This window comes from Pseudomonas mendocina (genome assembly GCF_003008615.1).
GTDB classification, from domain to species: Bacteria; Pseudomonadota; Gammaproteobacteria; order Pseudomonadales; family Pseudomonadaceae; genus Aquipseudomonas; species Aquipseudomonas mendocina_C.
This window is the reverse complement of sequence record NZ_CP027657.1, coordinates 4362256-4419926: the sequence shown is the minus strand read 5'-3', so window position 1 is coordinate 4419926 and position 57671 is coordinate 4362256. Positions and strand designations below refer to the sequence as shown.

51 protein-coding genes and 1 tRNA gene (2 of these 52 only partly in view) are annotated in these 57671 nt (G+C 62.4%); 13 read left to right on the top strand and 39 right to left on the bottom strand.

All coding sequences use genetic code 11. The features are described from left to right. The 14 genes from rfbF to C7A17_RS20350 all read right to left on the bottom strand — a co-directional run. Positions 1-106, bottom strand: the 5' end (the start) of a protein-coding gene (gene rfbF / locus C7A17_RS20415; RefSeq protein WP_106739815.1) for a glucose-1-phosphate cytidylyltransferase. It extends 665 nt beyond the left edge of the window; only the first 106 of its 771 coding nucleotides appear in the window; it begins with the start codon at positions 104-106; the stop codon falls past the left edge of the window. 200 nt (positions 107-306) lie between these two features. Next, complete coding sequence (locus C7A17_RS20410) at positions 307-1995, bottom strand: flagellar hook-associated protein 3 (protein ID WP_106739813.1); 1689 nt, start codon at positions 1993-1995, stop codon at positions 307-309. 68 nt (positions 1996-2063) lie between these two features. Beyond that, on the bottom strand, positions 2064-4109 hold the full coding sequence (gene flgK / locus C7A17_RS20405; protein WP_106739810.1) for a flagellar hook-associated protein FlgK: 2046 nt from the start codon (positions 4107-4109) through the stop codon (positions 2064-2066). A gap of 9 nt (positions 4110-4118) precedes the next feature. Then, positions 4119-5303 (bottom strand): flagellar assembly peptidoglycan hydrolase FlgJ, encoded by a 1185-nt coding sequence (gene flgJ, locus C7A17_RS20400; RefSeq protein ID WP_106739808.1) that lies wholly within the window; start codon positions 5301-5303, stop codon positions 4119-4121. Between the two features lie 14 nt (positions 5304-5317). After that, positions 5318-6397, bottom strand: coding sequence for a flagellar basal body P-ring protein FlgI (locus C7A17_RS20395; protein ID WP_037002928.1), 1080 nt, complete (start codon positions 6395-6397; stop codon positions 5318-5320). A 256-nt stretch (positions 6398-6653) separates the two neighbouring features. Beyond that, positions 6654-7376 carry a flagellar basal body L-ring protein FlgH gene (gene flgH / locus C7A17_RS20390; protein ID WP_106739806.1) on the bottom strand — a complete coding sequence of 241 codons (723 nt, stop codon included), beginning with the start codon at positions 7374-7376 and terminating at the stop codon, positions 6654-6656. A 38-nt stretch (positions 7377-7414) separates the two neighbouring features. Continuing rightward, the gene (gene flgG / locus C7A17_RS20385) at positions 7415-8200 is read right to left on the bottom strand and encodes a flagellar basal-body rod protein FlgG (RefSeq protein ID WP_106739803.1); all 786 of its coding nucleotides are present in this window, start codon (positions 8198-8200) and stop codon (positions 7415-7417) included. Between the two features lie 46 nt (positions 8201-8246). Then, entirely contained in the window at positions 8247-8987 is a 741-nt protein-coding gene (locus C7A17_RS20380) for a flagellar basal body rod protein FlgF (protein ID WP_106739801.1), read from the bottom strand. A gap of 212 nt (positions 8988-9199) precedes the next feature. Next, entirely contained in the window at positions 9200-10570 is a 1371-nt protein-coding gene (gene flgE / locus C7A17_RS20375; RefSeq protein WP_106739799.1) for a flagellar hook protein FlgE, read from the bottom strand. Between the two features lie 36 nt (positions 10571-10606). Further along, the gene (gene flgD / locus C7A17_RS20370; RefSeq protein ID WP_106739796.1) at positions 10607-11272 is read right to left on the bottom strand and encodes a flagellar hook assembly protein FlgD; all 666 of its coding nucleotides are present in this window, start codon (positions 11270-11272) and stop codon (positions 10607-10609) included. A gap of 22 nt (positions 11273-11294) precedes the next feature. Beyond that, complete coding sequence (flgC, locus tag C7A17_RS20365) at positions 11295-11738, bottom strand: flagellar basal body rod protein FlgC (RefSeq protein WP_013714948.1); 444 nt, start codon at positions 11736-11738, stop codon at positions 11295-11297. A gap of 11 nt (positions 11739-11749) precedes the next feature. Next, the gene (flgB, locus tag C7A17_RS20360; RefSeq protein WP_106739794.1) at positions 11750-12157 is read right to left on the bottom strand and encodes a flagellar basal body rod protein FlgB; all 408 of its coding nucleotides are present in this window, start codon (positions 12155-12157) and stop codon (positions 11750-11752) included. A gap of 364 nt (positions 12158-12521) precedes the next feature. After that, positions 12522-13349 (bottom strand): protein-glutamate O-methyltransferase CheR, encoded by an 828-nt coding sequence (gene cheR, locus C7A17_RS20355; protein ID WP_199796348.1) that lies wholly within the window; start codon positions 13347-13349, stop codon positions 12522-12524. Positions 13350-13393: 44 nt separating this feature from the next. Beyond that, positions 13394-14326 carry a chemotaxis protein CheV gene (locus C7A17_RS20350; protein WP_106739788.1) on the bottom strand — a complete coding sequence of 311 codons (933 nt, stop codon included), beginning with the start codon at positions 14324-14326 and terminating at the stop codon, positions 13394-13396. Positions 14327-14403: 77 nt separating this feature from the next. Here C7A17_RS20350 and flgA point away from each other — a divergent pair, with 77 nt between their 5' ends. From flgA to C7A17_RS20330, 4 genes are all read left to right on the top strand, one after another. After that, positions 14404-15162: a flagellar basal body P-ring formation chaperone FlgA gene (gene flgA / locus C7A17_RS20345; RefSeq protein ID WP_106739786.1), complete on the top strand. Its 759-nt coding sequence runs from the start codon at positions 14404-14406 to the stop codon at positions 15160-15162. Positions 15163-15296: 134 nt separating this feature from the next. Further along, a complete protein-coding gene (gene flgM, locus C7A17_RS20340; protein WP_106739783.1) occupies positions 15297-15632 on the top strand; it encodes a flagellar biosynthesis anti-sigma factor FlgM in 336 nt (111 codons plus the stop codon). A gap of 50 nt (positions 15633-15682) precedes the next feature. Beyond that, the gene (locus tag C7A17_RS20335; protein ID WP_106739781.1) at positions 15683-16150 is read left to right on the top strand and encodes a flagella synthesis protein FlgN; all 468 of its coding nucleotides are present in this window, start codon (positions 15683-15685) and stop codon (positions 16148-16150) included. 94 nt (positions 16151-16244) lie between these two features. Next, positions 16245-16994, top strand: a complete 750-nt coding sequence (locus C7A17_RS20330; RefSeq protein WP_106739778.1) for a flagellar brake protein — start codon at positions 16245-16247, stop codon at positions 16992-16994. 34 nt (positions 16995-17028) lie between these two features. On the opposite strand, the gene C7A17_RS20325 is transcribed toward C7A17_RS20330, so the two are convergent. The 6 genes from C7A17_RS20325 to C7A17_RS20300 form a co-directional block, all read right to left on the bottom strand. After that, positions 17029-18342, bottom strand: a complete 1314-nt coding sequence (locus tag C7A17_RS20325) for an MFS transporter (RefSeq protein ID WP_106739776.1) — start codon at positions 18340-18342, stop codon at positions 17029-17031. A gap of 41 nt (positions 18343-18383) precedes the next feature. Continuing rightward, positions 18384-19727 carry a glutamine synthetase family protein gene (locus C7A17_RS20320; protein WP_106739773.1) on the bottom strand — a complete coding sequence of 448 codons (1344 nt, stop codon included), beginning with the start codon at positions 19725-19727 and terminating at the stop codon, positions 18384-18386. Between the two features lie 129 nt (positions 19728-19856). Further along, entirely contained in the window at positions 19857-20747 is an 891-nt protein-coding gene (locus C7A17_RS20315) for a LysR family transcriptional regulator (RefSeq protein ID WP_106739771.1), read from the bottom strand. Between the two features lie 43 nt (positions 20748-20790). After that, positions 20791-21762, bottom strand: coding sequence for an agmatinase (gene speB, locus C7A17_RS20310; protein WP_106739769.1), 972 nt, complete (start codon positions 21760-21762; stop codon positions 20791-20793). Positions 21763-21804: 42 nt separating this feature from the next. Continuing rightward, positions 21805-23367 carry an amino acid ABC transporter permease/ATP-binding protein gene (locus C7A17_RS20305; protein ID WP_106739766.1) on the bottom strand — a complete coding sequence of 521 codons (1563 nt, stop codon included), beginning with the start codon at positions 23365-23367 and terminating at the stop codon, positions 21805-21807. Between the two features lie 98 nt (positions 23368-23465). Beyond that, the gene (locus C7A17_RS20300; protein ID WP_106739763.1) at positions 23466-24287 is read right to left on the bottom strand and encodes a transporter substrate-binding domain-containing protein; all 822 of its coding nucleotides are present in this window, start codon (positions 24285-24287) and stop codon (positions 23466-23468) included. Between the two features lie 420 nt (positions 24288-24707). On the opposite strand from C7A17_RS20300, the gene sstT reads away from it, so the two are divergent. Next, positions 24708-25931 carry a serine/threonine transporter SstT gene (gene sstT, locus C7A17_RS20295; protein ID WP_106739761.1) on the top strand — a complete coding sequence of 408 codons (1224 nt, stop codon included), beginning with the start codon at positions 24708-24710 and terminating at the stop codon, positions 25929-25931. A 51-nt stretch (positions 25932-25982) separates the two neighbouring features. Here sstT and C7A17_RS20290 read toward each other — a convergent pair. From C7A17_RS20290 to C7A17_RS20280, 3 genes are all read right to left on the bottom strand, one after another. After that, positions 25983-26057, bottom strand: a tRNA-Arg gene (locus C7A17_RS20290). A gap of 76 nt (positions 26058-26133) precedes the next feature. Beyond that, positions 26134-27246, bottom strand: coding sequence for a Leu/Phe/Val dehydrogenase (locus tag C7A17_RS20285; protein ID WP_106739758.1), 1113 nt, complete (start codon positions 27244-27246; stop codon positions 26134-26136). 72 nt (positions 27247-27318) lie between these two features. Continuing rightward, a complete protein-coding gene (locus C7A17_RS20280) occupies positions 27319-30786 on the bottom strand; it encodes an indolepyruvate ferredoxin oxidoreductase family protein (protein WP_106739756.1) in 3468 nt (1155 codons plus the stop codon). 198 nt (positions 30787-30984) lie between these two features. On the opposite strand from C7A17_RS20280, the gene C7A17_RS20275 reads away from it, so the two are divergent. Then, positions 30985-31452, top strand: coding sequence for an Lrp/AsnC family transcriptional regulator (locus C7A17_RS20275; RefSeq protein WP_013714912.1), 468 nt, complete (start codon positions 30985-30987; stop codon positions 31450-31452). Between the two features lie 53 nt (positions 31453-31505). Here C7A17_RS20275 and C7A17_RS20270 read toward each other — a convergent pair whose 3' ends face one another. The 11 genes from C7A17_RS20270 to C7A17_RS20220 form a co-directional block, all read right to left on the bottom strand. Next, positions 31506-32390, bottom strand: coding sequence for a metal ABC transporter substrate-binding protein (locus C7A17_RS20270; RefSeq protein ID WP_106739753.1), 885 nt, complete (start codon positions 32388-32390; stop codon positions 31506-31508). Then, a complete protein-coding gene (locus tag C7A17_RS20265; protein ID WP_106739751.1) occupies positions 32387-33292 on the bottom strand; it encodes a metal ABC transporter permease in 906 nt (301 codons plus the stop codon). Before C7A17_RS20265 ends, C7A17_RS20270 begins: the two co-directional genes overlap by 4 nt. Beyond that, a complete protein-coding gene (locus C7A17_RS20260; RefSeq protein WP_106739748.1) occupies positions 33289-34047 on the bottom strand; it encodes a metal ABC transporter ATP-binding protein in 759 nt (252 codons plus the stop codon). The genes C7A17_RS20265 and C7A17_RS20260 overlap by 4 nt, the downstream gene beginning before the upstream one ends. Next, on the bottom strand, positions 34044-34982 hold the full coding sequence (locus C7A17_RS20255; RefSeq protein WP_106739746.1) for a metal ABC transporter substrate-binding protein: 939 nt from the start codon (positions 34980-34982) through the stop codon (positions 34044-34046). Before C7A17_RS20255 ends, C7A17_RS20260 begins: the two co-directional genes overlap by 4 nt. 14 nt (positions 34983-34996) lie before the next feature. After that, positions 34997-35563 (bottom strand): DUF6162 family protein, encoded by a 567-nt coding sequence (locus C7A17_RS20250; protein WP_106739744.1) that lies wholly within the window; start codon positions 35561-35563, stop codon positions 34997-34999. Next, positions 35560-35880: a hypothetical protein gene (locus C7A17_RS20245; RefSeq protein WP_106739742.1), complete on the bottom strand. Its 321-nt coding sequence runs from the start codon at positions 35878-35880 to the stop codon at positions 35560-35562. Before C7A17_RS20245 ends, C7A17_RS20250 begins: the two co-directional genes overlap by 4 nt. Beyond that, entirely contained in the window at positions 35877-36416 is a 540-nt protein-coding gene (locus C7A17_RS20240; protein WP_106739740.1) for a thiamine pyrophosphate-binding protein, read from the bottom strand. The genes C7A17_RS20245 and C7A17_RS20240 overlap by 4 nt, the downstream gene beginning before the upstream one ends. Beyond that, positions 36413-37615, bottom strand: coding sequence for a PepSY-associated TM helix domain-containing protein (locus C7A17_RS20235; protein ID WP_106739737.1), 1203 nt, complete (start codon positions 37613-37615; stop codon positions 36413-36415). Before C7A17_RS20235 ends, C7A17_RS20240 begins: the two co-directional genes overlap by 4 nt. A 211-nt stretch (positions 37616-37826) precedes the next feature. Beyond that, positions 37827-40103: a bifunctional acylase PvdQ gene (gene pvdQ / locus C7A17_RS20230; protein WP_106739734.1), complete on the bottom strand. Its 2277-nt coding sequence runs from the start codon at positions 40101-40103 to the stop codon at positions 37827-37829. Positions 40104-40176: 73 nt separating this feature from the next. Then, positions 40177-41505, bottom strand: coding sequence for a lysine N(6)-hydroxylase/L-ornithine N(5)-oxygenase family protein (locus C7A17_RS20225; RefSeq protein WP_106743069.1), 1329 nt, complete (start codon positions 41503-41505; stop codon positions 40177-40179). A 286-nt stretch (positions 41506-41791) separates the two neighbouring features. Further along, positions 41792-42277 carry a sigma-70 family RNA polymerase sigma factor gene (locus C7A17_RS20220; protein WP_106739732.1) on the bottom strand — a complete coding sequence of 162 codons (486 nt, stop codon included), beginning with the start codon at positions 42275-42277 and terminating at the stop codon, positions 41792-41794. 119 nt (positions 42278-42396) lie between these two features. Here C7A17_RS20220 and C7A17_RS20215 point away from each other — a divergent pair, with 119 nt between their 5' ends. From C7A17_RS20215 to C7A17_RS20205, 3 genes are all read left to right on the top strand, one after another. Then, positions 42397-43407 carry a FecR family protein gene (locus tag C7A17_RS20215; protein WP_106739730.1) on the top strand — a complete coding sequence of 337 codons (1011 nt, stop codon included), beginning with the start codon at positions 42397-42399 and terminating at the stop codon, positions 43405-43407. Positions 43408-43495: 88 nt separating this feature from the next. Then, positions 43496-44644, top strand: coding sequence for an efflux RND transporter periplasmic adaptor subunit (locus C7A17_RS20210; RefSeq protein WP_106739727.1), 1149 nt, complete (start codon positions 43496-43498; stop codon positions 44642-44644). Next, positions 44641-46578: a MacB family efflux pump subunit gene (locus C7A17_RS20205; RefSeq protein WP_106739724.1), complete on the top strand. Its 1938-nt coding sequence runs from the start codon at positions 44641-44643 to the stop codon at positions 46576-46578. Before C7A17_RS20210 ends, C7A17_RS20205 begins: the two co-directional genes overlap by 4 nt. Positions 46579-46636: 58 nt before the next feature. Here C7A17_RS20205 and C7A17_RS20200 read toward each other — a convergent pair whose 3' ends face one another. The 5 genes from C7A17_RS20200 to pvdP all read right to left on the bottom strand — a co-directional run bounded on the left by C7A17_RS20200 (position 46637) and on the right by pvdP (position 52879). Beyond that, on the bottom strand, positions 46637-47602 hold the full coding sequence (locus C7A17_RS20200; protein WP_106739722.1) for a lysylphosphatidylglycerol synthase transmembrane domain-containing protein: 966 nt from the start codon (positions 47600-47602) through the stop codon (positions 46637-46639). A gap of 22 nt (positions 47603-47624) precedes the next feature. Then, positions 47625-48365, bottom strand: a complete 741-nt coding sequence (locus C7A17_RS20195; RefSeq protein WP_106739720.1) for an SDR family oxidoreductase — start codon at positions 48363-48365, stop codon at positions 47625-47627. After that, positions 48362-49675 carry an FAD-binding oxidoreductase gene (locus C7A17_RS20190; RefSeq protein WP_106739717.1) on the bottom strand — a complete coding sequence of 438 codons (1314 nt, stop codon included), beginning with the start codon at positions 49673-49675 and terminating at the stop codon, positions 48362-48364. The genes C7A17_RS20195 and C7A17_RS20190 overlap by 4 nt, the downstream gene beginning before the upstream one ends. After that, positions 49672-51120, bottom strand: coding sequence for a UbiA family prenyltransferase (locus C7A17_RS20185; RefSeq protein ID WP_106739714.1), 1449 nt, complete (start codon positions 51118-51120; stop codon positions 49672-49674). The genes C7A17_RS20190 and C7A17_RS20185 overlap by 4 nt, the downstream gene beginning before the upstream one ends. Before the next feature lie 151 nt (positions 51121-51271). Continuing rightward, complete coding sequence (gene pvdP, locus C7A17_RS20180) at positions 51272-52879, bottom strand: pyoverdine maturation tyrosinase PvdP (protein WP_158704692.1); 1608 nt, start codon at positions 52877-52879, stop codon at positions 51272-51274. Between the two features lie 181 nt (positions 52880-53060). On the opposite strand from pvdP, the gene ggt reads away from it, so the two are divergent. The 4 genes from ggt to pvdO all read left to right on the top strand — a co-directional run. Beyond that, complete coding sequence (gene ggt / locus C7A17_RS20175) at positions 53061-54752, top strand: gamma-glutamyltransferase (protein ID WP_106739711.1); 1692 nt, start codon at positions 53061-53063, stop codon at positions 54750-54752. Between the two features lie 40 nt (positions 54753-54792). Next, the gene (locus C7A17_RS20170) at positions 54793-55986 is read left to right on the top strand and encodes a hypothetical protein (RefSeq protein ID WP_106739708.1); all 1194 of its coding nucleotides are present in this window, start codon (positions 54793-54795) and stop codon (positions 55984-55986) included. Positions 55987-56188: 202 nt separating this feature from the next. Continuing rightward, a complete protein-coding gene (locus C7A17_RS20165) occupies positions 56189-57529 on the top strand; it encodes a dipeptidase (RefSeq protein WP_199796347.1) in 1341 nt (446 codons plus the stop codon). A 60-nt stretch (positions 57530-57589) separates the two neighbouring features. Then, on the top strand, positions 57590-57671 hold the 5' end (the start) of the coding sequence (gene pvdO, locus C7A17_RS20160) for a dihydropyoverdine dehydrogenase (protein WP_106739706.1). 785 nt of this gene lie beyond the right edge of the window; only the first 82 of its 867 coding nucleotides appear in the window; its start codon is at positions 57590-57592; the stop codon falls past the right edge of the window.

Here is a 57671-nt window from a genome sequence, read left to right as displayed (position 1 = left end):
GCCAGATGATCGGCTTGCCGCCTATCTCGATCATCGGCTTGGGCCGCAGGTGGGACTCTTCGCTGATACGCGTGCCCAATCCGCCGGCCAGAATGACTGTTTTCATAAATTCGCCCAGGTCGTCCGTACTGACCGACAATTCATTGACCTTATCCCACTCGTACAAACTGATCGAGCAAAATGCATGCCGCACTGCCAGACCAAGACTGACACACGCATGAGGAGACGGAAAAACGAGCGACGAACTTCCGCACGCTCGCGCCCCAAGGGGCGCGAGCGTAACAGCCTTGAGGAGAAAGCGGCTAGCTAACGCAACTGGTTGAACAGGTTCAGCCCGGCGATCTTCACGTAGCTCTGCTGCGCCGCCTCGAGAATGATGGTCTGGAACGACAGGCGCGACAATGCCTCGGCATAGTCGAGTTCGCGCAGTTCGGCCTGCACGGACTTGTTCACCAGGGTCACGTCTTCATTGTCGACGCTGGTGGTGTCGATCATGTTGAGGCGCGCGCCGATCTCGGTCTGCACTTCCAGCACGTTGCCCATGCCGTTGTCGAGGTTCTTCAGGGCGATGGCGACTTCATCGCGAATGGCCAGGTTGCCGGCCGGCGAAGTAGGCGAGGACTCCAGTGCCTGGCGCAGACGGGAGATGGTGTTGAGGATGCTGCGTTGTTCCTGGAACTGCGGCTGCACACCGAATTCGTCGCCCCCTGCCGCGGCAGCCGGCCCGGACATCGTGAACTCCGCGCCATACACGGTGAAGGTGGCAGGATAAGGCGCGGTAACGGTTCCGGTGGTCAGCACGGGGCTATTGGGGCCAACCGGCTGGGCATAGACCTCGTAGTTGGTGTCATCTGTGAAACGCAGCACCACGCCAGAGGTAGGAAACTGGCTATCGAAGACGGCCTGATTGACGATGTTGCCCCCAGCCACCACGGCGGCCGAGCCGTTGGTGGAGGCACGGGTCACCGCGAACTCGGTCGGCGCGGACTGCAGGGTGAAGCTATGCGTACCGATGCCGGGTGAGCCTGCAGTGGCCGGAGGCTGGATATCGGCCAGCAGGTTGTCCAGATCCAGCGCGTTGTCGCCCTCTTTCAACACCACGTCGAGCTGAAAACGCATGCCTCGGAAGTTGATGACATTGCCGCCATTGACCAGCGGATCGATCTTGCCGCCCCCCGGGATTTCGGAGGTGACATCAGCACCGCTGGCGTCGTAGATACGGAACTCGGTACCACTGACGAAGGCCAGCGAATAGGGCTCGCCATTACGGAAATCAGCGTTGAACGCGCGGTTATCCTCGACCAGGCCGGGCGAGATGAAGACCCGCTGATCAGCGGTGGGCACTGCGGGAATAGTGGTCGCTGGCAAGGGCGGCGATGGTAGTGCCGGGTTATTGACTCCATTGCCGTTAGCCACACGATTGGCGTTGGTGACATCCTCGAACAGGCGCTTGCCGTTGTCGTTGATCGCCACATTGGTCGAGCTGGCCACCTGCAGCGTCCGCTGCCCTTCGTCACCGAAGTACGAGTAGGTACCGTCCGGGTTCCGCACGAACGGCTCATTCTTGCCCAGGAAACCAGAGAACAGATACTCTCCACGGGCGTTGCGGCTGTTCATCAGGTTGAGCAGCTCGGCCTCGCGCTCAGAAAGTTCCTTGGCGATCGAGTTGCGGTCTTCGGCAGACAGAGCACCACCGCCGGCGCGTACTGCCAGCTCGCGCACACGCTGCAGCACGGTATTGACCGAGTTAAGCGTGGTCTCTTCCTGAGTCAGACTGTTCTTCGCAGCAGTCAGGTTGTCGCTGTACTGCTTGAGCACCGCCTGTTGTTGCTCGAGCTGCAGCAGGCGCACCGAAGCCACCGGATCATCCGCCGGGGTGAGGATACGGTTGCCGCTGCTGATTTGCTCCTGGGTGCGAATCAGATTCGAATAATTGCGCCCCAAGCCGGAAACGCCGTTATTGAACGCCTGAATGGATGAGATGCGCATGACCATGGGGCTTGCCTCTTGCAACGCCTGTCATCTGTACAGGCCGCGCCTTCCCGAACTCGGGAAAGCGACTATCAGAATGTATTGATCAGAGTATCGAACAGGTTACGCGCAACTTGAATGATCTGCGCGGATGCCTGGTAGTACTGCTCGAACTGGATCAGTTTGGCCGCTTCTTCATCGAGGTTGACCCCCGAAACCGAGTCACGGTTATCGGTGGCCTGCTTGAGAATCGCGCCGGTCGCCTCGCCATCTACACGCGCCTGGCTGGTGAGCGTACCGACCCGTTCCACCAGATCGCCGTATGAGTCGGAAAAGCTCGAACCCGTGGTATCGGGCGCCGCCGGGTTGATCCCGATCACGGCTTTGTTCTGCAGGTTGACCAGATTCAGCGCATTACGGTTATCCGACACGCCATTGGTATTGAACGACACCGAGAAGTTGTCGCCGGCCGACGGTCGACCGCTGATGGTCACCTGGTAGTCGAACGCAGCGGGAACCGCGGGCGGGTTGGCAGGCACGCTGATGGTCAGCGCGTTGTCCTGCCCCGGAACGATACTGCCGGTGTCGATCACATTGCCGTTGATGTCGACCACGTCATAGCTCTGCGTCGCACCGCCGCCGGCGCCCATCACGATGCGCAGCGGCGGAGCGTTACGCAGGCTGGTCTCCAGATCAGCCTGTGCGGCCGGATCATAGATGTTGATTTCGGTCAGCAGCTTCGGCTGGGTGATCTTGCCGGTGCCTATGTTGGCCGGGCTGGTTTCGGCCTTGAGCGGCGCAGCGAAGGCCAGCTCCTCGGGGTTCTTCATGTCCGCACGGACATCACGACCGGCGTTACGGGTCGGCATCACCAGGAAGCGATCACCTGCCGCGAAGGTGCCACCGGCCACGCCGAGGGAAAAGCCGTCCACTTCAGGCGCAGGCACCGTAGTGATGTCGAAAGTCGCCGGGGTCGGCGGAAACAGCGTGCCATCGGACGTCCGCCGAATCACGTACTCAGTGGCACTGGTGAACTGCACCTCATAGTCGCTGGTGGTCAAGCGTGAGGTATCGGTGAGCGTGACGTTGAGGTTGGCGTTCGGGTCGCTGTTGCCGACTCGCGCCAGGCTGCGCTGACTGAGCAGCGCAGGATCATTGATCGAACGGAACAGCTCGTTGCCGAACTGGCCATTGAGATCCAGCCCCTGCCCCAGTTGCCGGTTGATTTGGTCGGCGACCGACAGTGCCAGGCGTCCCACGGCATTGAGCGAAGTATCCAGCACGTCCTCGCGGTAGCGCAGCAGGCCGCCCATCTCTCCGCCGGTGATCAGCGAGGTGACGTTCTGCCGCGAATTGCCGCTGACGAACTGTACCTCGTGACGCAGCGGATCGGCCTGCCCCGGCACCACTTCGAGCCGCGCAGCCTGCTTGCCGACGACCAGTGGCTGGCCGGAACCGATGAACAGGTTGTAGCTGCTGTCATCCTGCGGCACCACGGTCACACCGACGAACTCGGAAAGCTTGCGCACTGCCTCTTCGCGCGCATCGAGCAGATCGTTCGGCGCCTGCCCATTGGAAGCGGCCACAGCGATCGCATCGTTGTAACCGGCGATAGCGGTGGCCAGCTGATTGACCTGATCGGTAACCGCCGACAGCTGCTTGTTGATGAATGCGTTCTGCTCGTTCAGGCGGTCATAGACGGTATTGAAACGCTTGGCCAGCCCCTCCGCTTCCGACAGCGCCAACTGCCGCGCCGGTACGTTGGCCGGGTCTTCGGCCGCGGTCTGCAGGGCCGAGAACAGCTTCTGCAACCCCGGGGTGATGCCGGTGTTACTACCAGCAAGCAGGGAGTCGAGCTGGTTGATCTGGCTCAGGTACGCCTTGGTGTCGCTGTTCAGCGCCGTGCTGCTACGTACCTGGGTATTGAGGAACTCGTTGTAGATACGCCGAACGTCGGTCAGGGTCGTACCCGAACCGATATAACCTGCTCCGCTGAACTGCGGTGTGCGCGTGGCCTGGATCGTCTCCTGGCGAGAGAACCCGGGCGTGTTGACGTTGACGATGTTGTGACCCGTTACCGCCAGGGAGGTCTTGTTCGCCGACAGGCCCGAGAGGCCTATGTTCAATAGATCAGCCATGGTTCAGCCTCAAATCCTTGTAGTGCTGCTGTCGGCAGCAGCCACGGCCTGATAGGTCTGCATCTTGCGAGCGATCTGCGAAATCTTGCGCGCGTAGTTCGGGTCGGTCGCGTAACCGGCCTGCTGCAGCTCCTTGACGAAACGCTCCGGGTTCTCGGTGGCGTTCAGCGCCTTTTCGTAACGACCGTTGCCCTGCAGGAAGCTCACGTAATCATCGAAGCTGTGGGCATAGGATTCGTAGGTACGGAAACTGGCGGCTTCCTTGACGGCCTTGCCACCCTTGTATTCGGTGGTGAGAACTCGTGCCGAGTCGCCTTCCCAACCACCATGAGCCTTGATGCCGAACAGGTTGTGGCTGCTGTCGCCATCACCGGTACGGATGATCGACTTGCCCCACCCCGTTTCCAGAGCGGCCTGCGCCACCAGATAGCGCGGGTCGACACCGATTTTCTCAGCCGCTGCTTCGGCCATCGGCAGCATGGTGGCAACGAACTCCTGCGGCGAGCTGAACGCCGCCTTGCCCGGTGCCAGCGGAGGCTGAGCGATACGCCGCCCAGTCAGGGCATCACTGTTGCCCAGGCTCAGGCTCTTGCCCTGCGGAGCAGGAGTCGCCTGCGCTGGAATCCAGTCGCTGCCGGTCAGGGTCTTGCCATCGCCCTCTGCGGCCGAAGGCACTATGCCAGCCAACAGACGATCCGCCAGCTTGCCCGGCACAGCCAGGCGGCGACGGTTGAGCAACGCGACATCGTCACGGAAACCTTCGCTGCTGGCGGCTTTGTCAGCATTCGCTTCACTCTGCGCCGCAGCTGGCTGCTCGATCTGCGCGAACGGGTTGGGCCGGCTGGATGCCTGCTTGATCTTCGACATCTGCCGCACCAGCACGTCAGCCAGGCCAATGCCACGACCTTCCTTGGACAACGTCACAGCCAACTGCTGGTCATGCATGTCCTGGTAGGTCTTGCTCTCGTTGCTGTTCATGAAGTTGCCCTCACCGAACGCGGCGTTGGCCGAACGCATGGCCTTGAGCATTTCGTTCATGAACAGCGACTCGAACTCCTGAGCGACCTTGCGGATGTTCTGCTCGGTGTCGCCGCCCACCTTGAACTGGTTGAGACGGTTCAGGTCGGTAAACGCACCGCTGTCGACCGGGCTCTTGCCGTTGCCGAGCAGACCGGCTGAGAGTCGAGAATCCATATCGGCGATCCTCCTCAGATCACGATCAGGTCGGCCTGAAGGGCGCCGGCTTGCTTGAGCGCCTCCAGGATGGCCATCAGGTCGGAAGGCGCCGCGCCTACCTGGTTAACCGCGCGCACGATCTCGTCGAGGCTGGTGCCAGGGCCGAACTTGAACATCGGCTTGGCCTCTTCCTCGGCGCCCACGCGAGAACGCGGCACCACTGCGGTCTGACCACCGGAGAGCGCTTCAGGCTGACTGACGATGGGGTCTTCGGTGATGGTCACGGTCAGGCTGCCATGGGTCACGGCCGCTGGCTGTACCTTGACGTCCTGGCCGATGACGATGGTGCCGGTACGCGAGTTGATGATGACCTTGGCCACCGCCTTGCCGGCCTCGACCTGCAGATTCTCCAGAATCGACAGGTAGTCGACGCGCTGATTGGGATCGAGCGGCGCGCTGACCCGAATCGAACCGCCATCGATGGCCTGGGCCACGCCTGGGCCGAGCAGGTCATTGATCTGGTCGACGATGTTCTTCGCCGTAGTGAAATCGGGGCGATTGAGATTCAGGGTCAGGTAGTTGCCCTGATCGAAACCGCTCGGCACCGGACGCTCCACGGTGGCACCACCGGGAATACGACCGGCAGACGGCACGTTGACGGTGATCCGCGAACCATCGGCACCACTGGCATCGAAGCCACCGACCACAAGGTTGCCCTGGGCGATGGCGTAGACATTGCCGTCGATGCCCTTGAGCGGCGTCATTAACAAGCTGCCACCGCGCAGGCTCTTGGCGTTACCAATGGAAGAGATGGTGATGTCGATGGTCTGCCCCGGCTTGGCGAACGCCGGCAGGTCGGCATGCACCGACACCGCAGCGACGTTCTTGAGCTGCACGTTGCCGCCTGGCGGCACCTTGATGCCGAACTGCGCCAGCATGTTGTTGAAGGTCTGTACGGTGAACGGCGTCTGGGTGGTCTGGTCGCCACTGCCGTTGAGGCCGACCACCAGGCCATAACCGATCAACTGGTTGCTGCGTACACCCTGGATCGAGGCCAGATCCTTCAGGCGTTCGGCCTGAGTCGGCAGACTCAGCAACATGCATGCGAGCATGGTCGCCAGCAGCAGCCAGTCGTTGGCGCCACGGCGGCGATAGCCACGGTGAGCGACCGCGAACTGCCGACGGCATGCACCAGCCTGTGCCGACTCACTGCCATGAACACGCGTGCCTCGCTTGGTAGCCGAGGTCACAGCGAAGGCCTTGCGCGCCGAACCGCTGCTCGTCACACGCGCGTACCAGGTGGACAAGTGCTCGAGCAGCAAGGACGGAGAATGGGTCAGCCAGGTTTTCATCTACAGTTCCCCGCGATCAGAACGGCCACAGCGGGCTCATGAAGAAACGGCTCATCCAACCGGGTTGGCTGGCGTCGGCGAAGGCACCAGTCCCGGAATAGGTGATGCGCGCATCGGCAACCCGAGTGGAAGACACGGTGTTGTCGGTAGAGATATCGTCAGCACGAACCAGACCGGAAATACGCATCAGTTCATCGCCGGTGTTGAGGGTCATCCACTTCTCGCCACGCACCGCCAGAATGCCGTTGGGCAGCACTTCAGCGACGGTCACGGTGACCGAGCCAGACAAACTGTTACTCTGCCCCGCCTGACCGGATCCCGTGTTGGCACGCTGGGAATCCCAGCTCGCATCCAGACTCAGATTGTTGTTGGTCATGCCCAGAGCGCTGAGGCTGCGCAACGGGTTATCCGGGGCGACAGTCATGCCGAACAGGTTGGGCACCCCCAGGGTTCCGCTACTGTCTTTCTTCAGCGCACTGTTGGCGTTCTTGCTGGCCTGGGTACGCTCATTCAGGGTGATGGTGATGATGTCACCCACGCGAAATGCCTTGCGGTCGTCATACAGGCCATTTTCGAAACCGGCCTGATAGATCGAGCCGTTGTTCTGCGCAGCCGGCAACGGCGTACGTGGCAACACCGGCGCGTAATAGGGATCATCCGGCTTGGCTGTTGGCGCCACGCAGCCGCTGCCCAGCAGCAGGCCAGCCAACAGGGGGAAACAGAGCATTTGCCGGTTCATAACCACTACCTCGCGGCGTTCACAACAGTGTCAAAAAATCAGAGATTCTGCGTCACGAAGGACAGCATCTGATCAGCGGTGGAAATCACCTTGGAGTTCATCTCATAAGCGCGCTGGGTGGTGATCATGTTCACCAACTCCTCCACCACGCTGACGTTGGAGTTCTCCAGGGTGTTCTGCAGTGTGGTACCCAGACCGTTGAGGCCCGGGTTGCCGACTTGCGGCGCACCACTGGCGCCGGTTTCCAGGAACAGGTTGTTACCGATGGCTTCGAGACCCGCCGCGTTGACGAAGTCGGCCAATTGAATGTTGCCGATGATCTGCGGCTGCGCATTGCCGGCGGTGGTCACCGAGACGGTGCCGTCTTCCCCAACAGTGAAGGTGCGCACCTCGGCCGGCAGGACGATGGCCGGTTCCAGGGCAAAGCCCTGGGAGGTGACGATCTGCCCGTCGGAATTGAGGTGGAAGCTGCCATCACGGGTATAGGAAACGGTGCCATCAGGCTGCAGGATCTGGAAGAAACCACGGCCGTTGACGGCCAGATCCAGCGGCTGCTCGGTGGTTTGCAGGCTGCCAGCAGTGAAGATCTTCTGCGTCCCGACCACACGCACACCGGTACCGAGCTGCAGGCCGGACGGCAACTGGCTGTCCTGGCTCGACTGGCCACCAGGCTGACGGCGGATCTGGTACAGCAGATCCTCGAACTCAGCACGGTCGCGTTTGAAACCGGTGGTCGCGACGTTGGCCAGGTTGTTGGAAATGGTGGTCAGGTTCATGTCCTGAGCGGACAAACCGGTCTTGCTGACCCACAGTGCCGGAAGCATATCGTTTCTCCTCGGACGCCGGTTTTACGGCGCCGCGTGCTGGTAATTAGCTAATCTGCAAAACCCGCGCCATGGCCGACGAATTGTCTTCGGCGGTGCGCATCATCTTCACCGACAGCTCGAACTGACGGGACAGGGAAAGAATCGCGGTCATCTCCTCGACGGCATTGACGTTGCTTGCCTCGAGAAAGCCAGAGGTAAGCTGAACCGTGGCGTCGGCCTCTACCGGGGGCTGGCCCTTGACACGAATCAGGCCATCGGTGCCCTTCTCCATGCTTTTCGGATCCGGATTGACCAGCTTGATACGGTCCACCTCGGCCAGCACGTTGGGGTTTTCGCCAAGGGCACGAATACTGATGGTGCCGTCCTGGCCGATCTCTACTTTCTGCTCCGGCGGCACAGCAATCGGCCCGGCGTTGCCCATCACCGGCAAACCATTGCCGGTGCGCAGTATTCCCAGAGCATCGATGTTCAGGCTGGCGGTGCGCACGTAGGCCTCGCTGCCATCCGGCGCCTGCACGGCGACCCAGCCCTTGCCGCCCACGGCAACGTCCAGGTCGCGTCCGGTTTCCTGCAGCGAACCGGGACGAAAATCAGTGGCAGGACGTTCGCTCATGGCGAATACGCGAGCGGGATAGGTTTCACCGAACAGCGGCATGGAGCGCGCCTGCTCGAAGTCACGGCGGAAACCCGAGGTGGAAACGTTCGCCAGGTTGTTGGCGTGGGCGCGCAGAGCCAGTGTGTTGTTCTGCGCTCCGGTCATGGAGACATACAGCATCTTGTCCATGGTAATTCTCCGAGTGGGCGACGTGCCCTTGGCTCTTTGCATTGACTACAGCAAGCGTCGTGCCAGACCCGAAAAATAAACTCAAGACATTGATTTTAAAGAGATTAACTGAAGATAGAGAAGTGTTCAGAAAAGCCGGCGGCGAGGTTTTGCCGGCCCTGGAACGGCAAAGCGGCAAGCCAGGCTTGCCGCTTTGCCTCAGCCCGAATTCATCAACGCAGGTTGATGATGGTCTGGGTAATGGCGCTTTCGGTTTCGATGGTCTTGGCGTTGGCCTGGTAGTTGCGCTGAGCCACGATCAGGTTCACCAGTTGATCCGACAACTCGACGTTGGAATCCTCCAGCGCCCCCGCCTGCAAAGCACCCAAGGTGCTGCTGCGCGGCGTGCCAATCACCGGTTCACCGGATTCGAACGACTGCGCCCAGGCCGTCTTGCCTGTCGGAGTCAGCCCCTGGACGTTGGCGAAGTTCGCCAGCAACACCTGCCCTTGAACCTTGGACTGGCCGTTGGTGTAACGGGCGAAGATCACCCCGGTATCATCGATCTCGATACCAGCCAACTGGCCCGTGGTGTAGCCATCCTGGCTAACGGCGTTGACCCCGAAAGATGCCGCGTACTGGGTAGAGCCGCGCATGTCGAAGGTGAAGGCCTCGCTGTCGGCGCCGTTGGGCACCATGGTTCCCGGGTTGACCGGATCCTTCTCGGCTGGCACCCAGTCGGCCGCCGCCAGGCTGAAGATGCCATTAGGTGTGCCGGCAGGAATGGCCGGTGCATCCAGGGCCGGATCCGGCGGAGTGCTGGCCAATGGGGTCAGCGCTGGATTGGCCAGTTGGCCGGCCGCATCGTAGTTGACTGCATAGCTGAACGGCTGAGTGCTGGTCGGGTCACGCGGGTTGACCCCATCGATCAGCACATGCATGACCCAGCCATTGTTGGCCGGCGCCTCGTTCTTGACGAAGTACTGGCTCATCACGTGGGCGTTGCCCTGCGAGTCATAGATGTTGGTCGAGGTGGACCAGTTGAAGGACTTCGAATCGCTCGGATCGAATGTCGGTGCTGCCATGGTGCCGGCATTGGCAGGCCGCACGGCATTGGAGTTCAGGTTGAGGCGCTGGGTAACGCTGGTGGTCGCCTTGGGCTCCTGCTGACCGGCACTGATGCGCAGGTCGGACTGCACCGGCAGGATGTTGCCGCTGTCATCGGCCGTATAGCCCTGCAGGCGATAGCCGAAGTTGTTGACGACATAGCCATCACGATCCGTACCGAAGTAACCGGCGCGGGTATAGCCAATCTCACCATTGTTGCTGGTCATGAAGAAACCATTGCCATTGATGGCAAGATCCAGTGCGTTGTTCGTGTAGTTGACGTTGCCCTGGTTGAACAACTGCGACACATCAGCCAGCAGCACACCGCTGCCTTGCGCGTTCTTGCCGGTACCCAGAACGGAAGCGGCATAGACATCGGCGAACTCGGCACGCGACTGCTTGAAACCCGCAGTACCGGCGTTGGCGATGTTGTTGCCGGTGACATTGAGGTCGCTGGTCGCGGCACGCAGGCCACTGAGACCAATATTGAACGACATGGAAGACTCCTTTGCCGGGACTGCCGGCGGCAATAGTTACTGGCCGATGACCTGCACTTGAGAAAGCGGAACGCTGCCCAGACCGGCAAGGTTGAGCATCAGCTCGCTGCCGCCCAAGGTGACGCTGTCGACGTTAGCCGGCAGCAAGGTGTACAGCCCCTTGGTTTCACTGCCGTAGGTGGCCTGCGCCTCGAACTTGTAGGTGCCCGGCGGCACCACATTGCCGTCGGAATCCTTGCCATCCCAGATGAAGCTGACATTGCCGGCAGCCTGCTCGCCCAGGTTGACGCGGGTAACCAACGCGCCCGAATTGTCATAGACGTTGACGTACACGTTGCTGCTGCTGACGGGCAGCAGAGTGCTGGCCTTGAAGCTCTCGCTAGTGTCGACCACCGCCTTCTCGCTCGGCACGATGACCTTGCGGCCGACCAGAGAAGAAGCCTGCAGTGCCTGCGAAGACTGAAAGCTGGAAAGCATCGAGCCCATGCTGGTGTTGAGCTTCTCGATCCCCTCCACCTGGCTGAATTGCGCCAACTGGGCGATGAACTCACCGTTGCCCTGCGGCTCCAGCGGGTTCTGGTTGTTGAGTTGGGCCACCAGCAAGTTGAGGAACTCGTTCTTGCCGAGGTCGTTGCTCTTCGGTGCGTCCGGTTTGATCTGGTACTGATCCAGTACTGAGCTGGTGCCGTTTACGGTGCTCATACCCTGATTTCCTCGTCTCGTCTTACTGACCCAGGGTCAGCACGCGCTGCAGCATCTGTTTGGCGGTATTCATCATTTCCACGTTGGTCTGGAAGGCGCGACTGGCGGAAATCATGTCGGCCATCTCCTCGACCACGTTGACGTTCGGGTAGTAGACGTAGCCATCGGCGTTAGCCATCGGATGATCCGGCTCGTAGCGCGGCATCAGGCTGCTCTGATCCTCGATCACACCGAGCACCTGCACACCACGCCCCGCTTCATCCTGTTCGGCGAACAGCGAACCACGGTCGCCGCCTTGCGCCTGCTGGAATACGGTGGCGAACACCGGATGACGGGCGCGGTAGGTCTGATCCAGGCTCGAAGACACGGTCTCGGCGTTGGCGATGTTGCTGGAAATGGTGTTCAGGCGAGTGCTCTGGGCGCTCATGCCGGTTCCGGCGATGTTGAAGACACTGGCAAGGGACATGGTCGCGCTCCTTATTCGCCGCGCAGGGCGCTGGTCAGCCCTTTGAATTTGCTATTGAGGAAAGTGAAACTGGCCTGGAACTGCACGGCATTCTCCGCGTAGTTCGATTGCTCGATCTGCAGATCCACGCTGTTCTGATCCAGCGACGCATGGAATGGCGTGCGGTAAGGCAGCTCGGCGTCACCCGTCTTCACGCCATCGGCCGGAATGTGGCGGCTGTCGGTACGGTTGAGAGAAACACCACCACGCTGCATGCGGTTGCTCTGCTCGGCCAGTACGCTGGCGAAATCCAGGTCGCGGGCCTTGTAGTTCGGGGTATCGGCGTTGGCGATGTTGTTGGCCAACACCTCGGCACGCTGGGCGCGAAAGCCGAGTGCCTGCTCATGGATGCCGAGTGCTCTGCCGAAGTTGATGCTCATGTTCCGAACCTTTGCCGCTGAGGCCATGTGGTCACTGTTGCAAGCTATTCAGCAAAGGCTGTGCCAATTTATTTATCTCAATAAAATCAATACCTTAATAGCATTCAATACGAGAAAAAGCGGCAAAGCGGCAATGGCTTTCCGCCTGTTGGCAATCAAGCGGCAAAGCCTGCCGGGCAGATTGCCGCCCTGCCGAACCGTAGGGTGCGCCATGCGCACCGGCTCTTCAGCCCCGTCAGGTCGCAGGTGTGCACAGCGCGCCCTACCCAACCGGTCACGTGTAACCGAACCGTCATCTCCAGCTCTGGAAACGCAAACGGGAGGCCAAAGGCCTCCCGTTGCTGATACCAAACATGCGTTGCGTCTATTTGGCCTTGTAGATGATCCCCGGGCTGCACTGCACCATCTGGTACTTCTCCGGCAGGCCATTGAGCGCCTCGGAGGCCCCGAGGAACAGATAGCCGCCCGGCTTGAGGGTGGCATGAATGCGCGTGAGGATGTCCTTCTTCACTTCTGCCGAGAAATAGATCAGTACGTTGCGGCAGAACACGATGTCGAACTTGCCCAGTGCCGCGTAACTGTCAAGCAGGTTGAGCGGGCGAAACTCCACACGACTCTTGATCGGCGCCTTGACCTGCCAGCGCCCTGGCCCTTTCGGATCGAAATAACGCTGCAGGCGCTCCTGCGAGAGCCCCCGCCCCATGGCCAGGCTGTCGTATTCACCGGATTTGCAGTTGCTCAGCATCGACGGCGAAAGGTCGGTGGCAACGATCTGCACACCGGCCTTCAACTGGCCAAGGTTCGTGCGCTCGAACTCATCGATGGACATCGACAAGGAATAAGGCTCCTGGCCGGACGAGCAGGCCGCCGACCAGATGCGCAGGCGCTGGGCCGGATAGGCCTTGATCAGCTCCGGCAATACACGGCTCTTGAGCACCTCGAAGGGGTAGGTGTCGCGAAACCAAAGCGTCTCGTTGGTAGTCATGGCATCGACCACCTGCTCGCGCAGCCCTCCGCGCGGCTGGGTTTGCATACGCTGCACCAGCTCGCCCAGGGTCTTGATGCCGTTCTGTTCCATCAGCTTGTTCAGACGGCTGGAGACCAGGTACTGCTTGTTGCTACCAAGCAGAATACCGCAGGCCTTTTCCAGGAAAGTCCGGAACTGCTCGAAATCCAAATTACCTGAAGACACTAGTGCCGCCTCACCAACCATAACGTTCGCCGAAGGTCGCCCCTTCAGCCCCCATCCGAAACACGAATGCGATCGACCACACGCGCTGCCAAGTCATCTGGCTTGAACTTGGCGAGAAAGTCGTCAGCGCCGACCTTCTTCACCATCGCCTGGTTGAACACACCGGAAAGCGAAGTATGCAGGAGGATATGTAGCTTCTGCATGCGTGGATCGCTACGAATCTCCGTAGTCAGGGTATAGCCGTCCATTTCCGGCATCTCGATGTCGGAAATCAGCATCAGCAGTTCCTTGTCAGGATAGCGCCCCTCGTCCGCCATTTTCTTGAGGAAAGTGAGCGCCTCACGCCCGTCGTTCAAGGCGGTCACCTCGACACCGACAGTCTGCAGGCAGCGCGACACCTGTTTGCGCGCCACCGAGGAGTCATCGACGATCAGCACATGCTTGGTCACCGCCTGACTCTGCACCTGATCATCGATGACGCCTGCGGAGATCACTTCGGAGGTGGGCGCCACCTCTGCAAGAATCTTCTCCACGTCGATGATCTCGACCAGTTGTTGGTCGAGCCGCGTGACCGCGGTCAGGTAATGATCGCGCCCGGTGCCCTTGGGTGGCGGATGGATCTCCTCCCAGTTCATGTTGACGATGCGCTCCACCGAGCGCACCAAAAAGCCCTGAACCTTGGTGTTGTACTCGGTGATGATCACGAAACTGGTTTTCAGATCTTCCAGCGGTGCCCGCCCCGTGGCGATGGACAGGTCGAGAATCGGGATCGTGCCACCACGAATATTGGCCACGCCCCGCACAACCCGGCTGGATTTGGGCATGATGGTGAGGTTGGGGCACTGCAGCACCTCCTTCACCTTGAATACGTTGATGCCATAAAGCTGTGGGCCTTCCAGGCGGAACAACAACAACTCCAAACGGTTCTGCCCTACCAGCTGAGTGCGCTGGTTAACCGAATCCATCAACCCGGCCATGCCCGGACTCCTTCTTGTCGAGTAACGCCTACCCCTAGCAGCCTAGCAGGCGGCACGGGGCTTGCTTTGCATTGGTCATGAAGCCAAGAACGTCATCATTCCGTCAGCTACTGGCAAAGTGCCTTGCTCCTTTGCCCGTTTTACTCGCTTTGCCGACAATCGGCTACAGCGGTACCGCGGCGGCGACCTTCACCAGCACTGAACAGCTTATCGGCGCCACCGAGGCCTTTCTTGAGCAGGCGACCACTGAATATCTACAGCGTAGCGAAATCCAGGGCCGCCATGAGATTCGTGTCAATCGTCTCGACCCACGGTTGCGTCTGCCGCTTTGCGATCAACCGCTGACGACGACACTGGAGAGCCCTGCGCAGCCGCTAGGCCGCGTCACCACTCGTGTACGTTGCGACGGCACCTCTCCCTGGACCGTATTTGTACCCGGCGAAGTACGGCTGTACCGGCCGGTCGTCGTACTCACCCGCCCGCTCAAGCGCATGAGCGTAGTCAAAGCAGCGGATCTCAGCCTGGTGGAACGCGATGTGGGACAACTCGGTCAGAACTTTCTGACTGACCCAGGGCAGGCAATTGGCAAGAAATTGACGCGACAACTGGGCGGCGATCAGGTTCTGGCTCCCAGCCATCTGCAAATTGCCGAGGTGGTGCGCCGCGGCGATCAGGTGGTCATCAGCGCTCGCGGTAAGACCGTCAACGTGCGCATGCCAGGTGAAGCCCTAACGGACGGTGCTCCTGGCCATCAGATCAATGTCCGCAACCTGCGCTCGCAACGGGTGATTCGTGCCCGAGTGGTCGGCCCGGGACAGGTGGAAGTGTCCATGTAGGCATGTTTCTTGTAACGTAATGGCTTGGCGATCCCCTACACTGTTTTCTGACGCATGAAATTAGCCCTAAAGTTTTCTCGGCAGCGGCCGAAAAGCTTGGCAAGCGTCCACCATATCGTCTGAGGTTTTGCATCATGGTCATCGACTTCAACCGGCTGAACAATGCCAATACGCCCGCCAATGCGGGGCGTACCGGCTCGACTCAGGCTGGCAATCGCAGCGAGTCGGCGCAGCCGAACAAAGCGCCTGTCACCGGCAGCGATGAACAAACCACCGCTAAAAGCGGCGAATCCGTGCAACTGAGCCGTGAGGCACAACAGTTGCAGAAAATCAGCGAGAAGCTGAGCGATCAGCCAATCGTCAACAAGGAGCGCGTGGCCCAGTTGAAACAGGCCATCGCTGACGGCAGCTATCAGGTCGACAGCAAACGCGTCGCTCAGAAACTGCTCGACTTCGAATCCCAGCGCTAGTCCCAGGGCTGCGCTGGGGGTGTTGGACGCCCGACCCCCAAGAGCCCGCCATGCACGACACAGCCCTGCTTGACCTGTTCACCACCGATATCGGCACCGCCGAGCAATTGCTTGAGCTGATCGACGCCGAATTCCAGGCCCTGAGCGAACGTGACCTGCCGCGTCTCGACGGCTTGCTTAACGACAAGCAACCCCTGCTTGCCCTGCTCCAGCAGCATGGCAACGAACGCAGCCGCCTGCTGCAGAACGCTGGCCTGACCGCAGATCGTGACGGACTGAGAGCACTGGCAGCGAACTCCGCCCAGGGCGAGCAGTTACTGGTTCGCAGCGAAGAACTGTCCAACCTGCTGCAACGCTGCCAGGAAGCCAATCTGCGCAATGGCCGCCTTGTGCGTGCCAACCAGGCATCAGTGCGCAGCGTCCTCGGCATCCTGCGCGGCGGCGAAACGCCAGGGCTCTATGACAGTCGTGGCAGTGCCGCTAGAATCGCGCAGCAAAGGCCACTCAGTCAGGCCTGAGCCCCTACCGATAAGTGAAACGCACAGGGACATGCAGGCACTTAGCCAGTATGCTAGTGCCGTTGTAGTCTTTTGACTCGGAGAGTTCCGAACTGTGTCCAGCGCGTTCAACGACGAGAGCGGCCCTCAGCCGCCAAAGGTGCTCAAGGCACCCGTGGAGATCATTGCCACCCTGCGCCAATTGCAACAGAACCATGACCCTCTGGTGATCCAGTTCAAAGATCGCAGCCAGCGTTTTCAGAGCTATCTGGTAGAAATTGACCGCGATCGGGCTCGTATCGCCCTCGATGAAATCATCCCGAACGATGGCGAACGTTTCTTCAAGCAAGGCGAAGGTTTCAAGGTCGAAGCATTTCGCGATGGCGTGCGCGTAGCCTGGAGCTGCGAGCACGACGTACAGCCAGGTGAGTTCGAAGGTGCCCCCTGCTACTGGGCGCCGTTGCCGCAAGAAGTGATTTACCACCAGCGCCGTAGTGCGTTTCGTGCACCACTCAAGCAAAGCGACCTGGTCAAGGTCGTGCTCAATGGCGACAAACTGCGCGAACCCATTCCTGGTCACCTGCTGGATATTTCCGCCACCGGCTGCAAGCTGCGTTTTGCCGGCAACCTCACCCAGCAATTGAGCAACGGCCAGGTACACGAGCGCCTCACCGCCCACCTGCCCTTCGGCGCGATGACCTGCGCCGTGGAGCTGCGCCATGTGCAATACGAAGAGAAGGTCGACATGACCTTCGTCGGCACCCGCTTCCACCGCATGAATGGTCTGGAACAACGCCAGGTCGAGCGTTTCGTCTACCAGTTGCAGCGCGAAGCACGCCGCACCGAGAGCGACGGCCCCTTCTGACCCCCTCTCCGATACGCGCAATGCAGTGGCAGCCCTACGGGGCTGCCTGTGCGTTCTGCTGTTCGTCTTCGGCTGCCGCGGCGGCAGCCGGCTCCTGCATCTGTTCCTGCACCGTTTGCTCGTCGACCCTGGGATCGAGCGCAGCGACCAGCGGTGAGCTGGTGACATTACCCGGCATGGCCATGTGCTGCAGCGGCGCATCCTCGACCTGATGCAGATGAGTGACCACCTCAGGCCGAATACGCCAGATCAGGATCAGCGCACAGACGCAAACGAACACGTACAGCATGTTGGCCCCGTAGAAGCGCATCAACACGCCCGTCAGCAGCGGGCCAATGCATGCGCCTACCCCAAAGGTGACCAGCAGCATGGCGGTCAGCGATACGCGTCGCTCCGGCTCGACATGGTCATTGGCAAGGGCCACCGCCAGCGGGTAGAGGCTGAACTGCATCAGGCTGACCAGAAAACCGACGACGATCAGCAATCCCAGGAAAACCTCGGGCAACGCAGCCAGCGGCAGTGCTGCAAGCAGCAGCAATACCGCACACCCACGGATCAGACGCACGCGGTCATGGCGATCCGACAACCAGCCCAATGGCCACTGCACCAGCAAGCCGGCCAGAATGCAGCTACCCATGAACAAGCCCACCTGCTCGGTCGATAGCCCCATGCGTGTCGCATACAGCGGCGCCAGACCATAGAAAGAGCCGATCAGCAGGCCGGCCACCGAAATCGTGGTCAGCGACAGCGGCACGCGACTGAGGAAGAAGCGCAGCTCCAGCGGCGCCGGATGCAAAGGCGCCGGGTGCAGACGTCGCGTCAGCGCCACGGGCACCAGGCACAGGGCAAAGCACAGGGCGACCAGCATCAGCAACTCCAGCCCCAGCGTCGGATGCACCACCAGGGTCAGTTGCCCGAGAATCAACCCCAGGTAGGAAGCCGCCATATACCCGCTGAACACCAGGCCACGCTGCTTCGCTTCGGCCTGCTCGTTGAGCCAGCTCTCGATCACCATGTACTGGCACATCATGCCCAGGCCCACCAGCATGCGCAGGAACAACCAGAACGGCAGCCACTCCACCAGGCCATGACCAAGCACCGCGGCGGTGACCACCCCGGCGCAGGCCACGTAGGCGCGAATGTGCCCTACCCGGCCGATCAGCCGATGCCCCAGCTTGCCGCCGAGCACCAGACCGAAATAGTTGGCCGCCATCAGCGCACCGACCCACAGACCATCCACCGTATCGGCCAGACGCAAGGCCAGATAAGTACTGAGCAAACCGGAGCCGAGCAACATGAGCAGGGTGGCAAAGTACAGCGAGCGGAATGACTTCCAGATCAGTCGCATTGGCGGGTAAAGCTCCTTGTGCACGGAAACCGGGAATGGCGTCAGGCTTGTGCGGCCAGAACACGGCGTTCCCAGGGTGTAATTTCATCGTAGAAGCTGGTCAGCTCCAGCGTCTTGCTGGCGATGTAACCTTCGATGAATTCCGCACCGAACAGTTCGATTGCCAACTCGCTGCGTTTCAGACGCTCGATAGCAGCGTGCATGGTACAGGGTAACGCCAATTCTTCCGGCACCTCGAACTCCCCCTGGATCGGCGCGCTGGGTTGCAGCTCGCGTTCCAGGCCATGCAGACCGGCGGCCAGGCTGGCAGCCAGAGCCAGATATGGATTGGCATCTGCGCCCGGCAGGCGGTTTTCCACACGCCGCGCCACTGGTGCACTGGCTGGAATGCGTAGCCCGGCGGCGCGGTTGTCGGCAGACCAGCAGGCATTGTTCGGCGATGCATAGGGATGACACAGGCGTTGGTAGGAGTTCACATGCGGTGCGAACAGCAGAGTGAAGTCGGCTAATGCCGCCTGCTGGCCACCGATGAAGTGATAAAAGGCCGGCGTCGCTTCGCCCTGCTCGTTGCTGAAGATGTTGCGCCCCGTCCCCTGCTCCACCACGCTCTGGTGGATATGCATGGAGCTACCCGGCGTGTGCGCCAATGGTTTGGCCATGCACACCACGGACAAACCGTGCTTGAAGCCGACTTCCTTGAGCAGGTGCTTGAACAGGAAGGTCTGATCGGCCAGTTGCAGCGCATCGCCGTGCAGCAGGTTGATCTCGAACTGACTGACGCCCATCTCGTGCATGAAGGTATCGCGCGGCAGGCCAAGCGCTTCCATGCAGCGATACACCTCGGTGAAGAATGGCCGCAAGCCATTGCCGGAGCTGACACTGAACGCCGAACCGCCATCCTCACGACGACCATCCAGCCCCGCTGGCGGCTGGAACGGCTGCTGCGGATCGGGATTGACGGCGAAGACGAAGAACTCCAGCTCGGTGGCCACCACCGGTTGCCAGCCGTGCTCGGCGTAACGCGCCAGCACGCGTTTGAGCAACGCACGAGTGGACAGCCCGGAGCTGCGCCCATCCAGCTCGTCCGCATCGCAGATGGCCAGTGCGCGTGGCGGCTCGCTCCAGGGCAGGCGATGAATCTGGCTCGGCTCGGCATTGAGCACGAGATCGCCGTCGTCGCTGCCATAGAAGCGCGCCGCCGGATAGCCACCCATGATGCATTGCAACAAGACGCCGCGGGCCAGTTGCAAACGCCGCCCCTCGATGAAGCCGCTGGCCGTCATCACCTTGCCGCGCGGCACGCCATTGAGATCCGGGGTCACGCAGTCGATTTCATCGATGCCACTGAGGAGAGTTTCCAGCGAAAGATGGCCGTCGTTGCTCATCTGCTGTTGTCCTTTGCCATTGGAAGTCCGTCGAGCGACGGGCAGTGACACAACATACGCAACGGGCGTTCAATATTTCAAGCAGTGCCGTGCGACGGCCTGGCCGGTCTCACCCACGACCTCTCCGGTCTAGGCGAGCAGCAGCTCCTGCAAACGACTCACCGCGGGCTTCTGCTCCAGTCCCTGACGTACGATGCACTCGAACTGCGCCTCGAAAGACAGGCTCTCGGGACGGATCGGCCGCAAACGTCCGCGATCCACCCAGGGCTGCGCATAGTGCGTGGGCAGGTAACCGATGTAGGTGCCGGAAAATATCAGCAGCGCTGTCGCCTCCATGGTGTAGGCATTGACGAAATGCTGAAAGCGCAGCTGGTGTGGCCGCCGACTTTCACTCAGATAACCACGATCGACATAAACGGCTTCGCTCAGGATATCGACACTCAGGCGCTCGTCCTTCATGGCGAAGAACGGATGGGCATCGCTGCAATAGAGCACATTGCGCTCACGACACAAGGGCGTGTAGTTCAGCCCCGAGAGATGGTGATGGAACGCGCCGACCGCCAGCTCCAGGCGCTCATCCAGCACGGCCTGCTCCAACTCGTCAGGCCGCATGATGTGCAGCTCGATGCCGGTTTCCGGAGTGACCTTGCGCAAGGCGGTGATGGCCCGCACCAGCGGAAACGCCTCGAAACTGGCCAGGGCGTCGACCGCACCGATCAACAAGGTCTCCCGCGGCCGCTGGCTGAGCGATGTGGTGCGATCCTGAAAATGCGAGACGCTGGCGAACAGCTCCTGCGCGGCGGCGTAGGTCTGCTGGCCCTGCTCCGTCAACTGGAAGCCCGACTTGCCACGCTTGCACAGCGAATAACCAAGACGCACCTCCAGATCGCGGACGATCACGCTGAGGCGCGGCAGGCTGATGTTGAGACGAGCCTGGGCGGCCGTGAAGCCGCCCGCCTCGACGATGGCACAGAACGTACGCAGCATGCGCAAGTCCACGTCGCTCAGGTTGCCTCGCATCGCTGATGTTCCATCCGAGTGGTAGCAGAGCGAGGATTGTGCCTCATTTGGGCGTCTGCAGCGCCCGTTCGGCCACCGATTCGGCAACGATGCACAGCAGTTCGAACAGCATCGTCGCCCCCACCAGCGCGGTACAGCCGCCGACATCGAAAGGTGGCGCGACCTCGACCACATCGGCACCGATCAGATTCAGCCCGCGCAGACCGCGAATCAGTTGCTGCGCCTGCAGCGTGGTCATGCCGCCAATCTCCGGTGTACCGGTGCCAGGCGCGAAGGCCGGATCGAGTACATCGACATCGAAGCTGACATAGGTCGGCTCGTTGCCAACGATCCTCCGGGCTTCGAGCAACGTGGCCTCGACACCGATATCGGCGAACTCTTCCATGGTGATGATGCGGATACCGACCTGCTCGGCGAAGTCCGTGTCGCTGGCCGAAGCCAGCGAGCCACGAATACCGATCTGCACGGTGCGTTTGGGATCTAGCAGCCCCTCCTCGACCGCACGGCGAAACGGTGTGCCATGGGTGTAGGGGTTGTCACCGAAGTAACGGTCGTTGGTGTCGGAGTGGGCATCGAAATGCACCATACCGATGGGCCGCTGGCGGGCGATAGCGCGAAACACCGGCAGCGTCACCAGATGGTCGCCACCGACCGACAGCGGCACGGCGCCTGCCGCGTGGACGGACGCGAGAAAGCCCTCGATACGCTTCAGCGCATCGAGCAGATCGATCGGATTGACCGGGGCATCGCCGAGATCGCCAACCCGAACCGCATCGTAGGGCGACAGCCCGGTGACCGGGTGCACCCGGCGGATGAGGCTGGACATATTGCGCACCTCGCGCGGACCATGCCGTGCACCGGCTCGGTTGGTCGTGCCACCGTCCCAGGGAATGCCGAGCAGCGCGATCTGCACCTGGGCGGGGTCTTCGAACGCCGGCAGGCGCATGAACGTAGGAAGGCCCGCGAAACGCGGTACCTGGTAAGCATCAAGGGGCTGGGGAAAAGCATGCGACATGATCGTGACTCCAGGGATGGACAGGATTACAAGACCGGCCACTCAGGCAACCGGCAAGGGTTCGGGGGAGATCGAGCGGTCATCGAGCTTCATGAAGCGGCGCACGCGCTGGATGGCTGGCGACGCCGAAGCGCAGGCGCCACGCTGAATCTGCAGCGGCGATGCATCGAGCTGGATGCGCCCCTGTTCCATGAACACGATGCGGTCGGAGGTCGACAGCGCGAAGTCCATCTCATGGGTCACCACAAGCATGGTCATGCCCTCGCGAGCGAGGTCATGGATGACATTGAGCACATCCGCCACCAGCTCCGGATCGAGCGCCGAGGTCGGCTCGTCGAATAACAGGACATCCGGACGCATGGCCAATGCACGAGCGATGGCCACCCGCTGTTGCTGACCGCCGGACAATTGATGCGGATAACGATTGGCATGACTGAGCAAACCGACCTTATCGAGCAGCGCGAAGGCGTTTTGCCGCGCTGCCTGCGGTGTATCCAGACCATGGCGAAGCGGCGCCAGGGTGATGTTCTCCAGCAGGGTCAGATGCGGAAACAGCTGGAAGTTCTGGAACACCATGCCGATCCGGCGAATGCCCTGGCGCACCTGTGGCGCGGTCGGTGAAATGTCCGCGGTGATGTATGGCGCATCGAACAGCACGATCTCACCTTGGTCGATCCGCTCGAGCGCATTGATGGTACGGATGAGCGAGGTCTTGCCCGAGCCGGACGGGCCGATGATGCTCACCACCTGGCCGCAGGAAATCTCCAGATCGATGCCCGAGAGCACCGCATTGCGCCCATAGGATTTGTGCAGGTTGCGCAGTCGCAGCGCCTTCGGTGCCCCGGTCTGCATCCTTGGCTGCGCGGCCACCGGGATGGCGGGTATGACTCTCGCTGCCTGGCAGGCATCGGCGTCGAGCAAGGCGGCGGAGCGACGCCCCAGGTCGAGGGAGTGCTCCAGGCGGCTGAATCCCCAGCCGAACAGGGTGACGATGAGCACGTAATAGACGGCGACAGCAGCCAGGGTCTCCAGAACCAGGAAGTTCTGCGAATACAGACGCTGGCCCGTCATCAGCAATTCGGGAAGTGAGATCACCGACACCAGCGAGCTGAGCTTGACGATGGTGACGTACTCGTTGACCAGCGTCGGCAGCGAGATACGAAAAGCCTGCTGCACCACGACTAAGCGCAGCGTCGTCCAGTAGGTGAAGCCCAGCGCATGCCCGGCCTCGCGCTGCCCGGCGGCGACGGACAGCAGGCCGCCGCGATGAATCTCGGCCATGTAGGCGGCCTCGGTCGCCACCAGACCGATCAGCCCCGCCGTGAACGGATTGCCCAGCCAGGCGCCGGTCTGCGGGAACAGTTGCGGCAGGTTGTAGACGAACACCAGCAGAACCAGCAGCGGAATGCTGCGAAAGAACCAGATGTACAGCCGCGCGGGCAGATTGAGCCCGCGCTTGGGCGACATCCGGGCACAGGCCAGCAGGAAACCAAGGCCAAGCCCCAGCACCCAGGCCGCGCTGCTGAGCACAATGACGGTGACGCATGCACGCCAGAAATCGCCAAGGGTGAACAGCGACAGAAAATAAGACCAGTCGAAAGTCATGAAGAACCTGCGTCAGGGGCGATCGAAGAAGAGGCAACGTGGTGCCGGTCAACCGGGCGCCTTCGCTGCCGCCCGGCTGACCGGCGTGGGGTGACGCATCACTCTTGCGTCACATCCTCGAGCTCGTACTTCTTGAGCAGGGCCTGATGCTCCCCGCTGTGACGCATGGCGGCCAGCGCCTGACGCAGTTGAGCCTGGAGGGCGTCATTGCCCTTACGCGTGAAAATGCCGAGGGTCTGCATGTAGATCATTCGCGATGAGCTGACCACCAGACGGCCACGCGAACGCTCGGCGAACATCTTGGCGGTACCGGCGATCTCGATCTGGGCGTCGATGTTCTTCGACAGCAGGGCCTGCGAAGCCTCTGGCGCCGTCGGGAATTCGCTGACGACGATCGGTGCCCTGCCGTTGGCGACACAGTGGCTGTCGGACAGCTCGCGAATTGGGGTGACCCAGGACGTACCCTGCTGCAGCCCCACTTTCAGCCCGCACAGCGCTTTCTCGTCCTCTGGCTGTACCGGGCTGTCCTTGTTGACCAGGATGAATGCACCGCTGCGCGCATAGGCAATGGCATCGGCCTGCTCCAGCCGCGGCGGCGTGATGTACAGCGCGGAGATGGTGGCATCGAACTTGTTGCCGTTGAGCCCCAGGATCAGGTTGGCGAACTTGGTGTCCTGGAAACGCACATCCAGCTGCATGTGCCGGGCGATTGCCTCGCTGAGTTCAGCATCGAAACCGACCACCTTGCCGTTCTCCCAGGACTCGAATGGCGGGTAATTGATTTCCATCGCGACGTTGAAGGTACCAGGCGTGATGACGCTTGCAGCACTCGCGGGTTGGGCGACGATAAGCGCAGCAGAGGCGATCAACGCCGCCGCGCACAGTACCTGCCGCCCTTGCTTGCAGACATGTCCGAGCATGGGAAGTCCTTATGAGTTGGCATTCTCGTGGGGGCAGGTTCGCAAGAGTCGGGGTTCATGAAACATGGCTGACCCGACTGAAGTCTTCACGCTGGAGCGTGATTATCGTTGTGCGTGGCGAAGTCACGATAAAGAGGAGGCAGGCCAGGTTGAATCCCGACTTGCAAAAGCTGGCTTTCGTATTTTCATAAATGAAGGCAACACGTGGACAAGCGACTGCGCAGGCTCGGCACTCTGGCGACAGGAACGCGCTGAGAACGACTGCAGGGAACGCTGGGGTTTGCATACATGCGACAGCTAATTGCAGCCCGTCGCCCTCCATTGCCCGGCGTCAAAGCAGCCAGTCAGGACTGTGCTAGAGTCGCGCGCTCTTTTTTGGCCCCTCCCAAGGCGGCCCTCCAAGCCCACAGAGACAGCGACATGACTGCCACCACCCAACCCCTACTGCGCCGGATCGCTCGCATCAGCCTGGTTGGCCAGATCGCCATTGGCCTGGTCGCCGGTATTGCCCTGGCCTTGATCGCCCCCGAAGCGGCGCGCTCCATCGCCCTGCTCGGCGAAGTCTTCATCGCCGCCCTGAAAGCCGTGGCACCGGTGCTGGTACTGGTGCTGGTCACCGCGTCCATCGCCAACCACCAACACGGCCAACAGACCCATATTCGTCCGATCCTGGTGATGTACCTGATCGGTACGCTGTCAGCGGCGCTGATTGGCGTCGCGGCCAGCTTCCTGTTTCCGTCGAACCTGGTACTGAGCAGCCCGGCAACGGAACTGAGCCCACCCGGTGGTATCGCCGAAGTGCTGCGTACCCTGCTGTTCAACGTGGTCGACAACCCTATCCACGCCCTGCTCAACGCCAACTACATCGGCATTCTGGCCTGGGCCATCGCCCTGGGCCTGGTATTCCGACAAGCCAGTGCGGGCAGCAAGCAACTGCTCGGAGAACTGTCCGACGGCATCACCCGCATCGTGCGCATGGTAATTCGCCTCGCCCCACTGGGCATCTTCGGCCTGGTCGCCGCTACCCTGGCCGACTCCGGCCTGGACGCCCTGCTCGGCTATTTGCATCTGCTCGCCGTGCTGGTCGGTTGCATGCTGTTGGTGGCGCTGGTGGTCAACCCGCTGCTGGTGTACTGGAAGATCCGTCGCAACCCTTACCCGCTGGTGCTGACCTGCTTGCGCGGCAGTGCGATCACTGCTTTCTTCACCCGCAGCTCGGCCGCGAACATCCCGGTCAACCTGCAGCTGTGCAAGGATCTGAACCTGCACGAAGAAACCTACTCGGTCTCCATCCCGCTCGGCGCCACCATCAACATGGCGGGCGCTGCCATCACCATCAGCGTGCTGACTCTGGCAGCGGTGCATACCCTGGGAATCCCAGTGGATCTGTTCACCGCCCTGCTGCTCAGCGTAGTCGCGGCGGTCTGCGCCTGCGGCGCCTCTGGCGTGGCCGGTGGCTCGCTGCTGCTGATTCCACTGGCCTGCGGCCTGTTCGGCATCCCCAACGACGTCGCCATGCAGGTGGTGGCCATCGGTTTCATCATCGGCATCGTGCAGGACTCGGCGGAAACCGCCATCAACTCCTCCACCGACGTGGTCTTCACCGCGGCCGTGTGCTGGGCCGAGGATCAGCGTCAGGCCTGAGCCTTGATGCTGAAAAGAAAAAGGCCTACGCAATGCGTAGGCCTTTTTGTTTGGCGTCCCCTGCTGGAATCGAACCAGCATCTAGCCCTTAGGAGGGGCTTATTCTATCCGTTGAACTAAGGGGACACGGCCGTATTGGCAACGGCCGGGCCGCATCTTAGCGGCGGCGCGCGCATTTGTCATGTCGCGCACCGCTCCGTGCCTAGCGCTGCCAGCCCAGGGAAACCACCTTGGCGCTAGCGGTAGCACGCACGGGTTGCAGGCCGCCGCGCAAACGCTCCAGCGCCATGCGATCGGCAATCGCGGTAGTGGTCTCACCCTCACGCTCGGCGCGCTGGAAGATTTCCGTCAGGGTCGGGCCGATGCCTTCGATATGCGCCTTGAGTTCAGCCGCACTGCCACCGGTGCGCTCGTAGCAGACGTCGATGATGCCGCCGGCATTGATCGCGTAGTCTGGCGCGTACAGGCATTCGCGGCGACGCAGCAGTTCAGCCAGACTGGCGTCGGCCAGTTGGTTGTTGGCCGCGCCGGCGATGATCGGCGCGCGCAGGGTTTCCAACGTCTGCAGGTTGATGATGGCGCCCAGCGCGCAGGGCGCGAACACGTCCACGTCGACGCGGTAGATCTCGTGCTGGCCAACTGCTGTAGCGCCCAGCTGGCTCACCGCGCGCTGCACGTTGGCCTCGACGATATCCGTCACCCACAGCTGCGCACCGGCCTCCTTGAGCAGTTTGGCCAGGCCGAAGCCGACCTGGCCGACGCCCTGGATGGCCACGCGCACACCCTGGAGATCCTGGCGGCCGAGACGATGCGCCACGGCCGCCTGGATGCCGATAAATACCCCATAAGCGGTCGAGGGCGACGGATCGCCGTCACGGCTGCCACCACCGAAGGCCTCACGCTGCCCCGCGCCAGCGACGTGGCGGGTGCGCTCGGCCATGATGCGCATCTCGGCCACGCCAGTGCCCGAGTCCGCCGCAGTGACATAGCGCCCGCCCAGGCTGTCGACGAAATCGCCCATGGCCTGGAACAGCGCCTCGCTCTTGCCTGTGTGCGGGTCGCCGATGATCACCGCCTTGCCGCCACCGAGCGGCAATCGGGCCAGGGCCGATTTGTAGGTCATGCCGCGCGACAGGCGCAGCACGTCGCGTAATGCTTCCTCGTCGCTGGCGTAGTTCCACATGCGGCAGCCGCCCAGTGCGGGGCCGAGGGTGCTGTCGTGAATGGCGATGATGGCTTTCAGACCGCTGGCCTTGTCGTGGCCGTAAACCACCTGTTCGTGCTGATCGAAGTCGACGTGATTGAAGACGGACATCGGGTTACCTCGGATATAAAAAGCCGCCCCTCCCCCGCACGGGAGAGGGTGGCAAAGGGGATGGGTTGAGGCTCAGGCAGCCGGTTCGAACAACTGCACCGCCGCGATCTCGCTGACGGTCAGACGCGCCTTGAGCTGACTCGCCTGCTCGCGCGCCTTGGCCAGCGCAGCTTCCTTGACGTGGCCATAACCGCGGATCTGCTCCGGAACCTCGGCCAGCGCCACTGCCGTGCGGTAGTTGCCAGCGTTGAGCTCGCCCAGCAGGTAGGCCACGTTGGCTTCGTACTCCTCGATCAGCTCGCGCTCCAGGCGACGCTCGGCACTGTGGCCGAACGGATCGAGCACACTGCCACGCAGGAACTTGAAGCGCGCCAGCACGCCGAACGCCTTGAGCATCCAGGGGCCGAAGCTGCGCTTGCGTGGCTGGCCAGTGACCGCATCGGGCTTGCTCAACCAGCTCGGCGCCAGGTGGAACTGCAACCGGTAGTCGCCTTCGAACTGCGCTTCGAGCTGCTTGCGGAAGGTGGCATCGCTGTACAGCCTCGCCACTTCGTACTCGTCCTTGTAGGCCAGCAGCTTGAAGTAGTAGCGCGCCACAGCCTTGCTCAGGCGCTGCTGGGCATCGGTATCGGCCTTGCGCACGCGCTCGACCAGCTCACGGTAGCGCTCGGCATAGGCGGCGTTCTGGTAGGCGGTCAGGCGCTGCACGCGGTCGGCGACGATCTCCTCCAGCGTACTGCAATGCGGCGCCTCGACGACCTTGGGCGCGGCGACCTTCTCCACCGCGGCCAGGTCATGTGCGGCACGACGGCCCCAGAGAAACGCCTGCTGGTTGAGTTGAACGGCCACGCCGTTGAGCTCGATAGCCTTGTTGATCGCCTCCGCCGATACCGGCACCAGGCCCTGCTGGTAGGCATAGCCGAGCATGAACAGGTTGGTGGCGATGCTGTCACCGAGCAGGCGAGTGGCCAGGCGGGTGGCGTCGACGAAGCGGGTCTTGCCCTCGCCCACCGCCTCGCTGAGCGCTTCGCGCATGGCCGCGCCGGGCACCTGGGCGTCCGGGTTGCGGGTGAACTCGGCAGTGGCCGCTTCATGGCTGTTGATCACCGCATGGGCGATCTTGTCGTTGAGCTTGGCCAGCGCCTCTTCACTGGACGACACCACCAGGTCGCAGCCCAGCAGCAGATCGGTTTCCCCGGCGGCGATGCGCACCGCGTAGATGTCGCTCTGCCGTGCGGCGATACGGATGTGGGTGATCACCGGGCCGAACTTCTGTGCCAGGCCAGCCTGGTCGAGCACGGTGCAACCCTTGCCTTCGATATGCGCGGCCATGCCCAGCAGCGCGCCGACGGTGGTCACGCCGCTGCCGCCAACGCCGGGCAGGAGGATGTTCCAGGGCCGGTTAAGGACTGGTTGCTTGGGCTCCGGCAAGGCGATGAACAGCGCACTCAGACCAACGGCCTCGGGCTTGCGCAGGCTGCCGCCGTGAACGGTGACGAAGCTCGGGCAGAAGCCCTCCAGGCAACTGAAGTCTTTGTTGCAGGCGTTCTGGTCGATCTCGCGCTTGCGTCCCAGCTCGGTTTCCAGCGGCAGCACCGACAGGCAGTTGGACTTGACGCTGCAATCACCGCAGCCCTCGCACACCGCCGGATTGATGAACGCACGCTTGGCCGGATCGACCATCTTGCCGCGCTTGCGCCGACGACGTTTCTCGGTGGCGCAGGTCTGGTCATAGAGGATCACCGAGCAGCCCTTGACCTCGCGCAGCTCGCGTTGCACGGCGTCCAGCTCGCGGCGGTGGTGGAAGGTCACGCCCGGCGCGAAAGTAGCTCGGGTCGGGTATTTGTCCGGCTCGTCACTGACCAGGGCAATGCGCTTCACGCCCTCGGCATGCACCTGTTGGCTGAGCTGGTCGATGCGCAGTTCGCCGTCGATGGGCTGGCCACCGGTCATCGCCACCGCATCGTTGTAGAGAATCTTGTAGGTGATATTGACTCCGGCGGCCACGGCCGCGCGCAGAGCCAGATGGCCGGAGTGGAAGTAGGTGCCGTCACCGAGGTTCTGAAATACGTGCGGAGTATCGGTGAATGGCGCCTGGCCGATCCAGGTGGCGCCCTCGCCGCCCATCTGGGTGAAGGTGTCGGTGCTGCGATCCATCCACTGGGTCATGTAGTGGCAACCGATACCACCGAGAGCGCGGCTGCCTTCGGGCACCTTGGTCGAGCTATTATGCGGGCAACCGGAGCAGAAATGCGGGGTGCGCGCAGTCTTGTGCTTGGGCACAGCCAGCGCCTTCTCCTTGGCATCGAGGAAGGCCAGGCGCTCCTCGATGGTCGGGCTGCTGTAGATCGGCGCCAGGCGCTTGGCGATCACCCGGGCGATCATTGCCGGAGTCAATTCACCGAGGTTGGGCAGCAACGAATTACCCTCTTCGTCGAACTCGCCAACCACGCGCGGGCGCTTGCCCACCGGCCAGTTGTAGAGCTGACCGGTTAGCTGGTCTTCGATGATGCTGCGTTTTTCTTCCACCACCAGAATTTCGTCCAGCCCCTCTGCAAAGCCATGCACCGACACCGGCTCCAGCGGCCAGCTCATACCGACCTTGAGCACACGCAAGCCGACCTTGGCGCACAGCGCTTCGTCTAGGCCTAGATCATCCAGAGCCTGACGCACATCGAGGTAGGACTTGCCGGTGGTGATGATGCCGAGGCGCGGGTTGGGCGAATCGAGCTTGACCTGGTTGAGGTTGTTGGCCAAGGCGAAGGCGCGCGCGGCGTAGATCTTGTAAACGTTGAGACGCTTTTCCTGCGCCAGGGGCGGATCGGGCCAGCGGATGTGCACGCCGTCTTCGGGTAGCTGGAAATCCTCGGGAATCTTGATCTGGATACGCAGTGGGTCGACGTCCACCACAGCCGAAGAGTCGACGTTCTCGGCAATGGTCTTCAGCGCCACCCAGCAGCCGCTGTAGCGCGACAGCTCCCAGCCGATGATGCCGTAGTCCAGCACTTCCTGGACGTTGGCCGGGTTGAGCACCGGGATCGACGCAGCGATGAAGGCATGCTCGCTCTGGTGGGCGATGGTCGAGGACTTGCAGCCATGGTCGTCGCCAGCCAGCACCAGCACACCGCCATGCTTGGAAACGCCGGCCGAGTTGCCATGCTTGAATACGTCACCACTGCGGTCGACGCCGGGCCCCTTGCCGTACCACATGGCGAACACGCCGTCGTAGCGCGCGCCAGGGAACAGGTTGGCCTGCTGGCTGCCCCACACTGCCGTCGCACCCAACTCTTCGTTTACGCCGGGCTGGAAGTGGATGTGGTTTTCCTTCAGGTACTCGCGCGCATCCCACAGGCTCTTGTCCAGACCGCCCAGGGGCGAGCCGCGATAGCCGGAGATGAAGCAGGCGGTATTGAGTCCGAAGGCGGCGTCACGCTGCTTCTGCAGCATGGGCAGGCGGGTGAGCGCCTGAGTGCCGGTCAAATAGAGGTGACCAGTAGCGAGGCGATATTTGTCATCCAGGCGGATTTCGGCCAGTGACATGGAGCGCTCCTTTTATTGTTATGGCGAGCACAAGGAACGCGACGGTAGACACGCTCCGTTGAGTCCTGCCGCAGGATCACTGCGACGGATTTGCCTAAATCATGACTGGAGGGTTACGCTTTTTTCTTTCTATTTTCGAGTAGCGAAGGCGATACTTCGCATGATCCTTCCAACAATCACAATAAATTGGAAAAAATCATGCAGGACAAGCTCAGCCCCATCGACCGCCGGATTCTCCGCCTGCTGCAACACAACGCCGACCTCTCGGCCGCCGAGGTGGCGGAAAAGGTCGAACTGTCGCAGTCCCCATGCTGGCGGCGGATCAACCGCATGCAGGAAGAGGGACTGATCGAACGCAAGGTCGCCCTGCTCAATCACAAGCGCCTGGGCTTCGGCATCACGGTGTTCGTCGACATCAAGCTGTCGGCCCACGGTCGCGGCAATCTGGACGAGTTCGAGCAAGCCGTGGTCGGCTACCCGCAGGTGCTGGAGTGCTACAGCATGGCCGGCGGCTCGGATTACCTGCTCAAGGTGGTGGCCAAGGACATCGCCGATTACGAGCGCTTCCTGCGTGACCACCTGCTGCAGCGCCCGCACGTGCACGAGGCGCACTCGCATATCGCCATGAGCGAGGTCAAACGCACCACCGAGCTGCCGCTGGATTGAATGGATTTACACGCGGCACCTGCGCGGCGCCGCGGGGTTCTGAAGCGTCGGCTCTACTCCTGAGAGAGGCCTTCGATCACTTGTTCGATGATGCCCGCCAGAGCCGTCACCGGATCGTCGAACTGCCCGTCGATCACCAGCAACCGTGCACCAGCCGCCTCGATGGCGCTGGCCAGGGCCTCGTCCGCCTTGCGGTCGCTCAGCACCAGGCGCACATCGTTGTCCTCCAGCGTCGTCTTGAGCTGCTCGAGCAAGGCCTTCCCGCCACCAGCCAAGGCCGGCAACTCCACCACGTCCAGATTGAGGCTGGTGGTCAGGTAAGCAAAATCAGGCGACAGGCTGGCAACAGCAAGGTTGTCCAATTCGGCCAGACGGTTTTCGCTGTCCGCGCTCAGCGTCAGCAGACGCTGCTTGATCGCCGCCAGATTGCTCGCGATCAGCTCGGCATCATTCGGGCTCAGGCGCACCAGATCGGCAGCGATGACATCAGCCATCCGGCCGAGGTTGTTGATGCTCAGCCAGGGCTGCTCAGCCAGGGCATTGCCACCGTCCGGGCGCAATGCGATGCCGGGCAACGCACCATCCACGGGCCGTGCACCATCCACCTCGACGATGCGAATGTTGCTGCGGCGTGCCAATGGATAAAGCGGATCGTCCGGCCACAATGAACGCAGTGCGATCACCGCGTCGGCATCACGCGCGGCCTTTTCCAGAGCACCTGCCCCTCGCCCCGTGAAGAACGACACCTGGCGGCTGGCCGGCAGATTGGCAGGCGCCGCTCGTACGAGCTGCGCCTGCGTACCTTGCAGGAGAATGGAGCCGAGACCATGGGTGATCGGCAGGCTGGCGAGCACCCGCACGGGCTCAGCCGCCACCGTCATCGAGGCAACGAGCAACGCGCCGATGGCAGCGGCGAGATTGACGAATACTTTGTTCATCCCAGATTCCCTTTGAGACTCGGCAGCAGGCTGCGGGCGATAGCGGCGCCAGCGAAGACGATGCCAGCCATGATGATGATCGAAGCACCGGACGGCACCGGCAGCTCCAGAGCGATGGGCAGGAAGATGCCGATCAGCGTACAGAAGGTGGCGATCAGTACCGACAGCCAGAAGAAGCCTTTCAACGACTGACTGAGCAGCCGCGCGGCGGCAGCCGGGATCACCAGCAGCGCCCCGACCAGGATGGCGCCGATGACCTTCACCGCCGCCACCGTAACCAGCGCCACCAGCATGACGAACAGGTAGTCCAAGGGCCCCACCGCAACGCCGCGCACGCTGGCCAGTTGCGGGTTGAAGCTGGCGAGCATAAAGCGGTTGTACATCGGAATGGTCAGGGCCATCACCAGCAGCGAGACCAGGGTCAGCACCGCGAGATCCTGGGCGTTGACCGTCAGCACCGAGCCGAACAGTACGTTCTCCAGGATATGGATATTGATACGCCCGGCCAGCACCAGCAGCAGGCTGGCGCCCACTGCCAGCGATACGGAAAGGAACACGCCGATCAGGGTGTCCGGCGACAATCCCGTACGGTTGCGCAGGTAGTTGAGCAGCAGACCGAACAGCAGGCAGTATCCGAACAGGCTGCCGTAGGGGCCCGTGTAAGGCTCACCGAGCAGGATGCCGATGGCGACACCCGTCAGTGCCGCGTGGCCAACCGCCTCGGAGAAGAAGGCAAATCGCTTGACCACTACCAGGGTACCGAGGCCGCCCAGCACCGGGCCGATCAGCAAGCCGGCGAACAGGGCATTGACCACGAAACCGTAGGCCAATGCCTCGGGCAGATAACCGGCACCGGCCCAGCCCTGAATCAGCAGGCGCAGTTGCTCGAAGAACGTGCTCATACGCCTCCCTCCCCGCCAGCCTGTGACTGACTGGAGAACAGTTGCAGCAACCTCTCCGGCTGCAGCGCTACCTGCGGCGCGTCGTCGAACAGCACGCGGCGATTCAGGCCGGTGACGCGATCGGCCAGACGCCCGACCGCCTGCAGGTCGTGCTCCACCCAGAGCACGGTCACACCCGCCCGACGCCAGTCGTTCAGCAATCGTTCGAACACCTGCATGCCGGGCTCATCCAGGGCGGCCATGGGCTCATCGAGAATCAACAGTTGCGCTGCCGGCACCAAACCCTGAGCCAGCAACACGCGCTGGCGCTCGCCGCCGGACAATGCGCCCATACGCCGCTTGCGCTTGTCCAGCATGCCCACGCGTGCCAGCGCCTCTTCGATGGCCGGGGCATGGCGCCGTGACAGGCCAAGAAAGGCCGGCCGTACCTGGCACATGGCGGCCATGAAATCGTCCACCGTCATCGGCAGACCACGATCGAACTCCAATGCCTGAGGCACGTAGCCGATGACGCCTGGCGCATCCGGCCAGTCGAGGCTCAGCTCACCACGGTGTGGCATCTGCCCAAGCAGGGTCTTGATCAGCGAACTCTTGCCGCCGCCGTTGGGGCCGACCAGTGCATGCACGCTACCGGCACGTACCTGAAAGGAGATTCGCTCAAGAATACGCGTACGGCCGAGTTCGAGACTGACATCGGCGAAGTCGATGGAGGGACCGGCGACCGCCGTGACGGGCAAGGTTTCGACGGCGGTCATGCACCGTTCTCCTGGATCGCCCGCACCACGGTATCGAGGTTACGGGTCATCTCCTCCTCGTACTTGCGCGGGGTGTACTCGCCGTAGGAAATATGCGTGAGCGGATACAGGTGAACCCCGGACTCACGCTGGATGGTCTCGACGTAGGTCGAAGGGAAATCCATCTCCGAGAAGATCACCTGCACGTCCAGCTCCTTGAGCTGATCGATGGTCTTCTTCAACTGGCTCGGACTCGGCTCGATACCGTGCGCAGGCTCGACCACCGCCGTCACTTCCAGGCCGAACTCACGCAGCAGGTAGTCGTAGGCGCCATGGATGGTCGCCACACGCAACTCGGCCCCCCGCTCCTGGCTCAATTGCCCCAGCGCCTGGGCACGCAGCGTGCGCAGGCGCTTACCGTAGGCGCGCGCGTTCTGCCGATAGGCTTTGGCGTTATCCGGATCGAGCTTGCCCAGTTCCCGGGCAATGGTATTGACCTGGGCGATGGACGCGCTGATCGACAGGAAGGTGTGCGGGTTGACCACCTTGCCCGCCCCGCGCGCCGCCTGGCCGGTAGCCGCGAGCAAGGGCACGCCGGCATTGGCCTCGATCAACGCCACATCCGGTTTCTCACTGGCGGCGATCATGCGTTCGGCGAAGTCGTCGTGGCCCACGCCATTGAGCACCACCACATCCAGGCCACCAATGCGTTTGATGTCCTCGGCACGCGGCTCGTAGGCATGCGGATTGAAGCCGGCGGGAATCAGCGGCACCACTTCGGCCTTGTCGCCGACGATGTTGCTGACGTAGCTGTAATAGGGATGCAGGGTAATGCCGATGCGCAGGCGCTTGCCCTCGGCGGCATTGACCAGGCCTGGCAGCACTGCGGCGCCAAGACAGATGAGAACGGCTGCCAGCAGGCGGCGGCGCAATGGGGAGCGATGAAGGGTCGACATGAGCAAATCCAGAGTCAGTGGCGGTGTTGCCGGGTAACGCCGGCATCGAACTGGCTGGCAACCTGGCGCCAGCCGTCATCAGTCAGCGCCTGGTCGCGCAGATCCTTCGGAGCCTCGGTCAGGGCGACGCGGTTGAGCCAGACGCTGGTGTTGTCACCGTCGAGGCGCAGCAGGAAGGAACCTGCCACTGCCTCGGCTGTGCTACGACCGAAGTAGGCGGCATGGGCGTCGGTCTGCAGTAGCTGCCAGGCATGGCTACCACGATTGGCGGCGCTGGCATCAGCGATGAAGGGAGGGAAGCCCTCTTCTGCCAGGAACTGCGGTTCGGGCAGCGCCTGTTCCTCTTCCTGGTACAGATGAATCTCGTCGAGGGCCACCAGCAGATCGGTGTGGATTCCCTGCTCGGCGGCGTTCAGGTCACGACGCGCGTCGAACTGGTCGGCGGCTATCGCGACGCTCTGCTCGGGCTCGGCTCGCCACATCACCACCGCACCTGCCAGCAGCACGATGGCCAAGGCGACCAGGAACACATACAGCGTTTCATGCCCTGCGCCGGCGGGACGTATCACCTGAACGCTCATGGGGCTTCGATATCCGCGTGATCGATCTCCACCACATGGCCGGGGCCTGCGTCGAACAGCACGTAGAACTCACCGTCCGGGCGCTTGAAGCTCAAGCGCGAGTCGCCGTCGAGCTTGCCGGCCACGAGGATTTCCTCGTCGTAGCCAATCACATCGAGGGTCACGCCGGGCGCGCCGCTGCCATCGGAGAAACCACCGACACAGAGGATTTCATCCTCGCCGTGAGGTTCGCATTCACAGATCGGGTTATGGGCCATGGCCACTGAGCACAGGGTGCTGGCGCCGATCAGCAGCGACAGTCGATACAGGTTGTTCATGGCTTGCCTCCTTGTCGATTGAGCCAGGTGAGGGTCGCGGGCGAGGCCTGGGCGAGCGGGATGGATGCCTGATGCATCGAACCGTCCCAACCCTCCATGGTGATCCAGAGTTCGGCGTCGGCCTTGGTACGCGGCGGGATCGGTACGCTAGCGCCCATGCGATAAGGGCTGCCGAAGAAGATCGCGCCGGCGGCACGCAGGCTGCGCGGCTTGCCAATACGCAGGTAAGTGGCCTTGACCTCGTCGATGCAGGCCGAACACAGCGCCGCGTTGAAACTCTTCATGTAACCGGCAGGCCCTTCCAGGCGCGGCGGCTCTTCGAACAGCTCGGCCAGGCGCAGGCTCCAGGGGCCAACCTGCACCTCGCCCGCCTCCCGCTCGCCCAGGCCGCTATCGCCACGAAACAGTGCGACCTGGTGGAAATACTTGGGCATGAAGGCCAGCGGGATGATCACCAGCAGGATGTTCAGGTGGAACCGCCATTTGTGCCAGAAACGGCCCAGCGTGGTGGTTGGCATGGTCGAGGCCTTGCTCATGGCTGCCCCTCCGTGACTTCATCGAGGCGGATCGGCACCGGTCTAGGCTCGCGAGCCGCACGCGGCTTGCGCTTGGCCAGAGCAGCGGTGGCCTGCACGGTGCGCTTGCTCCAGATCAGCAGACCACTGAGCACCATCATGCTCAGCAGCAGGCCGAAGACGAACCACACCAGCTTGAGCCACAGCCCGCCGAAGTCGCCGGTGTGCAAAGGGCGCATCGACTCGGTGACGAACTCCAGGGCGGAACGATCCGACAGCAGGCGGGTTTGATCGACATTGCCGTTATAGGGGTTGATCGAGGCATTCTGGAACATCAACGGGTACCAGCCGCGCCCCCAGACGGAAATGTGGCTGTAGGCATTGCCCGGCAAGCCGATGAAGCTGGCCTCCAACCCGGGAATGCTGGCGCCGGCTATCTCGATGGCCTGATCGACGTCGATACGCGGCACACTGGCGCCCGGCTCGAACAGAGGCACCTCGTCGCGCGCCACCACGGGTGGTATGCCTTCGGTGGAAATGGAGATGTGGTTATCGGAAAGCAACGCCTGGATCAGGAACCACACACCTGTGATGGAGATGACGGCGATGAACCAGATCGACCAGATGCCGGACAGTCGGTGGAAATCCCCCCAGAAGATGCGTGCGCCCTGGTTGAAACGCAGGGTTGGCTTGAAGAAACCTCTCCAGAACTTCTTGTAGACCACCAGACCGGTAATCAGAGACGCCAGCATCGGCAGTCCCATCAGCGATACCAGGTACCAGCCCCAACTGAAGCCGTTGGTGAACGGCACCAGCCACCATCCGTGCAAGGCACGGGTGAACTGGCGGAAATCGAACTGCGGGCTGACGCCCTGAATGGCACCAGAGTAGGGATTGACGTAGAGAGTCGGTGAAGTGCCGTCCGGATAACTGACCCGGGCAGTGAGCGCGAAATGATCTTCCTGCGGCCGGCTGATCCACTGCACGATGGTTTCCGGCTCGGCACGGTTGATGGCGTCCAGTACCTGGCCATAGCTGAGGCGCTGCGCGTCATCGGAGGGTTTACTGGCACGCACATCCGGGTTGGCCAACCAGACGATTTCCTGGCTGACCGTGGCCAGGGTGCCGGTCACGCAGATGATCAGCAGGAAAAACCAGACCGGCATGGCCAGCCAGCTATGGACGAGGAACCAGATTCTGGAACGGGACTTCTTGGACATCAGCAAACCAGGAGTGGGTGCCACGCGGACGGCGGCAGGGTGCATGAGGCGCAAATTGCGTATTCATCTAAGTAAGACGGATGAGATGGGAAAAACCTGCAGGTGCAGATGTAAAAAATTTTTATTCAGCACCAATGCCGCGCCCGGTCATGCACAACCAGGCCAAGATGCAGGCCTGGCAATGGCACCCGGCCTGCATGCTTTCATGCACCTACTCCTGGATCAGCAAGCGCTGCCTGAGATCAGCATCGATCTGCTCATCGCGGTACGGCAGCAGCAGCCAATCCTGCTTCGAGAACAAGCGCGTCTGATCGGCGTGATGGGGAGATGCCGGGTCTGCAGACTGAGAAAACGCCAGCAACCCTCTGGCCATGGGCCCCTGCTCGGTGAAGGTCACCATCTGCATATAACTGCTGCCACCCACCACCTCCAGATGCCCGTCGACCGGATGACTCTGGATGGCGTTGTAAATACCCAGCTCACCATCACCACCCGGCACGGCCAGGCGCTCTTGGCCACGACTGCTGACCTGAACAGCGCCCCAGCCACGATCTTCATCGACACCCAACGCCGCGACTTCACGAGCGGCCTCACGCAGCGCATCGCGCATTCGCGGATCATTCGGATCGAACCCGCGCGGTGTACTCAGCGGCGCAGCCGGGTCGAACGGCACCCGCCAGGCATCGTCCAGAGCCAGGAAGCGAGCAGCGAAATGCTGGAACAGCAGCATGCCTATTCCACTGTCGACATTGGCTGCGCCATCCCAGCCCGCCAGCGTCGCACAGGCCTGCTCCACCACCTCGCCCCGCTCTGACGCGCACAGCGCGGCCAGGTCGTCGCGCAGCAGGTCGAACAGGTAGACCCGGTTGTCCTTGACCATATGCACCAGATCATCCGCCGTCAGCGATTGACGCCCCTGCAAGCGCTGAAGGGCAAAACGGGCGCGCAAACCCAGCGGCCGCCCCTCGCGACTGACCAGAGGCGAATAGCCTTGCAAGGGTACGCTCGGGTTGGTGAGCCAGGCACTGTCATTGGAGTTCTGCACGTAGTCCTCACGCACCAGTACCGGCAGCTCCTCGGCTGGCGTGATGCCTGGTTGGGCAGCACGAGGGTCGACCCGCCACTCGCAGTCGGCCACATCGCCCCGTAACGCAGGCAAACCCCGCTCCGCCAATTCGGCTATTACGCAACCCTGCAACTGCTCGCCCGTCAGGTAAGGCACCACCGACTGGTTCATGTACAACGCCTCGCCCTGCTCGTCCGCCGCCAGGGTGTTGACCCAGGGGATACCCTGCAGACGCTCGACAGCACGGCGCACCCCGGCCACGTCGGCGGCCTGATCGATCTCGTACCACTGCTGCAGCACCCGCGTGTTATCCAAATTGGCATCACGCAGCGCATAGGCCTGCTTGCCGTCCCAGTCGAGCATTCCAGGCCAGTTGAGCAGCGGCCCGTGGCTGGACTCATAAATATCGCGTGTCAGGCTCGACAATGCCCCAGCCTCGTCCCGCACCTGAATGCTCAGGGTTTTCTTGCGCAACGGCCGGGACTGCCCGTCGAGCAGGTAATGCAGTGGATTCTGCGGATCGAGTTGCAGGCGATAGAGGGTGAAGTGGCTGGAGGTATCCACCGTATGAGTCCAGGCCAGGTGACGATTGAAGCCGATATTGATCACCGGCAGCCCGGGCAAGGCTGCGCCCATGACGTCCAACTGACCGGGGATGGTCAGGTGCATCTGGTAGAAACGCAGTCCGCCGAACCAGGGAAAGTGCGGATTGGCCAGCAACATGCCTTTGCCGTCCTGGCTGCGCTGACGTCCCACAGCCACCGCATTGCTGCCCTTGTCGAAACGCAGACGCTCACGTCGTTCGCCGGCCCTGGCCAGAGACGCTGCATCCGCAGCGAGGGCAGCCTGGCCAGGCGGCGCAGCGTTCATCAGAGCCTCGGCGAACTGCCCAAGCCCCCCCTCGACCAGCAGGCGACGAGTCAGACGCAGCAGGTCGTCGACCTCGATGACGCGCAACCAGGGCTCGCCCAGACAACTGACGGTTTGCCCGTCAGCTTCGCGCAGGAAGCGGTTGAAGCCCGCAGCATAACCCTCCAGGCGCTGGCGGATGGCCTCTGGCTGGGCATCATGAAAAGCCCGCAAGGACTGCGCATCATTGAGCCAGGTAAAGAAGAAGTCCGAGGTCAGGTTGTCCAGCTGCGCGGAAGACTGCCCCTGCGCGCCGAAATAACGCGCACGCTCACCACGCACGGTGACGATCTCGTCAGCCAGCAGACAGGCGTTGTCACGGGCATAGGCATAGCCGATGCCATAGCCCAGGCTGCGCTCATCTCGCGCAGTGATGTGCGGTATACCATGGGATGTCCAGCGGATATCGGCCTGCTGGGCCGGCTGTGGCGTCGTAACGCTCCGCGCACAGGATGTCAGTGCCAGGCATAGCAACGCGCCGGCCAGGCATGGAAGGAAACGGGGTGCACGCATGGGGTTGCGCTCTCTCGAATGCAAGCGGGCGCGACTGAGCGAGCCAGCCGCGCCCCGGATGAGTGGAGAAACGTCAGAGAGCCGCAGCCAGGGCCGGATTTCTTGCCGGCATTGCCGCTGCAAGATGACCGTGCAGGGAACTGGCGATTTCTTCCGCCCGCACCGGCAATACCGACAGCAGGGTGTCGCTCAGGCCATGACTGGCCTGACAGAAGCCCTGCATGTAGATCGCCGCCTGACAACGCGGATCGGTTTGCAGGCGATAGTCGCGTCCCACCTGGAAATCGCCGAGGAATTCGGCGAGCGGCTCCAGCAGGTGGCGGTGCATCTGCCGCTCGTAACCGGTTGCCAGAATCACCAGGTCATAGCGATGCTGAACGATCTCGCCATTGGCCAGGTTGCGCAGCGCCAGGCCGACACCCTGCTCCTCGACACTCGCCCGCTCTACTGCACACAGGTTGCGGAAGTTGTGGCGCTGCACGCCGGAGACCTTCTGCCGATAGAAAATGCCGTAGATGCGCTCGATCAGATCGATGTCCACCACCGAGTAGTTGGTGTTGTGGTACTCGCGGATCAGTTGCTCGCGTCCGGCGTGATCCTGCTTGAACATCAGATCCGTGAATTCGGGAGCGAACACTTCGTTGACGAACGGACTGTCGTCGGCCGGTTTGAGTGCCGAGCCGCGCAGGATCATATCCACCTGCACCGAGGGGAAACTGTCGTTGAGATCGATGAAGGCCTCGGCCGCGCTCTGGCCGCCGCCAATGATCGCGACACGCATCGGCGCCCCGCTGGTGCAGGGCTGCTGGCTGATACGTTCGAGGTACTGAGAATGATGGAACACGCGGGCATCGCCCTTGAGCCCAGCGAAAACCGTTGGAATGCGTGGGGTGCCGCCTGCGCTGACCACCACTGCCCGGGTCGTGCGCTGGTGCTCCCGACCATGGCCGTCGCGCGAGCGCACCAGCAGGTTTTCTGCTCGCCCCTGACGCAGCAGCGGCTCGACGGCCAGCACCTCTTCACCGTAACGGCACTGATCGGAGAAGTGCCCGGCTACCCAGCGCAGGTAGTCGTTGAACTCCATGCGGCAAGGATAGAAGGTACCGAGGTTGATGAAATCCACCAGGCGCCCGTGCTCGCGTAAGTAATTGACGAAGGAATAAGGGCTGGTCGGATTGCGCAGGGTCACCAGATCCTTGAGGAAGGAAATCTGCAACTCACTCTGGGTGACCAGGGTATTGCCATGCCAGCTGTAGTCCGCCTGCTTGTCGAGAAACAACGCATCCACCGCCCCCTGTCTTGGCACCTGCTCTTCCAGGGCGATGGCCAGAGCCAGGTTGGAAGGACCGAAGCCGACGCCGATGAGGTCGTGGATCGCGGATGGAGAAATGGTCTGGGTCATGTGCCATGTGTCCTCGAAGATGCCCATACGGCCGATAGGGCCAAGAGCCTGTCAGCTCATGGAACGAGGATGGCAAAGGGAAATTTAGCAGGCCGTTGAAAAACGTAGGCGAGGCAGGCAAGACAAGGCAAAAACGGCCGAGAAACGTAGCGCAGCGGAGTAACAGCCGAAGGCTGACCCGCAGGGTGAGCGTAGCGAATCAAGCGGAGTGTACGAGTTGTACATGAGCATTCCGAGGCCGTTTTTAACGCAGTATTGCCAACGCAGGTAGTTTTTCAACGGCCCGTCAGGAGAGTTCGGACTCCCACTGGCGCATACGGATGCGGCAGTGCTTCATGGCATTGACGATGTGCTTTTCCACCATGCCCTTGGAAATGCCGAGGTGCCGGGAAATTTCATCATGTCCCATGCCTTCCAGCTTGCGCAGCGTGAAGGCCTGCCGGCAGGGCTCGGACAATTCGGCCAAGGCACGCTGCAGCAAAGTCAGCCGTTCCTTTTGCAACAACACATGCTGCGGCGACGGCGAATGAACACCTCCTTCGCCATCCAGCACGATCAGATCTTCTCCACGCCGATTGCGGTTACGACGGTGCTCATCGGTAACCAGGTTGAGGGCGGTGCGATAGAGAAAGGCACGCGGCTGGGTAATATCATCTTGACTCGGGCGCTCCAGAACGCGCAAATAGGCGTCATGGGTAACATCTGCAGCCAGATGCCGATCCCCTAACTTAGCCGTCAGGTAGCAAATGATTTCCCGGTAGTAGTTTTCCAAGACGACTCCTCGACTGCCCCGTACCACCGATACCCAAGGCCGTGCTGGCAGAATGGAACCCTCTCAATTTATAATAATTCTCATCAGTATTAAAGTTATGTTTTCTTCCCGAGATCCTCATGAACACTCAGCCTTCACCCGCCGATGACGACAGCCTCCTTCAGGAGGCGGCGGACTGGTGCATGCGCCTGAATGCCGAGGACTGCAGCGAAGAGGACAGAGAAGTCTTCCAGCGGTGGCTACAGGCCGACCCCCGACATGCTCAGGAATACCTGGCAATACTGGATATCTGGCTGCTCAGCGAGCACCTGCCGCGCCAGCACCCGGCGCCCGGTGTCAGCGCGTCTCCTCTCGTATCCGTACCTGCCCCCGCGATCCCTACACGCAGGCGCCGGCGCCCGGTCCTGCAAGCCGTTGCCGCTCTTGTGCTGGCGCTCCCCCTCGCCGGCTACGGCGGCTGGATGCTCGGCTGGATGCCCAACGACTATCACCGTTACCAGACCGAACAACACCTGCTGCAGGTAGCCCTGCCCGATGGCAGCGATCTGGAACTGAACCTGGATACGCGTCTGAGTTTCAGCAACTATCGCGATCAGCGCAGGGTCAATCTCGACAAAGGCGAAGCCTACTTCCATGTTCACCACGACCGCGATCATCCTTTCGTGGTGGCGGTCGGCGACAGCACCATTACCGTGACCGGTACCCGCTTCAATGTACTCAGGCTTCAGGACAACGTGGTTGTGACAGTCACGGAGGGCTCGGTACGGGTACGCACCACCGCGCAAAGCGGCGATAGCAACATCACACCCGGCTTGCAAGCCAGTTATCGCCAGGGTGATCCCAAGCCGTACATCAGCTCCAGCGACACCAGCACGGCCCTGGCCTGGCGCGACGGCAAGCTGATTCTCGACGACCTGTCCCTGGCTCAAGCCCTGCCACTGATCAACCGCTACCTCGAGACTCCCCTGGAGTTGGCCGACGGCGCCACCGCCAACCTGCGTATCGGCGGGATCTACAACACCCGCGAACTCGCCGGCATCGTCGACACCCTGCCACGAGTGCTGCCGATCCAGATCAGCAGGACAAGCGACGGCCGCCTGCTGGTAAAAAGCCGCTACGCTCCGCTGTAACGTCTAAATTCCCCGCTCCACCATTCGTCTCCTGCAGAACCTCGACCTCATCGTCTATCCGAGGTCTGGTTCTGTTCTGGAGTCGATCATGCCCTTTCCCCTGCGCCGCCCCTTGCTGCTGACTCCGCTTCTCGTCAGCCTACTTGCCCTGGGTGCCTGGCAAGCCATCCCCGCCGGTACGGCACCGTTCGACACAATCACCGTGCAACGTGGTGCCATCGAGAGCAGCGTCAATGCGCTCGGCACTCTCCAGCCACGCCGCTACGTCGACGTCGGGGCGCAGGCGTCGGGGCAGATCCTCAAGCTGCATGTGGACGTCGGCGACGAGGTGAAAAAAGGCCAACTGCTGGTGGAGATCGATCCCTCCACCCAGCAGGCACGGGTCGACGCCGGGCGCTACTCCATCGACAACCTCAAGGCCCAACTCGCTGAGCAGCGAGCCGAATACGAACTGGCCAGGCAACAGCACCACCGCCAGCAGCGGCTGGCCGAGCGCCAGGCGACCCGCACCGAAGACGTACAGGTGGCGGCCACGCGCATGCAGGCGACCCAGGCACGTATTGCCATGTTCCAGGCGCAGATCCGCCAGGCCGAGGCCACCCTGCGCAGCGACGAGGCCGAACTGGGCTATACGCGCATCTACGCGCCCATGTCCGGCACCGTCGTGGCGCTGGATGCACGCGTCGGCCAGACCCTCAACGCCCAGCAACAGACGCCGCTGATCCTACGCATCGCCAAGCTCTCGCCGATGACCGTCTGGGCGCAGGTTTCCGAAGCCGATATCGGACGCATTCGCCCAGGCATGCCTGCCTGGTTCACCACCCTCAGCGGTGAAGGAAGACGCTGGGAAGCGCGGGTCAGACAGATCCTGCCGGTACCGCCCAAACCGCTGGAGCAGATGAGCCAGGGTGGCGGTAGCCCGACCGAGAGCAGTAACGGTGGCCGCGTGGTGCTCTACACCGTGCTGCTGGACGTGGACAATGACGACAACACACTGATGGCGGAGATGACCACCCATATCTTCTTCATCGACGGCCAGGCCCAGAACACCCTGACCATACCGCTCGCTGCCCTGCAGGCCGACGGCAAGAGCGTGATAGTGGTGGACAAGGGTAATGACCTGCAGACACGCGAGATCCGCACCGGTCTTCGCGACCGCCTCTCGATCCAGGTGCTGTCCGGACTCGACGAGGGTGATCGCCTGTTGCTGGGTCCGGCTCCCGGAGGCGAGGGATGAGTACGCCGCTGATCAGCCTGGAACAGGTACGCAAGCACTACGGCGGTGGCCAGTCGCCCAGGGTGGATGTGCTGCATGGCATTTCTCTGGACATCCACGCCGGCGAGTTCGTGGCCATCGTCGGCGCTTCTGGTTCGGGCAAGTCGACCCTGATGAACATCCTCGGCTGCCTCGACCGGCCCAGTTCGGGCCACTATCGCTTCGCCGGCCGCGATGTCAGCGAACTGGATGACGACAGCCTGGCGCGCCTGCGTCGCGAGGCCTTCGGTTTCGTATTCCAGGGTTATCACCTGATCCCATCCGCCTCGGCGCTGGAAAACGTCGAAATGCCGGCCATCTACGCCGGCATGCCCGCCGCACAGCGCCATGCACGAGCCAGCGCCCTGCTCGAGCGGCTGGGCCTGGCCAGTCGCTGTGGCAACCGTCCCAACCAGTTGTCCGGCGGCCAGCAGCAACGTGTCTCGATCGCCCGCGCGCTGATGAACGGCGGCCAGATCATCCTCGCCGACGAGCCCACCGGCGCCCTCGACAGCCACAGCGGTGCCCAGGTCATGGCCCTGCTCGACGAGCTGGCGGCCCAGGGCCATACGGTGATTCTGATCACCCATGATCGTGAAGTCGCCGCTCGCGCGCAGCGGGTGATCGAGGTACGTGACGGCCTGATCGTTAGCGACAGCGGAGCCTGCACGCCGAGCGAAAGCGATTCGGCAGCGGCGCTGCTCGACAGGCAGGAGTCGTCCGCCTGGGCGATGGAGCTGGCGGAGTCGCTGCGAGCCGCCTGGCGGGTGATGGCACTCAATCCCTTTCGCACGGCCCTGACCTTGCTCGGCATCGTCATCGGCGTCACCTCGGTGATCGTCATGCTGGCCATCGGCGAAGGCAGCAAGCGCCAGGTGATCGAGCAGATGAGCGCCTTCGGCTCCAACCTCATCTACCTCGGTCGCTATTCCCCCAGCCCACGCGCACCACGCGGGGTGATCACCCTGGACGATGTCGCCGCCGTCGCCAAGTTGCCACAGGTGGCCCGCATCATGCCGGTCAACGGCGAGGACGCCCTGGTTCGGCGTGGTGCTCTGGATATCGAGGCCTACATCCACGGCAACGGCCTGGATTTCTCCGCCATCTACAATTGGCCGACCGTCCAGGGGCGCTACTTCGATGCCGGAGAGCTGGCGCGCGCGGCGGCCGTGGCTGTGCTCGGCCAGCACGTGCGGGAACAGCTCTTTCCGCGCGGGGAGAACCCCATCGGTCAGTTCATCCTGATCGCCAACACCCCCTTCGAGGTGATCGGCGTTCTCGCCGGCAAGGGCGCCAGCTCCGGCGACGCGGACAACGACAAGCAGATCATCGTCCCCTACTCCACCGCCAGCGTGCGCCTGTTCGGCAAACAGGAACCGGAATTCGTCACCATCGCCGCCGCAGATGCAAGCCGCGTAAAGGAGACCGAACGAGCCATCGACAACCTGATGCTGAACCTGCACCGTGGCGTACGCGACTACAAGCTGTACAACAATGCCGCGCTGATCCAGGCCGAGGCACACACTCAGAACAGCCTGTCGCTGATGCTCGGCGCCATCGCCGCGATCTCGCTGCTGGTCGGTGGCATCGGCGTGATGAACATCATGCTGATGAGCGTGCGCGAGCGCACCCGTGAGATCGGTATCCGCATGGCCACCGGCGCTCGCCAGGGCGACATCCTGCGCCAGTTCCTCAGCGAGTCCACCTTGCTCGCGGTGATGGGTGGCCTGACCGGCATTGCCCTGGCCTGGGCGTTGGGCGCCGGCCTGCGACTGGCCGGCATGCAACTGGTGTTCTCCCCCCTGGCGACCCTGGCAGCCTTCACCTGCGCCCTGCTCACCGGCATCCTGTTCGGCTTCATGCCCGCCCGCCAGGCGGCCAGGCTCGACCCGGTCAAGGCGCTGAGCAGCGAATAGGGTGCGCCGTGCGCACCGAAAAAGGTGGCGCGCATGGCCTAGGCGACCCCGCGACACCCTACCCCGCTTTTCTTGCCGCGCCCATGCGACTCAAGGCGACCGCACCGATACCGACAGCGAACCACAGGGTGGTCAGACGGATGACCAGGGTGACGGCGATGGCATCGCCCTGCGCAATACCGTTGGCCAGCAGCAAGGCGACCATCACCGCTTCCGTACCGCCCAGCCCGCCGGGCATGAAGCTGAGCGCCCCGGCCAGGGTGGACGCCGCGTAGACGAAGACGGAAAACGCCAGCGACACATCGGCCCCAAGCCACTGCAATAGAAAGTGGAAGGCGAGTGCTTCCGCTCCCCAGCCGGCCAGGCTCAAGGATGAGCCGCTGATCAGCAGTCTGGGCGAATGGCAGCGACGGGCATCCAGCAGCATGGTCAGCGCATGGCGCAGCAATTCCACTGCCCGACCACGCCGAGCGTCGAGCCAGTGCAATGCCCGTCCGAGCAGACGATGCTGGGACAGCAGAAACAGGGTGATCAGGATAATGAGCAGTCCTGCCATGGCCACAGTCCGGGTCTGCGGGTGGTGACCAAGGCCGATGGCTGCCAGCGCGGTGATCGCCAGCAGATCGGAAAGCCGCTCGCTGAGCAGGGCCGCCAGGCTTCTGCTGTAAGGCACGCCGTGGCGCTTGAGCAACCCGCTGCGGATGGTTTCGCCAATCTTTCCCGGTGTGGCCGACAGAGCGAACCCGGCCAGGTAGATGGCGAAGCTGGCCCGCCAGGCCAACACGTGCTCCAACGCGCCCAGGTAACTCTGCCAGCGCAGGAACCGCAACAGATAGTTGAGCAGTGACATGCCCAGGGCGAACGACAAGCCGGCCAGACCAACCCGGCCCAGGGCATCAACGACCTCCCGCCACCCGCCCCAGAGCGAAAAGGCCAGATAGCCCAGCACTGACAGGAGAGTGGAATAGATCGCAGCGCGATAGGCCCAACTGCGTTTCTCGTCAGCCGACGCAGGGCTTTCCATGGGCGCCTCGTTCACGGCCGACTCACAGCGAAAGCCGCTTGAAGACGAACTCGGGTATGGACTTGATGACCATCATGATCGGCGCCCAGAACCAGGGCGTATAGAGCGTCGAGCGACGCTTGTGCAGCGCCCGGACGATATCTACAGCGACCCGATCCGGCCGGGCCAGCAACAGACCTGGCAGCGCCAGCCCCTGCGTCATCGGAGTGTCGACGAAGCCGGGCTTGACCGTCAGCAGGTGAACACCCGACTTGAACAACCGAGCGCGCAGGCCGCTGCAGAACACGCTGACCGCCGCCTTGGCGCTGCCGTACAGATAGTTGCTGGGCCGGCCACGGTCACCAGCCACCGAGGAAATCACCGCGATGCTGCCGCTGCCCTGGGCCTCCATCAGGTTGCCCAGCCGGGTAAGCAGCGCGATCACATTGAGGCCGTTGCGGGTGAAGGCCTGTACGGCCTGGGCGGCATCGCTCTCGCAGGCCTGCTGATCCGGCAGGCTGCCATGTGCGATCAGGGCGATGTCGATCCTGCGCAGGAACTGCTGGGCGTTGTCGAGCATCGCCGCATGGCCGTCGAGATCATCCAGATCCAGCACATGCATCTGCACCTCACTGGCGCCACGTGCCAGCAGATCGGCTTCGGTCTGTTGCAGTTTTTCCGGGTTGCGGCCGACCAGCATGAAGCGGCCATGTCGTTGCGCCCACAGGCGGGCGCAGGCGGTGGCGATCGCGGAGGTGCCGCCGATGATCAGGATATTGCTCATAGCTGGGTCACTCGTTGCCAGAATCGGGAAAGCAGGGCCGGGTCGCGCAGATGTTCCAGGCGCTCCCAGGCGGGATACGCCGCGCGGAAGTCATCGCCGCTCATGTGTGCATCCTTGGCCGGGTAAAGCCGCCCGCCAGCCTCGCGCACGATGCAGTCGAGCCTGTCGAAAAGTCGCTGCGTCGCCGCTCCTCGCTGGGGGAAGTCCAGTGCCAGGGACACGCCGGCCATGGGAAAGGACAACAGTCCCGGCGAGGGAATGTCCCCGCAGTTCTTCAGCACCGCGAGAAACGAGCCTTCGTTGTGCTGGCGGACGGTCGACAGCAACTCGCCCATGGCGTCTTCGGCAGCGGCAGGCGGGATGACGCACTGATACTGCTGGAAGCCCCGAGGGCCGTAGATTCGGTTCCATTCCTGCACGCCGTCCAGGGGATAGAAGAAGGCGTCGTAGTCCTGCAAACGCTCCGGGCGAGTACCTTTGCCACGGAAGTACAAGCCGTTGAGCGCCTTGAGCGTCAACTTGTTGAACAGCGGCAACGGCGGCGTGAAGGGAACACGTAGCGAGGTGACCGGCCTGGGCCAGCACGGCGCCCGGTCATGATGATCGCCTGCCAGGAACACGCCTCGCCCGAGGCTAGCACCGGGCGCGAGGCAATCCACCCAGGCGACGTTGTATTCATGACGGGCGTCCAGCTCGCCGCTGATGGCGAAGTATTCACGTAGGTTGGCGAAGCGAACCTGCTGCAGGCGAATCTTGCTCGATGCGATACGTCGCAGGCGCAGCGTCGCGGTGACGATGACGCCCGTCAGCCCCAGCCCGCCCACCGTCGCATTGAACAGCTCGGTGTTCTCCAGTGGGCTGCAATGCAGAGAGCCCAGGTCGCTGCGAACCAGCGACAGCCCTTCGACATGGCGGCCGAAAGTGCCCTGCACATGATGATTCTTGCCGTGTACGTCGTTGGCGATCGCCCCACCTACGGTGGCCAGACGAGTGCCCGGCGTGACCGGCAGGAACCAGCCCCTGGCGATGCTGTGCTGAAGCAGTTCGCCAAGGGTCATGCCCGCCTCCACCGTGACCAGCCCCTGCTGCCAGTCGACCTCGATGAAACGCGCCAGCGGACGCATGTACAGCACCTGGCCACTGCTGGCCAGGCAGCTGTCGCCATAACTGCGGCCATTGCCATAGGGTAGCCCGACGGCCTGCTGCCCGCGCCAGGCCAGTACCTGATCCACGACCTCCTGCCGCCAGTGGCAGGCAATCGGCTGCTGCGGGTAGTACGGGTAGCGTCCCCAGGAGCCGAGCGACTTCATGTGGCGAACCAGAAGACCAGCGCGAACAGGCCTCCGGTGATCAGGCTGATGCGATCCTTCGCGGCGAATACCACCGGGTCGTCATGCATCAGGCCACGGTGAGTGAGGAACCAGGTTCTGCTGACCCAGAACAGGAGCAAGGGACAGGCCAGCCAGAGAATCACCGGATAGCGGTAGAGCGCGGAGTGGGAGATTTCCTGGATATACAACGCCAGAACCAGCACGGCGAGGTAACCGGAGGTGGTACCGATAGAGGAAATCATCTCCAGATCGGCAGGGAAGTAACCTCTTCCCGAGGCCAGACCGGTCTTGCCCAGATCGCGGGCTTCGCGCAGCTCCGCGAAACGCTTGATCAGCGCCAGGCTGAGGAAGATGAACAGGGAGAACGCCAGCATCCAGAAGGTCGGCTGCAGACCAAGCACCAGGGCACCGGCGATGATGCGCAGGGTGTACAGCAGGCCCAGGGTGATGACATCGACCGCCATGATCCGTTTCAGCCCCAGGGAATAGGCCAGCGTGAGCAGGTAGTAGGTCAGCATCGCCATGCCGAACAGTGGCGGCAGCCATAGCCAGGCCCCGATGAAGGCCGCCGCCAGCAGAACTGGGAAAACCAGCAACCCTGAACGGATGGACAGCTTGCCGGCGGCGAAAGGCCGCTTGCACTTGCGCGGATGGCGCCGGTCGTCATCGATGTCCAGCAGGTCGTTGAGGATGTACACACTGGAGGCACACAGGCCGAACAGCAGGAACGCGATGACCACCTGCATGAGCTTGTATGGGTCAGCCGCCAGATGGGCGGCAAAAAGCGGCACGAACAGCAGCAGGTTCTTCAGCCACTGGTGCAAGCGCAGGGCTTTCAGCCAGTTCTTCAGCAGACTGTCGTCGCTTCTGAAAACCTGCGCGACGTTGCCCAATGCCCTGGCACGACGCTCCACCCCCGAATGTGGCTGTACCACGTATGCGCGGTTGGCCGAGGCCCAGACGGACAGATCGGCATGGGCATTGCCGACGTAGTCGAAACCCTTCTCGCCATACTCGCGCACCAGCAGGTCGCGCTTGGCCTGGGCGCCGAGGTTGCAGTCATGTTCCGTGGCAAACACCCGATCAAAGACCTGCAGATGGTCAGCGACCTTTTCCGCGTGTAGCCGATGCGCCGCCGTTGCGAGCACGACAGGCGTGCCGCGTGAGCGATGCTGTTCGATCAGTTCGATTACTTCCCGGTTGTAGGGCAGATGCTCCACGTCGAACGGCGTCTGCTGAGCCAGTTGCTCCTTCAGGTAGGCCTTGCCCCGCGCCAGCCAGCCGAACAGCGAAGCGACACGCCACGGACTGCGCTTGGCGAAGCGCAGGCTGGCCTCGTGCAGCATGTCGGAGCGAAGCAGAGTGCCGTCCAGATCGATTACCAGCGGGAGTTCAGCCACATTTCCGTCCTCATGAGAGCGCATTCGGCAACCCAGCTCGGATGCCCTCTTCATGAACGATGCGGCTATCGAATTCTTTACCGATGCCATCCTGTAGCGCGAATTCGTATGGCGGGTGCAACCCGCCAGATCGCTATTGGCGGGTTGCACCCGCCCTATTCGATGGTCATCGCGCCTACCTGGGCCCTGGCGGCAGGTGGCGGCCGTACCAGGGCCGCCGAGGAATACGACCGGCCAGGCGCCGCGCCTCTTCGTCGGCATCATGGATGACATGCAGCGCCAGCTTCATGGTCTCGATGTCCAGCTCGCCACCGCCCCCGCCGTTGCCGCGCCCCCAGGCACCGCAACCGGCTTGCGCCGGCCCCAGCCAGGGCTCGTCGACCTCGACCCAGCGCCCCTTGGCGAACCACGGCACACCGCCGATTTCACGGCGCTGCACCTCGCCCGGATGAGCCTGTTCGTGTGCCTGGAACCAGTCCTCGATGCGGTCATCGATCCAGCCATGGAAAGCCCAGAACACCGGGTTCACATGGGACGAGAAGGCATCGGCGAGGTAGTCGTTCTGCGGCCGGAACCAGCGCTCGGAAAAGTCGTTGGGCGCTCGATCAGAGAGCATCGGGTAGTGGCTGTTCGGGTCACGCCCCACCGATGCCCAGCACATGTGCAGCCAGTCGTGCAGGCCCAGTTCGATACGGCTGCCCAGCTCCCCCAGGCATAAGGTGGCCAGGTAATCCGGGTTCTGGTACTGGGCCTCCCATAGCTGGAAATTGCCATAGAAACCCTCACTGCTCTTCACATCCCGCAGCCACTGATTGAATTCATCGTCGCCTGCTATTTCCCAGGCTGGCGGCACCGAATAGCCATCCTTGTTTTCCAGGTAATCCACGAATGCCTGGATGCCATGACCGATGAAAGGCCTGGGAGGCGGCAAGCGGCGCCAGGCAGGCAAGGGCTGATAGGTGCGGGCCTGCCCCAGCATCTGCCGGTGCATGAACAGGAAATCCTCACCGGAGCCATTGCGGTGGCGGTGCTTGCCTCGGGCATCACGCTCCCTGCCCAGCGGCCCGGGCTGCCAGTCCAGCCCTCGCAGCGATTGGCGACGGTCGTCATCGAGGCGATGCCAACGATCGCGACTGGCATGCCAGAGCTGGTGGAACAGACGATGCCCGGGAGAGATCAACCAGGCGTGCAGCTCCGGATGATAGGGCAGTCGCTCTCGCGCCTCGATGAAGGGGCGTCGCCTGGCCAGGAACCCGGCTTGCTGCGTCGATTTCCCCGCCTGAGAGCCGCGACGGCGCAGCGTGCCACTGAGGGTCGCTTCTCCCCCACCGGTACTCCAGACATCCCAGATCTCGTCGAAGATCGCCGTGCATTCATAGGCCTGCCCTGCGCTGTCGACCAGCTTCCAGCGCAGATTGGCACCCTTGTCGGTCGCCAGGTCACCGAACAGCTCGCAACCTCCCTCGAGAAAGGGCCGGCGACCGAGATGCCCAAGCACTGCCCGCCCAGAAGGCCCGACATCCAGCAACAGCTCCAGCCCATCGCCGGCGAAATCGGCAAAGTCTCCCTGTCCGTCGAGCAAGCGGAAATCCCAGATACCAACCAGACGACCGGCCAGCAGGTTCTGCGTGAGAGTCGGCGGGTCGATCGTGGGCTCTTCGACCAATGCAGCCTCTTCAGCAGCCTGATAGCGCCGGTATCCCACGAGGGGCAAGCCTACCCCTCCCGCAGCGGCGGCCACCGCCGCAGCCCCCGCCAGCAAGCCACGCCGAGAAAACTTCATCTGTATCCATCCGCTTGTCCGCTCTCTTGAGCGCATGCCCCAAGAACGAACGTGCATCCGCGGAATTTATGCACCTGCGGTATCGAGAACCCTCGCCAGCATAAATTCCTCGCCTCCTGGCTCGTCCTCCCCTGAGTTGACCGCGTTGCGAGCAAAACAAGGTGAGGCCACAGAAAGCGCTATGAACAGCAATCGTGTTATCCGCAAATGGTCGGTGCTGGCCCTCGGCCTACTGGCTCTAGCGCCTGCAGCGCAGGCTGACGCCCCCGGACAGAACGTGATCACCACCCCGCACCCTCTGGCCACGGCAGCAGGTCGCCAGATCATCGAGGCAGGCGGCAACGCCTTCGATGCAGCCGTGGCGATTGCCGGCGTACTGGCGGTAGTGGAGCCCTACGGATCGGGGCTCGGTGGTGGCGGCTTCCTGCTGCTACGCATGGCAGGAGAAACGCCTCGGTATCGTTTCCTCGATGCGCGCGAACGCGCCCCACTAGGCGCCAAGCCGGAGCAGTACATGCGCGACGGCAAGATACAGCCCGAGCTGTCGTACGACGGCGCCCTGGCCAGCGCCATACCAGGCCAGCCGGCCGCCATGGCCAGGCTCTCCGAACGATACGGTCGCCTGCCACTGGCTGCGAGCCTGGAGCCCGCTATCCGCCTCGCCCGCAGCGGCGTCGAGATAGACGAACACTACCGGGAGTGGGCGTCCTACCGACTTCAAGCCATGCAGCAGGATCCGGGCAGCGCACAGCTGTTTCTCGTCGACGGAAAAATACCCGCCAAGGGGCAACGGATGAAAAATCCGCAACTGGCGACCAGCCTGCAGCTTCTGGCAGAGCATGGCCATGCCGGCTTCTACGGTGGCGAACTGGCCAGCAAGCTGGTGGATGGCGTACGAAAACATGGCGGCACCTGGACGCTACAGGATCTGAACGAGTACCAGGTCATCGAGCGGGAACCGCTGCGCTGGCCGCTACCGCAAGGCGGCGAACTGATCAGCGCGCCGCCGCCTTCGGCCGGTGGTCTGGTTCTGCTTCAGGGCCTCGGCATGCTGCAATCGCTGCCCTGGCAAGAGGCCGGTACCGTTCAACGCACCCATTACGTGGTGGAGGCGCTACGCCGCGCCTATCGCGATCGTGGCGTACTGGGCGATCCGGACTTCGTCGAGATGCCGCTGCAGCGACTGACTTCCGCGGACTATCTGCGGCAGCAGGCGCAGGGTATCGACCCCGACCGCGCCACTCCCAGCGCCAGCCTGCCAGCGGCACAACCCTGGCGTGAAGGCGAACACACCACTCACTTCACGGTGCTCGATGCGCAAGGCAACGCCGTTGCCGCAACCCTTTCGCTCAACAGCATGTTCGGCGCCGCCTTCAGCGTTCCCGGCACCGGCATCCTGCTGAACAATGAAATGGACGACTTCGCCATCGACGTGGCTGGCAGCAATGCCTACGGCGTTCAGGGCAGCACCGCGAACGCGCTGGCTGGCGGCAAACGCCCGGTCTCCAGCATGGCGCCGAGTTTCATGGAGTCCGACCGCGACTTCATCACATTCGGCACGCCAGGGGGCAGCCAGATTCCCAGCATGCTCCTGATTTCACTGCTGTCTTATCTGCAGGGCGACCCCGCCTCGCACTGGGTAAGCCTGCCGCGCTACCACCATCAGTACCTGCCCGATGTCATCAGCCATGAGCCCGATGCATTCAGCGAGGCCGAACGCGACGAGCTGACATCTCGCGGCTATCGACTGGAGCAGGTCGCACGCTATGGCAACCAGCAATCCATTCACTGGCACAAGCGCACCGGAAAGATCGAAGGCGCCAGCGACCCACGGGGCATGGGCACGACAGAAATCTCACCGGCACAGCCCTGACACACCGGAATTCCCTTCGCTAGAACACTGGAGAGCTCGCATGTCAGCAGGAACCCCATCACCTGGCAGCCACTGGCTGGATCAGGAACACTCGGAACACCACAAGCAGAAGCTGGGCATCCTGCTCCTGACCTTCGTGGTCGTGTTTTTCACCTCCTACGAACACCATTTCGATGAGTGGGTGTATACGCAGTGGGTGCTGAACTATGACTTCGGCCTGGTCAGAAGAGGCCTGGTCGGCGGCCTGCTCAAGGCATTCGGCTACGTGCCGAGCCCGGAGTTCTATATGGTCGGCGCCTTCCTCTTCGCCCTTGCAGTCTGCGCCGCCCTGTTCTGGCTGCTGTCACGTTCGGCGCTCGTCTATTGCAGGCAAAGCACGGCCGCCTTTCTGCTGGCGCTGTTCTTCATCTGCCACCCGCTGATCATTCCGCACTTCGCTCAGGCCGCGGGCTTTCTCGACAACATCAACTACCTGATCGCCATCCTCGGCATCGCCGTGATCCTCAAGAGCCCGGCCAAGGTCGGCGCATTTGCGGTTCTGCTGGCCGGCGGCCTGGTCATTCCAATCCACGAAGCCAGCTTCGTGATGTTCGTTCCATTGCTCATCGGAATCTGGTTCTACACCCACCGCCCGAAAGCGGTGAGCCTCGACAGCGCCTTGATCGCGATCGTGTTCGCCCTGCTGCTGGCCGAGGTGATCTTCATCGGCACCAGCAACCCCAGCTCGAAGATATCCCTGCTGGGGTACTACGAGCATCTTCTGGCATCCACGCAGCCCATCGACATCGAGGCGGTCGGCATTCTGTTCAATACGCTGGAAGGCAACTCGTCGGAAACGGCGAGCGTCATGCTCAGCGTTCTCTACCTCAACTATCACCTGAACATGCTGTTCGGGCTGATTCCGACATTCATCATCGGCGCCAGGATTCTCAAGGCCCTGTCGAGCCATATCCGCCTGGTATCCCACGAAACCTTTCTGCTGCTGTGCTCGGTATCGCCACTGGCGCTGTACCTGATTGCAACGGACTACACGCGCTGGTGGAGCATTGCCGTGAGCAACACGGCCATTTCCCTGACGCTGCTGATGCGCGACCCGGTACTGGCCGGAGTGATCGGCGACGTGGTGTACCGCTACCGCTGGTTCGTCATCCTCGCCATCGGCTTTGGCCTGGCGCTGGGCCCGTTCACGTCGGATCTGAGCTACAGGAACCTCAACTGGCTGTATTCGTTGTAGTGCGCCCCCTGGTGGTGTCGATACGTACAACGTCAGCGGTGCGTGATTCTGGCTGGCCGGCACTTCTGCACCGGGCCACATGAATGGTTACAGACATCACCGTTGCCGGGCAGAGCAGCCCGTAAATTTCCCCCCATCCGGCTCGTTCTCCCAACAATCGCCGGCATCCCTGCCGGCGCAGAACCACGCACAAGGGAGCCCCATGAGTACGAGTCGCACCACGTGGAAATGGTCATTGTCGATCCTGTCGCTATCACTCCTGGCCGGGGCGGCACTGGCCTGGTGGTTCCTGATTCGCGAGACGCCTCTGTATCCGAAAGAGATCATCGAACGAGCCAATGCGCTGCAGGATCGTATTCTCTCGTTCGACGCTCACCTGGACATTCCACTGCACTTCGGCAGCGAAGGTGCGGAAGCTGATCGCGACGGAGCCGAGCAGTTCGACCTGGTCAAGGCCGAGCGCGGCCGCCTGAGCGGCGCCGCACTGACCATCTTTGCCTGGCCCGAATTCTGGACCGGCGCCAACAGCCCTCACCGCCCTACTGCAGGTTTCGTCGAAGCGGCACGGCATGAACAGGAAACCCGCTACCGCATCATCACCAGCATCGCCCGCGACTTCCCCGAACGCGCCGGCATTGCCTATACCCCGGCCGACTTCCGACGTCTGGCCCACCAGGGCAAATTCACCATCGTCATCAGCATGCTCAATGCCTATCCACTGGGCGACGACGTTGCCCGGCTGGACGACTGGGCTGCACGCGGCATGCGCATCTTCGGTTTCAACTACGTCGCCAACAACACCTGGGCCGACTCGTCGCGACCGATGCCGTTCTTCGGCGATTCGCCCGACGAGCACGGCGGCCTCTCACCGCTGGGCCGCCAGGCCGTGCAGCGCCTCAACGACCTGGGCGTGGTCATCGACGTGTCGCAGATGTCCACCACGGCGCTCGAACAGACGGTCGAACTGAGCCGTGCGCCGATCATCGCGTCCCATTCCGGCGTACGCGGCCTGGTGGATCTGCAACGCAATCTGACCGACAAGGAGCTGCGCCTGATCCGCGATAGCGGAGGTGTGGTGCATATCGTCGGTTTCAGCTCCCAGCTCAAGGCGTTTTCCAGGGACACGCTCGACAAGGTCAACCGCATGCGTGCCGAGTTCGACCTGCCCGAGGTACAGAACCTGTCCCAGGCCAGCATGCCGGCCGACTCGGTTTTCTCCATCTGGCCGGAACAACGATTCGGCGAATATGCCAGCCGCCTCTATCCGATCCTGGAAGCCGATGCCCGCGCCACGCTGAAAGAGCTCGGCGACAGCATCGACTATGCGGTGAAAAAGATCGGCATCGACCACGTGGGCATCAGTTCCGATTTCAACGATGGCGGCGGCGTGATCGGCTGGGAGAGCGTCGCCGACACACGCAACGTCACCGCCGAACTGATCCAGCGCGGCTACTCCGACGAGGACATCGCCAAGCTGTGGGGCGGCAACTTCCTGCGGGTCTGGGAATCGGTGCAGGCACTAGCCAAGCCGGAGAACCCCTGAACCCGCACCCAGGCCGTCTTCACGACCCGCTCTCACCTACCCGATGAAGGACCAAGCAAGATGCATTGCAAATACCCCCTTGGAAGTCTCCTGCTGCTCTGCCTGGCTGCGGCCTCCTCTCTCCAGGCGGCGCAGAAGCCAC

Bases quoted from the DNA above. Each gene is read 5' to 3' on its own strand.
- C7A17_RS20410 (WP_106739813.1), bottom strand. From the start codon at position 1,995: ATGGTCATGCGCATCTCATCCATTCAGGCGTTCAATAACGGCGTTTCC.
- flgM (WP_106739783.1), top strand. From the start codon at position 15,297: ATGGTCATCGACTTCAACCGGCTGAACAATGCCAATACGCCCGCCAAT.
- C7A17_RS20255 (WP_106739746.1), bottom strand. From the start codon at position 34,982: ATGTCGACCCTTCATCGCTCCCCATTGCGCCGCCGCCTGCTGGCAGCC.
- C7A17_RS20380 (WP_106739801.1), bottom strand. From the start codon at position 8,987: ATGGACAAGATGCTGTATGTCTCCATGACCGGAGCGCAGAACAACACA.
- C7A17_RS20215 (WP_106739730.1), top strand. From the start codon at position 42,397: ATGAACACTCAGCCTTCACCCGCCGATGACGACAGCCTCCTTCAGGAG.
- speB (WP_106739769.1), bottom strand. From the start codon at position 21,762: ATGTCGCATGCTTTTCCCCAGCCCCTTGATGCTTACCAGGTACCGCGT.
- C7A17_RS20205 (WP_106739724.1), top strand. From the start codon at position 44,641: ATGAGTACGCCGCTGATCAGCCTGGAACAGGTACGCAAGCACTACGGC.
- C7A17_RS20225 (WP_106743069.1), bottom strand. From the start codon at position 41,505: ATGACCCAGACCATTTCTCCATCCGCGATCCACGACCTCATCGGCGTC.
- pvdP (WP_158704692.1), bottom strand. From the start codon at position 52,879: ATGAAGTTTTCTCGGCGTGGCTTGCTGGCGGGGGCTGCGGCGGTGGCC.
- C7A17_RS20245 (WP_106739742.1), bottom strand. From the start codon at position 35,880: ATGAACAACCTGTATCGACTGTCGCTGCTGATCGGCGCCAGCACCCTG.
- C7A17_RS20185 (WP_106739714.1), bottom strand. From the start codon at position 51,120: ATGCGCTCTCATGAGGACGGAAATGTGGCTGAACTCCCGCTGGTAATC.
- sstT (WP_106739761.1), top strand. From the start codon at position 24,708: ATGACTGCCACCACCCAACCCCTACTGCGCCGGATCGCTCGCATCAGC.
- C7A17_RS20275 (WP_013714912.1), top strand. From the start codon at position 30,985: ATGCAGGACAAGCTCAGCCCCATCGACCGCCGGATTCTCCGCCTGCTG.
- C7A17_RS20260 (WP_106739748.1), bottom strand. From the start codon at position 34,047: ATGACCGCCGTCGAAACCTTGCCCGTCACGGCGGTCGCCGGTCCCTCC.
- C7A17_RS20170 (WP_106739708.1), top strand. From the start codon at position 54,793: ATGTCAGCAGGAACCCCATCACCTGGCAGCCACTGGCTGGATCAGGAA.
- flgD (WP_106739796.1), bottom strand. From the start codon at position 11,272: ATGAGCACCGTAAACGGCACCAGCTCAGTACTGGATCAGTACCAGATC.
- C7A17_RS20320 (WP_106739773.1), bottom strand. From the start codon at position 19,727: ATGAGCAACGACGGCCATCTTTCGCTGGAAACTCTCCTCAGTGGCATC.
- C7A17_RS20265 (WP_106739751.1), bottom strand. From the start codon at position 33,292: ATGAGCACGTTCTTCGAGCAACTGCGCCTGCTGATTCAGGGCTGGGCC.
- C7A17_RS20315 (WP_106739771.1), bottom strand. From the start codon at position 20,747: ATGCGAGGCAACCTGAGCGACGTGGACTTGCGCATGCTGCGTACGTTC.
- C7A17_RS20190 (WP_106739717.1), bottom strand. From the start codon at position 49,675: ATGAAGTCGCTCGGCTCCTGGGGACGCTACCCGTACTACCCGCAGCAG.
- C7A17_RS20285 (WP_106739758.1), bottom strand. From the start codon at position 27,246: ATGTCCGTCTTCAATCACGTCGACTTCGATCAGCACGAACAGGTGGTT.
- C7A17_RS20235 (WP_106739737.1), bottom strand. From the start codon at position 37,615: ATGTCCAAGAAGTCCCGTTCCAGAATCTGGTTCCTCGTCCATAGCTGG.
- flgJ (WP_106739808.1), bottom strand. From the start codon at position 5,303: ATGGATTCTCGACTCTCAGCCGGTCTGCTCGGCAACGGCAAGAGCCCG.
- C7A17_RS20270 (WP_106739753.1), bottom strand. From the start codon at position 32,390: ATGAACAAAGTATTCGTCAATCTCGCCGCTGCCATCGGCGCGTTGCTC.
- C7A17_RS20280 (WP_106739756.1), bottom strand. From the start codon at position 30,786: ATGTCACTGGCCGAAATCCGCCTGGATGACAAATATCGCCTCGCTACT.
- C7A17_RS20250 (WP_106739744.1), bottom strand. From the start codon at position 35,563: ATGAGCGTTCAGGTGATACGTCCCGCCGGCGCAGGGCATGAAACGCTG.
- C7A17_RS20335 (WP_106739781.1), top strand. From the start codon at position 15,683: ATGCACGACACAGCCCTGCTTGACCTGTTCACCACCGATATCGGCACC.
- C7A17_RS20200 (WP_106739722.1), bottom strand. From the start codon at position 47,602: ATGGAAAGCCCTGCGTCGGCTGACGAGAAACGCAGTTGGGCCTATCGC.
- flgK (WP_106739810.1), bottom strand. From the start codon at position 4,109: ATGGCTGATCTATTGAACATAGGCCTCTCGGGCCTGTCGGCGAACAAG.
- pvdQ (WP_106739734.1), bottom strand. From the start codon at position 40,103: ATGCGTGCACCCCGTTTCCTTCCATGCCTGGCCGGCGCGTTGCTATGC.
- C7A17_RS20165 (WP_199796347.1), top strand. From the start codon at position 56,189: ATGAGTACGAGTCGCACCACGTGGAAATGGTCATTGTCGATCCTGTCG.
- flgB (WP_106739794.1), bottom strand. From the start codon at position 12,157: ATGAGCATCAACTTCGGCAGAGCACTCGGCATCCATGAGCAGGCACTC.
- C7A17_RS20350 (WP_106739788.1), bottom strand. From the start codon at position 14,326: ATGGCCGGGTTGATGGATTCGGTTAACCAGCGCACTCAGCTGGTAGGG.
- flgH (WP_106739806.1), bottom strand. From the start codon at position 7,376: ATGAACCGGCAAATGCTCTGTTTCCCCCTGTTGGCTGGCCTGCTGCTG.
- flgE (WP_106739799.1), bottom strand. From the start codon at position 10,570: ATGTCGTTCAATATTGGTCTCAGTGGCCTGCGTGCCGCGACCAGCGAC.
- flgC (WP_013714948.1), bottom strand. From the start codon at position 11,738: ATGTCCCTTGCCAGTGTCTTCAACATCGCCGGAACCGGCATGAGCGCC.
- C7A17_RS20210 (WP_106739727.1), top strand. From the start codon at position 43,496: ATGCCCTTTCCCCTGCGCCGCCCCTTGCTGCTGACTCCGCTTCTCGTC.
- C7A17_RS20195 (WP_106739720.1), bottom strand. From the start codon at position 48,365: ATGAGCAATATCCTGATCATCGGCGGCACCTCCGCGATCGCCACCGCC.
- C7A17_RS20325 (WP_106739776.1), bottom strand. From the start codon at position 18,342: ATGCGACTGATCTGGAAGTCATTCCGCTCGCTGTACTTTGCCACCCTG.
- flgA (WP_106739786.1), top strand. From the start codon at position 14,404: ATGAAGCCAAGAACGTCATCATTCCGTCAGCTACTGGCAAAGTGCCTT.
- C7A17_RS20300 (WP_106739763.1), bottom strand. From the start codon at position 24,287: ATGCTCGGACATGTCTGCAAGCAAGGGCGGCAGGTACTGTGCGCGGCG.
- ggt (WP_106739711.1), top strand. From the start codon at position 53,061: ATGAACAGCAATCGTGTTATCCGCAAATGGTCGGTGCTGGCCCTCGGC.
- flgG (WP_106739803.1), bottom strand. From the start codon at position 8,200: ATGCTTCCGGCACTGTGGGTCAGCAAGACCGGTTTGTCCGCTCAGGAC.
- C7A17_RS20395 (WP_037002928.1), bottom strand. From the start codon at position 6,397: ATGCTCGCATGCATGTTGCTGAGTCTGCCGACTCAGGCCGAACGCCTG.
- C7A17_RS20305 (WP_106739766.1), bottom strand. From the start codon at position 23,367: ATGACTTTCGACTGGTCTTATTTTCTGTCGCTGTTCACCCTTGGCGAT.
- C7A17_RS20240 (WP_106739740.1), bottom strand. From the start codon at position 36,416: ATGAGCAAGGCCTCGACCATGCCAACCACCACGCTGGGCCGTTTCTGG.